This is a genomic window from Enterobacter bugandensis (assembly GCF_900324475.1).
Classification (GTDB): Bacteria; Pseudomonadota; Gammaproteobacteria; order Enterobacterales; family Enterobacteriaceae; genus Enterobacter; species Enterobacter bugandensis.
Map to the genome: position 1 here is coordinate 4,586,026 of NZ_LT992502.1, position 57,086 is coordinate 4,643,111.

Sequence of the window (57,086 nt, forward strand, 5' to 3'; positions counted from 1 at the left end):
TTTATTGACGCAGACCACACATTTTAATTTCGATATTTCTCGTTTTTGCTCGTTAACGATAAATTAACACTATGTCTACAGGGCATCGTGGCTGTCACGGGCGGCCACGCTAACAATAAACATCAATTTCTTCAGGATTCCGATTATGAGTCAGACATCAACCTTAAAAGGCCAGTGCATTGCCGAGTTCCTTGGTACCGGGTTGTTGATATTCTTCGGAGTGGGCTGTGTCGCTGCACTGAAAGTGGCGGGTGCCAGTTTTGGTCAGTGGGAAATCAGTATCATCTGGGGTCTGGGCGTGGCGATGGCCATCTACCTGACTGCAGGGGTCTCTGGCGCACATCTTAACCCGGCGGTGACTATCGCACTGTGGCTGTTCGCGTGCTTCGACGGACGCAAAGTTGTTCCCTTCATTATTTCTCAATTTGCCGGCGCGTTTTGCGCAGCGGCGTTAGTTTACGGGCTTTATTACAATCTTTTCATCGACTTCGAACAGACGCATCATATGGTGCGCGGTAGCGTCGAAAGTCTGGATCTGGCAGGCATCTTCTCAACCTACCCTAACCCGCATATCAATTTTGTGCAGGCGTTCGCAGTTGAAATGGTGATTACCGCTATTCTGATGGGCGTCATTATGGCTTTGGGCGATGATGGTAACGGCATTCCGCGTGGCCCGCTGGCGCCATTGCTGATTGGCCTGCTGATCGCCGTCATCGGTGCGTCCATGGGGCCGTTAACAGGGTTTGCGATGAACCCGGCGCGTGACCTGGGTCCAAAAACCTTCGCCTTCTTTGCAGGATGGGGCGACGTGGCTTTCACCGGCGGCAAAGATATTCCTTACTTCCTGGTACCGCTGTTCGGACCAGTCGTAGGGGCGGCACTGGGTGCATTTGGCTATCGCAAATTAATTGGTCGCCACTTACCGTGCGACACCTGTGTGGAAGAGGAGAAGGAAACGACTTCTACCGCACAACAAAAAGCTTCGCTGTAATCTGACTACGGGACACATACCATGACCGAAAAAAAATATATCGTTGCGCTCGACCAGGGCACTACCAGCTCCCGCGCTGTCGTAATGGATCATGACGCGAATATCGTCAGCGTGTCACAGCGCGAATTTGAACAAATCTATCCTCGTCCAGGCTGGGTAGAACACGACCCGATGGAGATCTGGGCGTCACAAAGCTCCACGCTGGTGGAAGTGCTGGCGAAAGCCGACATCAGTTCCGACGAAATCGCCGCGATTGGTATTACCAACCAGCGTGAAACCACCGTGGTGTGGGAACGCGAAACCGGTAAGCCGATTTACAACGCCATCGTCTGGCAGTGCCGCCGTACGTCAGAGATCTGCGAACAGCTTAAGCGTGACGGGATGGAAGAGTACGTGCGTAGCGCCACCGGTCTGGTGGTTGACCCGTACTTCTCCGGCACCAAAGTGAAGTGGATCCTCGACCACGTGGAAGGTTCACGCGAGCGTGCAAAACGCGGCGAGCTGCTGTTCGGTACCGTCGATACCTGGCTTATCTGGAAGATGACTCAGGGACGTGTCCACGTTACTGACTACACTAACGCCTCGCGCACCATGCTGTTCAACATCAACACCCTGGAGTGGGATGACAAGATGCTGGACGCGCTGGATATTCCGCGCGCGATGCTGCCTGAAGTGCGTAAGTCGTCTGAAGTCTACGGCCAGACCAACATCGGCGGTAAAGGCGGCACCCGTATTCCTATCGCCGGTATCGCCGGTGACCAGCAGGCGGCGCTGTTCGGCCAGCTGTGCGTCAAGGAAGGGATGGCGAAGAACACCTACGGCACCGGCTGCTTTATGCTGATGAACACCGGCGAGAAAGCGGTGAAATCAGAAAACGGCCTGCTGACTACCATCGCCTGCGGCCCGCGCGGCGAGGTGAACTATGCCCTGGAAGGTGCAGTGTTTATGGCGGGCGCATCTATTCAGTGGCTGCGCGACGAGATGAAGCTGATCAGCGATGCGTTTGACTCCGAGTACTTCGCGACCAAAGTGAAAGACACCAACGGCGTGTACGTGGTGCCAGCGTTCACCGGTCTGGGCGCACCGTACTGGGACCCGTATGCCCGCGGCGCAATTTTCGGCCTGACGCGCGGGGTGAACTCAAACCACATCATTCGTGCGACCCTGGAATCCATCGCCTACCAGACGCGTGACGTGCTGGAAGCGATGCAGGCAGACTCCGGCATTCGTTTGCACGCCCTGCGCGTGGACGGCGGCGCGGTGGCCAACAACTTCCTGATGCAGTTCCAGTCCGACATTCTGGGCACCCGCGTTGAGCGCCCTGAAGTACGTGAAGTGACGGCACTGGGCGCGGCGTATCTTGCGGGTCTCGCGGTAGGCTTCTGGCAGAACCTGGACGAGCTGCAGGAGAAAGCGGTCATCGAACGCGAATTCCGCCCTGGCATCGAAACCACCGAGCGCAACTACCGCTACAGCGGCTGGAAGAAAGCGGTGAAACGCGCCCTGGCGTGGGAAGAGCACGAAGAGTAAGCCTATATTCCCTCTCCCCTGGGGAGAGGGTTAGGGTGAGGGGCATCGACCGCACCGGACCCCTCACCCCTCCCCACTCTGTGATAAACTTCGTGCAATTCCTTTTGATTGTACGAGTCCCTCATGAAACGTGAACTTGCTATCGAGTTTTCCCGCGTCACCGAAGCAGCCGCCCTTGCAGGCTATAAATGGCTGGGTCGTGGCGACAAAAATACCGCAGACGGCGCGGCCGTCCACGCCATGCGCATTGTGCTTAACCAGGTCAACATCGACGGCACTATCGTCATCGGTGAAGGCGAGATCGACGAAGCGCCGATGCTCTACATCGGTGAAAAGGTCGGGACCGGCAAAGGCGATGCGGTGGATATCGCGGTGGACCCGATCGAAGGCACGCGCATGACGGCGATGGGCCAGGCCAACGCCCTGGCGGTGCTGGCTGTGGGCGATAAAGGCAGCTTCCTCAACGCGCCGGACATGTACATGGAAAAGCTGATTGTCGGCCCTGGAGCGAAAGGTGCAATCGATCTCAGCCTGCCGCTGGACGCCAACCTGCGCAATATCGCGGCGGCGCTGGCTAAACCGCTCAACGAACTCACCGTGACCATTCTGGCGAAACCGCGCCACGACGCCACCATCTCTTATCTGCAGGCACTCGGCGTGCGCGTGTTTGCCATTCCGGATGGCGACGTTGCCGCGTCTATTCTGACCTGCATGCCGGACAGCGAAGTCGACGTGCTTTACGGCATCGGCGGCGCGCCGGAAGGCGTGGTCTCTGCGGCGGTGATCCGCGCACTGGACGGCGATATGCAGGCGCGCCTTCTGCCGCGCCATGAGGTGAAAGGCGACAGCGACGAAAACCGTCGTATCGGTGAGGACGAGCTGGCGCGCTGCGCAGCGATGGGCATCGAAGCCAATAAAGTACTGGCGCTGAACGACATGGCGCGCAGTGATAACGTCGTCTTCTCTGCAACCGGCATCACCAAAGGCGATCTGCTGGACGGCATCACCCGCAAGGGCAACATGGCGACCACTGAAACGCTGCTGATCCGCGGTAAATCGCGCACCATCCGACGCATTCAGTCCATTCACTATCTCGACCGTAAAGACCCGGACGTGCAGACGCACATTCTGTAAAACCGTTTGATCGATAGAGCTTTCCGGCCCGAAGGGGCTGGAAATGTTTCCCACAAGTACGGAAGATAGAACAGAGAAACAGCACAGGAGAAGATCATGGCGGACTGGGTAACAGGTAAAGTCACAAAGATAGAATTCTGGACCGATGCGCTATTTAGTCTCACCCTGCATGCTCCCGTTCACCCGTTTAAGGCCGGGCAATTTGCCAAGCTGGGTCTGGATGTCGACGGCGAGCGCGTGCAGCGCGCCTACTCTTACGTTAACGCGCCGGATAACCCGGATCTCGAGTTCTATCTCGTCACCGTTCCTGACGGTAAGCTCAGCCCGCGCCTTGCCGCCCTTAAGCCCGGCGACGATGTGCAGATTGTGAGCGAAGCGGCAGGCTTCTTTGTGCTCGAAGAGATCCCTGACTGTGACACGCTCTGGATGCTGGCAACCGGCACGGCCATCGGTCCGTATCTCTCTATCTTGCAGTACGGTAAGGATCTGGAGCGCTTCAAAAACATCGTGCTGGTGCACGCCGCGCGCTATGCCGCAGATTTAAGCTATCTCCCGCAGATGCAGGCGCTGGAACAGCAGTACGGCGGAAAGTTAAAGATTCAGACGGTAGTCAGCCGCGAAACCGTAGCAGGAGCGCTTACCGGTCGCGTACCGGCGTTAATTGAGAGCGGCGCACTGGAAGACGCAGTGGGCTTACCGATGACGGCCGAAACCAGCCACGTCATGCTGTGCGGTAACCCGCAGATGGTCCGGGACACGCAGCAGATTCTGAAGGATACCCGGCAGATGACGAAACATCTTCGCCGCCGGCCGGGCCATATGACCGCCGAACACTACTGGTGATCAGCGGTATTTCACCTCGACGGTATCTTTACCGTATTTATTTTCGCTCTGGGTGCCGATAAACGCGCCCAGATCGACAATCATCATCACGAAGATGACCGACGGCAGCAGCCTGCCCACGACCCACGGCAGGATGGAAGGCAGCATCGCCCAGTTCCCTGCCACCAGCATCCACGCCAGTATGATCAAAAATGCCCACGCGCCGGAGCGGCCGCGATCGTGCAGGCGTTTCACCACGACGGCCGCCGTTGGCCATAGCAGGCAGACCAGTGCAAATGCCGCCGTTTGCGTGCTCAGCCAGGCGTTGTAGGCAACGAAAAAAAGAAGCAGCATGGCGACGACCCACGTCACCATCCAGACCCAGAAATCACGGCGTCCAATACGCCCTTTGAATGAAAACAGCCACTGCTGTATGGTCATGTAAGGTTCCTTATTATCGTTTAGCCCGCATTTTACCCTGGAGTTGTGACCTTTTGACAAGCCGACCAGATATCGTTTTAATCATGAGCACTTACGGCCAGGTGCAATGTTGATGAAAAATTCGGCACATTCTCTCTTCCTGTGTTTAGCGATGCTCGGCGCGGGTTTTCCGCTGCACGCCGCCAACACCGCGGCCCCCACCACTGCGCCGTATTTGCTGGCGGGCGCACCGTCTTTCGATCAGTCCATCAGCCAGTTTCGCGAAGCTTTCAATCAGGCCAACCCAGGGCTGCCGCTGGATGAGTTTCGCGCCATTGATAGCTCGCGCGATACCCCTACACTGACCCGTGCAGCGAGCAAGATTAACGAGAATTTGTATGCTTCCACGGCGCTGGAGCGCGGTACGTTAAAAATCAAAAGCATGCAAATCACCTGGCTACCGATTCAGGGGCCAGAGCAGAAAGCGGCTAAATCGAAGGCGCTTGATTACATGAGCGCGGTGCTGCAGGCGTTTACGCCTGCGCTGACGAAAAAGCAGAGCCAGCAAAAGCTGCAAAAGCTGCTGGCCGCCGGTAAAAACAAGCGGTACTACGCCACAACCGAAGGCGCGATTCGCTATGTAGTGGCGGATAACGGCGAAAAAGGACTGACCTTCGCCGTTGAACCGATTAAGCTGGCGCTATCTGACACCCTTGGCGGGGCCAATTAATGACAAAAAGCAAAGCCTTTCGAGGGAAAATCTCTATACTGATTCACAGACCATGCTGCCCGACAGGGCGGCCATATTCCTTAATTCGCTTATTTAGCGTGGAGAATTGAAATGCGACATCCTTTAGTGATGGGTAACTGGAAACTGAACGGCAGCCGCCACATGGTAAACGAACTGGTTGCAAACCTGCGTAAAGAGCTGGCTGGCGTGACCGGCTGCGCGGTTGCTATCGCTCCGCCGGATATGTACCTGGATCTGGCTAAACGTGCCGCTGACGGCAGCCACATCGTGCTGGGCGCGCAGAACGTTGACGTTAACCTGTCTGGCGCGTTCACCGGTGAAACTTCCGCTGAAATGCTGAAAGATATCGGCGCGAAATACATCATCATCGGCCACTCCGAGCGTCGCACCTACCACAAAGAATCTGACGAGTTCATCGCGAAGAAATTTGCCGTGCTGAAAGAGCAGGGTCTGATCCCGGTTCTGTGCATCGGTGAAACCGAAGCGGAAAACGAAGCGGGCAAAACCGAAGAAGTGTGTGCACGTCAGATCGACGCCGTGCTGAAAACGCAGGGCGCGTCAGCGTTCGAAGGCGCGGTTATCGCTTACGAGCCAGTCTGGGCGATCGGTACCGGCAAATCTGCTACCCCTGCGCAGGCTCAGGCAGTTCACAAATTCATCCGTGACCACATTGCGAAAGCCGACGCGAAAGTGGCTGAGCAAGTGATCATCCAGTACGGCGGCTCCGTAAACGCCTCCAACGCTGCTGAGCTGTTCACCCAGCCAGATATCGATGGCGCGCTGGTTGGCGGTGCATCCCTGAAAGCGGACGCTTTCGCGGTGATCGTTAAAGCGGCAGAAGCGGCTAAACAGGCGTAATGGCCTTTGTGGCGGGTGGCGCTTGCGCTTACCCGCCGCTACAAACGCCCTAACACGCTAAACCACAGATAATCCAGCGGCAGCAGCACCAGATACGTCGCAATCGCCAGCGCCAGGCAGAGCACCATCCCCGCCCTTGCAGGCACCTTTCCTAGCCCCATCGCCACCACAATCGGCGACGCCTGATACGGCAGCAGCGGCGTGGAATAGCCCAGTACCTGAATCATGATCACCGACAGCAGCGGGAAACCGGTCGCGTCCGAGAAGCTCTGCGCCAGCGTGGTGTACAGCGCCGGAACGCCGTTGGCAGTCATAATGAAGTTGAGTGCCGTAGTAATTCCGGTTAGCGCCAGGAAGCTGGTGAATGGTTTGTCCGCATCCAGCGGCATTATGCGCAGCAGCGCCTCGCCTACGGCCGCTCCGATACCCGTTTGCGTCACGACGATCGCCAGCCCGAGAATACCCGCAACGTAAATGCAGGTGCGCATATTTACCCCCGCCGAGAACTCCTCGCCGGTGATAAAACCAATGCGCGGCAGCATAACGATAATCGAGGCCGCCAGCCCCGTCCACGCTGGCCCCACGCCGTGCCAGCTCTCCGTCACCCACATCATCAGCACCACCACCAGCAGCCAGGCGAGTCGTTTTTCGTCACGCCCCATCGGTTCAGACAGCGTGAAATCCTTCGCCGGTTTCGGGCTGCCGGGGAACAGCCAGCAGATGAGGCCAATCAGAATCAGGCCTTTGAGAATACCGAGCACCGGCGTGTGCAGCAGCAGATACGGGACATAGTTCAGGTGAATGCCGTACGAGCCTTCCGCCGCGCCGCTCATGACCAGGTTAGGCACGTTGGCGGGCAGAATGGTGGCCGAGAGCTGGAAGGTACCGAAGCCGACTGCCAGCGCAAGGCCGAACCATGCGCGGGAGCCGTCGGCGATACCGGCGCGTTTCGCCATCGCCGCGACAATGGGCATCAGCAGCGCAATACGCCCCATGTTTGACGGCATCACAAACGCCAGCGCGTAGCTGAGCAATACCACGCTCGCCACCATCAGCATCCAGGAGTCAGTGAGCTTTGCCGAAAGCGCCCGGGCGGCCCTGTCCGCCAGGCCGGTTTTACGGATCGCCACGCCGAGCACAAAGCCGCTGAAGACCAGCCAGAAAGCCGACGAGGCAAAACCGCCAAAAATCACCTCCGGCGGGGCGATTCTGGCGGTCATCGCCGCCGTGAAAAACAACAGAGCGGTGATAAATTCCGGCAACAGCGACGTCGCCCACAGCACGATGGTGACGCCGACGATCAGCGAGGGCAGCAGCAGAGGATGCGTTAACCAGAGCGACATACCTGTCTCCTGTAGATTTTTTCAGCAAGTCTACGGTGACAGGCAGCCTGAGTAAACGCGATTTATAGTGGGGTTACTTCAGGATAGCGCATTGATGATCCTGCAATTCCTCTGCCGACGCGCGGTTAAGCGTGAGCAGGTTACGCTCGGTCGCCAGCAAAACAAACGAACCATCCGACTGCTGCGCCATCGCCAGCGCGAAGCGTCCCATATGGTCGCGCGCTTCCGGCAGCTCTTCCGCCAGCATCATAAACGGACTGCGCTGGACCAGTTCATTCTCCGTCACCCGGCGTGCGAGGTACTCATGTCCTTCCAGCCCACCCGGGAACGGTAGCCACTGGGTGCTGATGTCTCCCTGCGCCGCGTTGAGCTTCTCGCGCACGTCCGGGCGCAGGCAGGAGATATGGATATGGAAATGGTTCTGCGTGCGTCCGGTTGGTGAGTTAATCGTCAGCGAAATAGCGCTGTCCGGCACTTCAGAGCCACGCTTCAGGGTCATAAAGCTGCGCGACTGCCACGCCAGCCAGAAGAAGTTTGGCGTATGAGGCTCGGTCAGTAGCGGGCTTTCGGTGCCGTTGATGCGGTACGTTGGCATCAGCAGATACTGCAGCGGCCCGTTGCGGTCCTTAAATACCACATAGCCCGCATCAGGCTTCACCTGCGCGCAGGGTGCCGGGTTACGGTGCTGCAGCTGATTAGGCAGACACTGGTCGAGGACGATATGGCGCAACGCATTCGGATTACCCGCTTTTATCCAGTACACGCCGCCTGCGGCAAGGGCGATGACAATCAGGATCAGTAAGATAATTTTTTTCACAACGCGTTCCCTGTTTTCAATAGAGGCAAAAGAGTAACGCAAAATGATGACCAAATAAAAAACCCGGTGGATTTCTCACACCGGGTCGCCGTGTCGTTTGCTAACCGTTAGCGCTGGCTAATCTGGTCGAAGGTGCCGCCATTAGAGAAGTGCTCTTTCTGCGCTTTCGTCCAGCCGCCGAATACATCATCAATGGTGAAGAGCTTCAGTTTCGGGAATTCGCTGTCGTATTTCTTCGCGACAGCCGCATCGCGCGGACGATAGAAGTTCTTCGCCGCGATTTCCTGGCCTTCCGGCGCGTAGAGATACTTCAGGTAGGCTTCCGCCACCGCTTTGGTGCCTTTCTTATCAACGACCTTATCGACCACGGAAACGGTCGGCTCGGCGAGGATGGATTCGCTCGGAGTCACGATCTCAAACTTGTCTTTACCCAGTTCGTGGGTCGCCAGCAGGGCTTCGTTTTCCCAGGCAATAAGCACGTCGCCAATTCCGCGCTCGACGAAGGTGTTAGTGGCACCGCGCGCGCCGGAGTCCAGCACTTCAACGTTTTTGTACAGGGATTTGACGAACTCCTGTGCTTTAGCCTGGTCACCGTTGTTGTGGTGCAGCGCGTAGCCCCAGGCCGCCAGGTAGTTCCAGCGTGCCCCGCCGGAGCTTTTCGGGTTCGGGGTAATCACAGAAACGCCCGGTTTGATCAGGTCGTTCCAGTCCTTAATCTGTTTCGGGTTGCCTTTACGCACCAGGAAGACGATGGTCGAGGTGTATGGCGCGGAGTTGTCCGGCAGGCGTTTGATCCAGTTTTTGTCGATACGGCCACGCTCGGCGATAGCGTCGACATCATAGGCCAGCGCCAGGGTAACTACGTCGGCTTCAATACCGTTAATCACCGATGTCGCCTGCTTACCAGAGCCACCGTGCGACTGGCGAACCACCACGTTATCGCCGGTTTCCTGCTTCCAGTGCGCCGCGAAGGCTTTGTTGTATTGATCGTACAGCTCACGCGTCGGGTCGTACGACACGTTGAGAAGTTGAATGTCCTTTGCCAGCACGCTGGTCGATGCCAGCAATAATGTTAACCCCACGCCCCATTTATTCATCGCCCAGCTCTCTTGTGTAGTGTTTTGATGAATGCAGCGTGCCAGAAAGCGAATCGATGATTAAAGAATAAAAAAAGATTGGCTATAACGTGGAGGAATAAAAGCCCTCTTCAGAAAGAAGAGGGCTCGAAGGATCAGTACAGTTTTTTCGCGCAGTCCAGCCAGTCACCTTTGAACGGACGCTTCATGTTTTCAATCGCGTCGATGATGTCATGGTGCACCAGCTGTTCGTTCTGAATACCGACGCAGCGGCCGCCGTGGCCCTGCAGCAGCAGCTCGATAGCGTAGGCACCCATGCGGGACGCCAGAATACGGTCGTACGGGCCAGGGGAACCGCCGCGCTGGATGTGGCCCAGAACGGTCGCGCGGGTTTCGCGTTTGGTTTCGGTTTCGATGTACTTCGCCAGCTCGTCAACGTCACAGATGTGCTCGGTGATAGCCACAATCGCGTGTTTCTTACCTTTCGCGATACCGGCTTTGATTTCAGCAACCAGATCTTCGCGGCTGAATTCCACTTCAGGAACCACCACAAACTCACAACCACCGGCGATAGCCGCTGCCAGGGTCAGGTCACCGCAGTAACGGCCCATCACTTCAACGATAGAGATACGCTGGTGAGAAGAAGAGGTGTCACGCAGGCGGTCAATGGCTTCCACAACGGTGCCCAGCGCGGTGAAGTAACCGATGGTGTAGTCAGTGCCTTTGATGTCGTTGTCGATGGTGCCCGGCAGGCCGATGCACGGGAAGCCCATTTCGGTCAGACGTTTTGCACCCATGTACGAGCCGTCACCGCCGATAACGACCAGCGCGTCCAGACCACGCTTTTTCATGTTCTCGATAGCCACTTCACGGATGTGTTCGTCACGGAATTCCGGGAAGCGCGCAGACCCAAGGAAGGTACCGCCACGGTTGATCATGTCAGACACGCTGTAGCGGTCGAGCTGAACCATACGGTCTTCATACAGACCCAGGTAACCATCATAGATACCAAAAACTTCCAGACCTTCCGTCAGCGCTGCACGGACAACCCCACGAATTGCCGCGTTCATGCCCGGCGCATCACCGCCGCTTGTCAACACACCGATTTTCTTAATCATGACTACCTCTGAACTTAGGAATGCAAAATTGAAATCTGTTGCCGGAAGAAACTTATCGACCAACGAATACTGCAAATAGTATATCAATCCCTTCTGGCTGAATTGATTCAGGTCAGACCAAATGGCGGTAATTTATACACAAAATGCTGGCCTGGCTCACTTTTTTACAACGAATTACGAAAGCCCAACATGTCCGGGTACAACCGAGCAGGGATCCTGGTGAATGATGACGTCTGAACCAGGAAAACGCTGCAAAATCGCCTGCTCGACCTGCTCAGCAATAACGTGAGCCTGTACCAGTGGCAGGTTGTCTTCCATTTCAATATGAATCTGAATAAAGCGGGTCGGCCCTGACTGCCGCGTTCGAAGATCGTGTGCACCGCTGACGCCGGGCCAGGAGGTCACGATAGAAAAAATTTCGTTACGTTCTGAGTCCGGAAGAGCGCGATCGAGCAGTGATTGCACCGCGTCATACCCCATCCGCAGGGCGCTATATAAAATATAGATACCAATCCCTAACGCAAACAACGCATCGGCCCGATGCCAGCCATACCAGGCCAGACCGAGTGCAATAAGAATAGCCCCATTCATCATAACATCAGATTGATAATGAAGCATATCCGCCCGTACGGCCTGACTTTGCGTTTTGCGAACGACCCAGCGCTGGAACGTTACCAGAACAAGTGTGCTTATAAGTGCAATGACCGTGACGACCACGCCGACACCGGGATTGTTCATCGGTGAAGGCGAAACCAGATGCTGAATACCGGTCAAAAACAGGAACAGTGCAGAGCCAGAAATGAACATACTTTGCGCCAGCGCCGCGAGCGATTCCGCCTTGCCGTGCCCAAACGTGTGCTCTTCATCCGCCGGCTGCAGCGAGTAACGTACCACCAGGAGGTTGGTCAGCGAGGCGGCGATATCGACCAGTGAATCCACCAGCGCCGCCAGAATACTGACCGAGCCGGTATACCACCAGGCAAAGATTTTGATCAGCAGCAGGCCAGAGGCCATGACGGTCGCCGCAATGGCGGCCCGGCTTACCAGCCTTCCATAGGATTGATTCATAAACGCTCCTGTCATGTCATGCCGCTAGTATAACGGAAGCATGGGGAGGCAAAGGATGAATAAACGGTTAACAAATCAGAATGCGGGGCAAAAAAAACCACATCATGTGGGGGAAGACAGGGATGGTGTCTATGGCAAGGAAAACAGGGTTTACTGGTTACTACGGGTACTGCTATTGCTACTGAAAAACGTCGCTTCTGAGCTTCGCTGCATCCGTGCAACCTCACGCAGCTGGTCCATACGCTGCTGATGTTTGGCATTCAAAACCGCTTGCTGCTCGGGCGTTAGCAGGTGGAACATCTGGTTGCGGACCTTCGCCATTTCTACCTGGCGGGCAACCTGTTCCTGTGCCATTTTTTCGGCCTGAGCGCGAACAGCGCTTTCGTCAAAATTTTCTGCGGTGACAAGGCGATGCATTGTCTCCATTTCGCTAACATTAACAGGGGGCTGGTCGTGTCGTGCCCTCTGCATCAGATCTCGCATCTGTTGACGCTGATGTTCGGTTAAACTTATGCCGTCAAACATATGGCTTTGGCTGCTGTGCTGCGTTGCGCCCTCTTGCGAGGAACCGTTATCGCCGATGATAGCTACAGCAGCCTGGCTAAACGCACTGAACGCCAGCGTTGAGGCCATGACGGCAGCGGTAACTTTGCGCATCACTTGCTCCCAAAATCTTTCGTGTCGCGATTCAACGAGAGACAGTCTACGATTCAGGCTGCAAACATGCGTCAGGGGGTGTAAAACAACGTAAAGTCATGGATTAGATAGCCTTGATGTCGTAATTTCTGCCTCGGAGGTATTTAAACAATGAATAAAATCCTGTTAGTTGACGATGACCGAGAGCTCACATCCCTTTTAAAGGAGTTGCTCGACATGGAAGGTTTCAACGTCCTGGTTGCCCATGATGGCGAGCAGGCGCTGAGTCTCCTTGACGACAGCATCGATCTACTTTTGCTCGACGTAATGATGCCAAAGAAAAACGGTATTGATACGCTGAAAGAGCTTCGCCAGACACACCAGACCCCCGTTATCATGCTGACCGCCCGCGGCAGCGAGCTTGACCGCGTTCTCGGCCTTGAGCTGGGTGCGGATGACTATTTACCGAAGCCGTTCAACGACCGTGAACTGGTGGCCCGTATTCGCGCGATCCTGCGCCGTTCCCACTGGAGCGAGCAGCAGCAGAATACCGACAACAGCTCGCCAACGCTGGAAGTGGACTCCCTGAGCCTGAACCCGGGACGTCAGGAAGCAAGCTTCGACGGCCAGACGCTCGAGCTTACTGGCACCGAGTTCACCCTGCTGTATCTACTGGCGCAACATCTTGGCCAGGTGGTATCGCGTGAACATTTAAGCCAGGAAGTGCTGGGCAAACGCCTCACGCCGTTTGACCGCGCCATCGACATGCACATCTCTAACCTGCGCCGCAAGCTGCCGGAGCGTAAAGACGGTCACCCATGGTTTAAAACCCTGCGTGGTCGCGGTTATCTGATGGTTTCTGCTTCATGATAGGCAGCTTAACCGCCCGCATCTTCGCCATCTTCTGGCTGACGCTGGCACTGGTTTTAATGCTCGTTTTGATGTTGCCAAAACTCGACTCACGCCAGATGACGGAGCTTCTCGACAGCGAGCAACGTCAGGGCGTGATGATCGAGCAGCACGTGGAAGCGGAGCTGGCAAACGATCCGCCGAACGATTTAATGTGGTGGCGCAGGCTGTTTCGCGCTATCGACAAGTGGGCGCCGCCAGGACAACGTCTTTTGCTGGTTACCAGCGAAGGCCGCGTGATTGGCGCCGATCGCAATGAAATGCAGATTATCCGCAACTTTATTGGCCAGGCGGATAACGCCGATCACCCACAGAAAAAGAAATATGGTCGGGTAGAGATGGTCGGCCCTTTCTCGGTACGGGATGGGGAAGATAACTACCAGCTCTACCTGATTCGCCCTGCGAGCAGTTCCCAGTCCGACTTCATCAACCTGCTGTTTGACCGTCCGCTTCTGCTGCTGATCGTCACGATGCTGGTCAGTTCCCCGCTGCTGTTATGGCTGGCGTGGAGCCTGGCGAAACCGGCGCGTAAGCTGAAAAATGCGGCGGACGAAGTGGCACAAGGCAACCTCAGGCAGCATCCGGAGCTGGAATCCGGGCCGCAGGAGTTCCTGGCCGCCGGCACCAGTTTTAACCAGATGGTCAGCGCGCTTGATCGGATGATGACGGCCCAGCAACGCCTGCTGTCGGACATCTCACACGAACTGCGTACGCCGCTCACGCGCTTACAGCTGGGCACCGCCCTGCTGCGTCGCCGCAGCGGGGAGAGCAAAGAGCTGGAGCGTATTGAAACGGAAGCGCACCGTCTGGACAGCATGATTAACGATCTGCTGGTGATGTCGCGCAACCAGCAGAAAAACGCGCTGGTGAGCGAAACGGTGAAAGCCAATCACCTGTGGCACGAGGTGCTGGACAACGCGGCGTTCGAAGCGGAGCAGATGGGTAAATCGTTCACCGTCAACTTCCCGCCGGGCCCGTGGCCGCTGTACGGTAACCCCAACGCGCTGGAAAGCGCGCTGGAGAATATCGTGCGTAACGCCCTGCGCTACTCGCACACGAAGATTGAAGTGGCGTTCTCGGTGGATAAAGACGGGATCACCGTTATTGTCGATGACGACGGTCCTGGCGTCAGCCCGGAAGATCGCGAGCAGATTTTCCGTCCGTTCTACCGCACCGACGAAGCGCGAGACCGTGAGTCCGGCGGCACGGGGCTGGGGCTGGCGATTGTAGAAACCGCCATGCAGCAGCACCGCGGCTGGGTGAAAGCCGACGACAGCCCGCTGGGCGGGCTGCGGTTAACGCTGTGGCTACCGCTGTATAAGCGTTCGTAACGGTATGTGCCGGGTGGCGGCTTCGCCTTACCCGGCCTACTTTCTACGGAACCTATTTCCCCCACAATCTCCGCGAACTACTCTCGATCTTCCCGCTTATACGCCGCTTCTGCATCGTTCTCGTCCAACTGGTAGACAACCCCGCCGCCGACAGCAGGCGATGATACTGTTCATCGTCAAAAGGCATATGCCAGGCAATCGCGCAGGCGTCGTAAACGGACACGTCGCTCAAACGCGACGCGAGCTCAAGCGGGGCATCCGCAGATACTTGTCCTGCAAGCACCACGCGGTACAGCCAGCCGGTTTTACCCGCGTTTTGCAGCTGGGCCGACATATCCTGAATACCGAAATGGTAGTTGAGCTTGAAGCACGGCGAGCGTGGCTGGGTGACCTGAATCAGGGCATCGCCCCAGCGGTAAATATCGCCAATAAAGACGTTCTTTTCCGTCAGCCCTTCCGTTGAGAGATTTTCGCCAAACGCGGGCGCGACGAAGAGGTCCGCCTGCTCAGGAAATTCGGTTTTCCAGTGCTGATAGTGCTCGCGCGGATAGTGGCACAGCGCGCGATCGGGCCCGCCGTGGATTTTCTTTTCGGCCTGCTGGTCGCCCACAAGCCCGAGCTCGGTCAGCGACAGCTCACCGTCAACCTGCACTTTGGCGATGGCGCTCGGGCGGCTGCCGTCGTACTCCCTTACCTTGCCTGTAAACACGTTCACCGGGTAATGCATCGCTGCCTCCATTACGCAGATACAAAAAAAGCGAGTCATCAGACTCGCTTCTCACAGGCGTCAATGCAACCTTATTTTTTAGCGGCGAAACGCGCTGCTGCTTCGTCCCAGTTCACGACATCCCAGAACGCTTTGATGTAGTCAGGGCGACGGTTCTGGAACTTCAGGTAGTAAGCGTGTTCCCACACGTCCAGACCCAGGATTGGGAAACCGGATGCGCCAGAGATCGCTTCACCCATCAGCGGGGAGTCCTGGTTAGCAGTAGAAACCACTGCCAGCTTGTCGCCTTTCAGAACCAGCCACGCCCAGCCAGAGCCGAAGCGGGTTGCAGCGGCTTTTTCGAATTCCGCTTTGAAGTTGTCTACGGAACCGAAGTCGCGCTCGATAGCCGCTTTCAGGTCGCCCTGCAGGGTGGTGCCGGTTTTCAGGCCTTTCCAGAACAGGCTGTGGTTAGCGTGACCGCCCGCGTTGTTACGCAGTACGGTTTTCTTGTCTGCTGGCAGCTGGTCCAGCTTGGTGATCAGCTCTTCAACAGGCAGATTAGCGAACTCTGGCAGGCTTTCCAGCGCAGCATTCGCGTTGTTCACGTAGGTCTGGTGGTGTTTAGTGTGATGGATTTCCATCGTCTGCTTGTCGAAATGCGGTTCCAGTGCGTCGTAGGCATACGGCAGGGATGGCAGTGTATAACTCATAATCCTCTCCATTATTGTCGGGCGGCACAGCTGTTAATGCCGCGTAAGCAGTTGGTTCATTATAGTTAATTAAATGATATTGAAAATGATTATCAATGCCGTAGTTTTTATAAGGTTATTCGGTTTTTGAGAAATAAAAGAATTGTGAGTCTGCTCACGCGCTTAACGTGCTGATTGCCATTCAAAACAAAAGTGCGGCAACCTTCTGAAGGTTCCTGAACAGCCTAATTTTTACACTCATCAAGTCGGGGGGAAGCCTCCGGCTATAAAAACGATGAGGACGTAAAAATGAATCATGCGATTACGATGGGTATCTTCTGGCATTTAATAGGCGCAGCCAGTGCAGCCTGTTTCTATGCCCCGTTCAAAAAGGTGAAAAGCTGGTCGTGGGAAACCATGTGGTCCGTTGGCGGTACCGTGTCCTGGCTAATTTTGCCGTGGACAATCAGCGCCATGCTGCTGCCCGATTTCTGGGGCTACTTCTCCTCCTTCAACGCCTCCACCCTGCTGCCGGTATTCCTGTTCGGCGCGATGTGGGGCATCGGCAACATCAACTACGGCCTGACCATGCGCTACCTCGGGATGTCGATGGGTATCGGCATCGCGATTGGCATTACGCTGATCGTCGGCACGCTGATGACGCCCATTCTTAACGGCCATTTCGACGTGCTGATCAACACCCAGGGCGGCCGAATGACGCTGCTGGGCGTGCTGGTGGCGGTGATCGGCGTGGGGATCGTCACTCGCGCAGGCCAGCTAAAAGAACGCAAGATGGGCATCAGAGCCGAAGAGTTCAACCTGAAGAAAGGGCTGCTGCTGGCGGTGATGTGCGGGGTCTTCTCGGCGGGCATGTCGTTCGCCATGAACGCCGCCAAACCGATGCACGACGCCGCTGCGGCGCTGGGCGTTGACCCGCTGTATGTTGCCCTGCCAAGCTATGTGGTGATCATGGGCGGCGGCGCGCTGGTAAACCTCGGTTTCTGCTTCATTCGTCTGGCAAAAGTGAAGAACCTGTCGGTAAAAGACGATTTCTCGCTGGCAAAACCGCTTATCTTCACCAACGTTCTGCTCTCCGCGCTCGGCGGCCTGATGTGGTATCTGCAGTTCTTCTTTTACGCCTGGGGCCACGCCAGCATTCCGCCGCAGTACGACTACATAAGCTGGATGCTGCACATGAGCTTCTACGTGCTGTGCGGCGGGCTGGTTGGGCTGGTGCTGAAGGAGTGGAACAACGCCGGACGTCGTCCGGTTGGCGTACTGAGCCTGGGCTGCGTGGTGATTATCATTGCGGCCAATATCGTCGGCCTCGGCATGGCGAACTGATTACGCTGCTTTTCGACTGCGATGACGCCACTGAACCGGCGTCATCCCCACCTCACGGTTAAACACCACCGAAAAGTAGTTACTGTCCTCAAAGCCGCAGCGCATCGCCACTTCACTGACCATCAGCTCCGTATGCTGTAACAGATACTGGGCGTGGCAGATGCGCAGCTGGCGCAGGTAATGGTTTATCGTCATCCCCGTCTGGGTGCGGAACTGCTGGCGCAGCGCGCGCTCGCTGCACTGCTCCTGCTCGCAGAATTTTTCCAGTACGAAACTCTTGTTCAGACTGCCCGCAAGCCGGGCGATCAGCTTATCCAGCAGCGCTTCCTGCGTGGTGGCGGAGGGATTATCCGTGGCGTAACGATGACGCTTCAGGGTCATCACCAGCTGGGCGAAAAGCAGCTCCGACATCTGGTTTGCCACCGGGTCGCTCTTCTGGCTCTCCTGCTCCAGCTGGGAAATCGTCTGGCGCACCTGAGCCATGCCGCTGCTGCTTAAGCGCCAGTGCGGTTCGCCTCCGGCATTCAGAATGCCCGGAATGTTGCTCGCCCAGTCGACATTCAGTTTAAGCCTGTCAGGGCAGTAGATGACGTTCTGCAACACCAGATCGTTAACCGAGGCGTAGGCGTGTTTGTCTTCGGCGCGAATGTAAAACAGATCCCCGCGCGTGATGCGGTAGGGCCGGTCGTTGAGGACGTGCAGGCCGTTGCCGCGCCACACCAGCACCAGCTCGCAGAACTCATGGGTGTGCTCGGCAAAGACATTTTGCGGGTAACGGTCGGCCACCGCGACGGCCTGACTCGCGGAGGCAAAAAAATCATCTTTGCGAAGAATTAACTGAGCGGCCACACCACAACCTCTACGGCGAATAACCGGGCATTATTAGCTTTTTTGCGGCCTGAAAACGGTGACTGCCCTCGCGTTACTGAAGCAACGCGTCTTTCCCCTGACGAATATCGCGCGGCGACCAGCTAAATTCCCGGCGAAATAGCGTCGAAAAGTGATTACTGTCGCCGAAACCGCAGCGATAAGCAATTTCTGTAACGCTTTCGTCGGTATGCCGTAAAAGGTGACGCGCTTTGATCAGGCGCAGACGGTTAAGGTAACGCTGCGGCGTGAGCCCGGTATGCTGCTTGAGCTGACGATGCAGCGTGCGCAACGAGAGCGAAAAGTCGTCCGCCAGCGTTTCCCAGCAGACATCTTCAGCGAAATGATCTTCCAGCCAGGCCATGAGCTGGTTCAGCCGTGCGTCATTATTTTCCATCCCTTCCACCAGGCTGCTTCGGCGCAGCAGCACCAGCAACTGCATAAACAGCAGCTCGCGGGTGGCAATCGCGTGCGTCTCCTGCCCGTCCTCGCTCTGCTCCATCTGGCTCACCAGCTGACGCACCTGCTGTAACGTGGATTGATTCACCCGCCAGTGCGACGGGTAGTGGCCGTCCTTCTCCTGCGGCAACAGCTGATTCAGTCCGGAGAGAAACTGGAACGCATCCGGGGAACGATAGAGCACGTTGGTCAGACACAGGTTGTCGGTATGTTCATACAGGTGCCGGTCGTGGTCGCGCACGAAGCACACCGTACCGCCGCTGATGGTATACGGCTGACCGTTGAATACGTGGATGCCTGTTCCGTGCTCAACAATCACAATCTCATGAAAATCATGATGATGCTCCGGGAACGCAGCCTGAGGAAGCCGTGGCTCAATCGCGACGGGAGAAGCCCCCGAAGGAAAAAAATCGACGCTGTGCAGTACGGTCATAACGGCCCCCACCAATGAGAAAAGTTCTCAAAATAGTAATTAAGGCCCTCCACGCTCACCTTAAATTTTTGACAGTAAACCGCGCAAAAGCTGCCGATTTTTCAAGAAACAGGCGGAAAGATCGGGAAATGCGGTCAGCGTCACACTGCCTGCAAACCCCACCATTACTGGAAACTGTGAACTCCCTCACGTTCACCTTTGCTTTCTTGCCAGCGCGAGATTTGGGCTGTCAGTGGAGAGAAGGTGGCTATTTCTTCCCTTTCTTACACTCATCGTTAATGACTTAAGAAAGGACCCGACCATGACTTTTCGCCATTGTGTGGCTGTCGATTTAGGCGCATCCAGCGGCCGTGTAATGCTCGCCACCTGGGACTGTGACCAGCACACCCTTACGCTTCGCGAAATGCACCGTTTCGCCAATTGTCTGCAAAAACAGGACGGTTTTGTGACCTGGGATATCGATGCGCTGGAGGCGGAGATCCGCACCGGACTTCACAACGTCTGCGAAGACGGTATCCGCATCGACAGTATCGGCATTGATACCTGGGGCGTGGATTACGTGCTGCTGGACAGTCACGGCGAACGCGTCGGCCTGCCCGTCTCCTACCGCGACAGCCGCACCGATGGGCTGATGGCGCACGCCATCGCGCAGCTTGGCAAGGAGAACATCTATGGTCGCAGCGGCATTCAGTTTCTGCCGTTTAACACGCTGTACCAGCTGCGCGCGCTGGTGGAGCAACAGCCAGAGCTGGTTGAAAAGGTGGCGCATGCGCTGCTGATCCCGGACTACTTAAGCTATCGTCTGACCGGCAACATGAACTGGGAATACACCAACGCCACCACCACGCAGCTGGTCAATATCAACACCGATAACTGGGATGAACACCTGCTGGCATGGACGGGCGCCTCGCCGTCCTGGTTCGGCGCGCCAACCCATCCGGGCAATGTCATCGGCCAGTGGATTTGCCCGCAGGGGAATGAAATTCCCGTTGTCGCCGTCGCCAGTCACGACACCGCAAGCGCGGTCATTGCCTCGCCGCTCGCCAGCAAAGACGCGGCCTATCTCTCCTCCGGCACCTGGTCGCTGATGGGTTTTGAGAGCAAAACGCCTTACACCAGCGACGCCGCGCTGGCCGCCAATATCACCAACGAAGGCGGTGCCGAAGGACGCTACCGCGTGCTGAAGAACATCATGGGCCTGTGGCTGCTCCAGCGGGTGCTGAAAGAGCAGAACGTCACCGACCTGCCCGCGCTTATCGCGGAAACCGAAAAGCTGAAGGCCTGCACCTTCCTGATTAACCCGAACGACGACCGCTTTATTAACCCGGTGCACATGAGCGCCGAAATCCAGGCCGCCTGTTTTGACGCGGGGCAGCCGGTACCTTCCCGCCCCGCCGAGCTGGCGCGCTGTATTTTTGACAGCCTCGCCCTGCTCTATGCCGACATCCTGAGCGAGCTGGCGAGCCTTCGCGGTAAACCGTTCAGCCAGCTGCACATCGTGGGCGGCGGCTGCCAGAACCAGCTGCTGAACCAGCTCTGCGCCGATGCCTGCGGCATTACGGTGGTGGCAGGTCCCGTAGAGGCTTCCACGCTCGGCAACATTGGCATTCAGTTGATGACGCTGGACGAACTATCAAACGTCGACGATTTCCGTTCGGTGGTGACGGCGAATAACAGCCTGACCACCTTCACCCCCAATCCCTGCCATGACATTGCCCGCTACCGGGCGCAGTTTCAGCAAAAACGACTGACTAAGGAGCTTTGCGCATGACCACTCAACTTGAACAAGCCTGGGACCTGGCTAAACAGCGTTTCGCCGCCGTCGGCGTGGATGTCGAAGAGGCGCTGCGCCAGCTCGACCGTCTGCCCGTCTCCATGCACTGCTGGCAGGGTGATGACGTCGCCGGTTTCGAAAATCCGGGCGGTTCCCTGACGGGTGGCATTCAGGCAACGGGTAACTACCCGGGCAAAGCGCGCAACGCCACCGAACTGCGTGCGGATCTGGAGCTGGCGCTGAGCCTCATCCCAGGGCCAAAACGCCTGAACCTGCACGCGATTTATCTCGAATCCGACGCACCGGTCGCGCGTAACGAAATCAAACCGGAACACTTTAAGAACTGGGTGGAGTGGGCAAAGGCCAACCGGCTGGGACTGGATTTTAACCCGTCCTGCTTCTCGCACCCGCTGAGCGCAGACGGGTTTACCCTTGCACACGCCAACGACGAAATCCGGCAGTTCTGGATCGACCACGTGAAGGCCAGCCGCCGCGTCTCGGCGTATTTCGGCGAGCAGCTCGGCACGCCGTCGGTGATGAATATCTGGATCCCGGATGGCATGAAGGACATCACCGTTGACCGTCTGGCGCCACGCCAGCGCCTGCTCGCCGCGCTGGATGAAGCCATCAGCGAGAAGCTGGACCCGGCGCACCACATCGACGCCGTCGAGAGCAAGCTGTTCGGCATTGGTGCAGAGAGCTACACCGTGGGCTCAAACGAGTTCTACATGGGCTACGCCACCAGCCGCCAGACCGCGCTGTGCCTGGATGCTGGCCACTTCCACCCAACGGAAGTCATCTCCGACAAAATTTCCGCCGCCATGCTCTACGTGCCGCGCCTGCTGCTGCACGTCAGCCGTCCGGTGCGCTGGGACAGCGACCACGTAGTCCTGCTGGACGACGAAACCCAGGCGATTGCCAGCGAAATCATCCGCCACGATCTGTTTGACCGCGTGCACATCGGACTCGACTTCTTTGACGCCTCCATCAACCGCATCGCGGCGTGGGTTATCGGCACCCGCAACATGAAGAAAGCGCTGCTGCGCGCTCTGCTGGAGCCAACCGCCGCGCTGAAACAGTTGGAAAAGAGCGGCGATTACACCGCGCGCCTGGCGCTGCTGGAGGAGCAGAAATCCCTGCCGTGGCCGGCGGTGTGGGAGATGTACTGCCAGCGTCACGATGCGCCTGCGGGCAGCCAGTGGCTGGACAACGTGCGGGCGTATGAGAAGGACGTTCTCGCCGCTCGTCAGTAAAAAATATCGCCCGGCAGCGCATTGCATGCCGGGCCTACAGGTAAAAGCAGGCCGGGTAAGCGTAACGCCACCCGGCATTTTCAAAGGAAACACTGTATGCAGACCATCACCATCTCCTGGTTCGTCCAGGGCATGATCAAAGCCACCTCCGACGCCTGGCTGAAGGGCTGGGACGAGCGCAACGGCGGCAACCTCACGCTGCGCCTGGACGATGCGGACATCGAGCCGTACGCCGCCGATTTTCATCAGAAGCCACGCTATATTGCCCTGAGCCAGCCGATGCCGCTGCTCGCCAACACGCCGTTTATCGTTACCGGTTCCGGCAAGTTCTTCCGTAACGTTCAGCTGGACCCGGAAGCCAATCTCGGCGTCGTGAGGGTAGACAGCGACGGCGCGGGATACCACATTCTGTGGGGGCTAACGGACGACGCGGTGCCGACCTCTGAACTGCCGGCGCACTTCCTCTCCCACTGCGAGCGCATCAAGGCGACCAATGGCAAAGACCGCGTGATCATGCACTGCCACGCCACTAACCTGATCGCCCTGACCTACGTGCTGGAAAATAATTCTGATTTCTTTACCCGCAAGCTGTGGGAAGGCAGTACCGAATGCCTGGTGGTCTTCCCGGACGGCGTCGGCATTCTGCCGTGGATGGTGCCGGGTACCGATGAAATCGGTCAGGCGACCGCGACGGATATGCAAAAGCACGCCCTGGTGCTGTGGCCGTTTCACGGCGTCTTCGGCAGCGGTCCGACTCTGGATGAAACCTTTGGCCTGATCGACACCGCCGAGAAATCCGCGGAGGTGCTGGTGAAGGTCTATTCCATGGGCGGCATGAAGCAGACCATCACCCGGGAAGAGCTGATCGCCCTGGGCAAACGTTTTGACGTTACCCCGATGCAGTCGGCCCTGGATTTATACGCGTAACGCCACAGGCGATAGTTAAGGAGAATTATCATGAGCTTTATGTTGGCACTTCCCAAAATTAGCCTGCATGGCGCGGGTGCAATCGGCGATATGGTCAACCTGGTGGCGACCAGGCAGTGGGGCAAAGCGCTAATTGTCACCGACGGCCAACTGGTGAAACTGGGCCTGCTCGACAGCCTGTTTACCGCGCTGGACGCCCATCAAATGTCATATCACCTGTTCGATGAGGTGTTTCCGAACCCGACGGAAGCGCTGGTGCAAAAAGGATTTGCGGCTTACCGGGACGCGGAGTGTGATTACATCATCGCCTTTGGCGGCGGCAGCCCGATTGATACCGCCAAGGCGATTAAAATCCTCACCGCTAATCCAGGCCCGTCTACCGATTACTCCGGCGTCGGCAAGGTGAAAAACGCAGGCGTGCCGCTGGTGGCGATCAACACTACCGCAGGCACCGCGGCAGAGATGACCAGCAACGCAGTGATCATCGACTCCGCGCGTCAGGTGAAAGAGGTGATTATCGACCCGAACATCATCCCGGATATTGCCGTGGACGATGCCAGCGTGATGCTTGATATTCCGGCCTCCGTGACCGCCGCAACCGGTATGGATGCGTTAACGCACGCCATTGAAGCCTATGTGTCCGTTGGCGCACACCCGCTGACCGATGCCAACGCGCTGGAAGCGATTCGCCTGATTAACCTCTGGCTGCCGAAAGCGGTCGACGACGGTCATAACCTGGAAGCGCGCGAGCAGATGGCGTTTGGTCAGTACCTGGCAGGTATGGCGTTTAACAGCGCCGGGCTGGGGCTGGTACATGCTCTGGCGCACCAACCGGGCGCAACGCACAACCTGCCGCATGGCGTGTGCAACGCCATCCTGCTGCCGATCATCGAAAACTTTAACCGCCCGAACGCGGTCGCGCGTTTTGCCCGCGTGGCGCAGGCAATGGGCGTCGATACCCGCGGGATGAGCGATGAAGCCGCAAGCATGTCCGCCATTCAGGCGATTCGCGACCTGAGCGCCCGCGTCGGCATTCCGTCCGGCTTCAGCCAGCTCGGCGTCACCAAAGCCGATATCGAAGGCTGGCTGGATAAAGCCCTCGCCGATCCGTGTGCGCCGTGTAACCCACGCACCGCCAGCCGCGACGAGGTCCGCGAGCTGTACCTGGAGGCATTATGATCCGCAAAGCGTTTGTGATGCAGATAAACCCGGACGCGCACGAGGAGTACGCGCGTCGCCACAATCCGATCTGGCCCGAACTGGAAGCTGTGCTGAAAGCCCACGGCGCGCACCACTACGCCATTTACCTCGATAAAGCACGCAACCTGCTGTTTGCGACGGTGGAGATTGAGTCGGAGGAGCGCTGGAACGCGGTGGCGAATACCGACGTGTGCCAGCGCTGGTGGAAATATATGGCTGACGTCATGCCGTCGAACCCGGATAACAGCCCGGTGAGTTCGGAACTGAAAGAGGTGTTTTACTTAGCGTAACGGCAAAGCAGGTAATGCAACGCACGCGTCACCTGCTTTTAGCGCAAGGTTCTCAATCCATAAACTACCGTATTATGCTCCCAGATGATGGTTTCGTTCCTCTCTTTCGCATCGTGACAGTACTGTTCGATAACGGCAATCTGCTCGGGCGATAACGCACAAAACGGTTTCGTATAACGATAGATATTGAGCTCTTCTAGTGAGCAAACGCGTCTGGCATTCTCAAACAGTCCTACCTTTTTCATCACCTTAAGCAGATTAATATCAAGGGCTTCGATGATAAGTTCAATCTTGTTTATCTTGACTCTTATCGTATCAATCGCCGTTCTTGCGTCATTCACGTTTGGCGCTTTAACCCAGATAGGTTCGTGATGGGAAATACGGTTGCGATACTCTCTCAGTTCAAAGATGAGATCGATCAGCGTTTTTCTGACTTTTTGCGGGTTCGTGTTGATTCTGGCGTAATTTTTAAAGACTTTACTCAATGATTTTGGCCATAAATACCCGTGGTTATCTCGCGGCGCGGGAGCGTTAAACTCATTATTCAAAACATAATGCCAGGTACTAAAATCCGTTGAGGCAATAATACGATCGTGACTCCATTCCGGGACCGGTTGCACCTGAGCATAAGCTCCTCGCCTGCGTCTCATCTCTTTTTTGCGCCATTCCCGGGTAAGGCACTCTTTAGCCTTTTCGATGTTTTTATAGAAATGACACTCATCCCGGTCTTTTGTGCAGTGAATCGTTTCCCACCACATATCGCCAAATCTCACCCTGGCTTCTCTGTCGACGGCGTTTCTTAAAGAGATCTCAAGGTTTTGGAGGAGAGGATAAATGGACGCTGCTGCATGCTGAGACCAGATGTATATGCCGTATAATTCGCATTCATTATTCGGACGAAACGTTGTGCGATATCCGTCCAGACGTATTGATGAGATCAATGAAATAATCGGTTTATAATTAGTAGCTTGCGGCATTTATTCGTGCTCCCAGAACGATGTGCCGAAGCATACCATAGACCTGTAGATACAGTTGACGGTGGATCCTTCAACCGTTAGAATTCGGTCCTGAAAGCCTGTACTGTCTACTTCCCCTTTTTATAGGTTCTGGTTGCGTACACCATAGGCAAAGCGATTTATGAAACCCACCTCTGGTGGGTTTCGTCGTTTTACAGCGCCTATGCCTGATTCGCCTCCACCGTGTTACTTCGTGCAGCAATCTCCCGCCTGCTGCTCAGCGTAAACGCCGATACCACCGTAATCGCCAGCACGAAACAGCCCAGCATCAGATACGTCTCCTGAAAGCCGATCCGGTCATACATATTTCCGGCAAAGGCGGAGAGGAAAATCGCTGCCGACTGTTTGGCAAACTGAAAACCAATCAGATAGATGGTGGCCGACAGGCGCGTATCAAACACTCCGGTAATGTATTTGAATGCCCCCACCAGCAGGAACGGGACTTCCAGGGCGTGCAGCATCTTGAGGGCGATGACCTCCACGGCGGTGGTGGCAAACGACGAGCCGATAATGCGCGTCGCCATAATCACCCCGGCGATCAGCAACGTGTTCTTCGCGCCGATGCGGTTAATGATCCACGGCGAGCAGAACATGATGATGGCGTTACAAATCTCCCCCGCCGTGGTGGCAAAACCAAAGGCACGGGTCCCTTCCTGCGGCGTGGCGAAGAAGGTTTTAAAGAAGGTGGCAAACTGCTGGTCGAAAACGTCATACACGCAGGCCACGCCAATCACGTACAGGATGAACATCCACATTCTGCGCTGGCGGAACAGGTTGAACACGGTTTTAGCGGTGATCTGCGGCTGGTTCGCGCCCAGGGCGTTCATCACCTGCGCCGTCTGGTTGGGCTTCGGTTTCGCGACCACCAGCAACAGCATCAGCAAAAGTGCCGCCGCCGATCCCATCCAGAAAACATACGACGGGTCGATGCCGAACAGGATGCCGCCCGTTGAGGCGCAAAGCCCCCAGCCGAGGCAGCCAAACATGCGCGCCTTGCCGTACTCAAAGAAGCTGTTGCGGCTCACGCGTTCAATGTAGGCCTCAATCGCCCCGGATCCGGCTGAAAAAACAAAGCCGATATACAACCCGCCGCTCAGCGCGCCCAGCCAGATATTGGTTTTCAACAGGGGCGCGAAGACGTACAGGAAAAACGGTGCGAACAGAAACAGCAGCACCGAGATGATCCACAGCAGGTGTTTTTTCAGCCCCAGCTTGTCCGAAATGACGCCCAGCACCGGCTGGAACGCGATGGCCGACAGCGAGATGCAGGAGAAGACAATCCCGGTATGGGTTTTATTCAGGCCAATGATGTCCGACAGCCAGATCGGCAGGAACGGAAAGCAGGTGGCCATGATGAAGAAGTAGAGAAAGAAGAACAGCCCGAAGATCCAGAAATTGGGGTTGTCTTTGTGGGTACAGGTTGTTGTGTTCATTATTTTTATCCTCAACGGAGGGCCGGTTGCCCGGCCCGTCACCTTTACACGCGTTCCACGCCAATCAGAATGGCGGTTTCCGGATCCAGAATCGGCAGCGCAATACCCGCCCGCATCAGCCATTCGCCGCTTGCCGTTTGCGGGGCTTCCATCCACGCTGGCAGCTTGCGCATGGTGTGCCCGCCCTCGCCCGTGATCTGAATGTTCGGATGATCCAGCAGCGTGATGCGGTACTGCGCGCTGGCGTCTAACCCCGGCATGCGCAGCGGCATCATCAAGGTGTAATCCGGCATCGCGAGCTGGCTGACCAAAAACAGCCCCTGCGTTTTGTCTTCGCTCACTATACCCTGCGCCAGCGTGGTGGCATCCGGCATGTCCACGCGCCACTGGGTACCGTGATGAATCACCTCACGCCACCGTTTATACAGCGCGGCATAATGGCGATAGCCCTCACGCTCCTGCGCATCGACGGTGAGCGGATCCAACTCCAGCCCCATATGCCCAAACAGCGCCGTCAGCCCACGGAAAGCGATGCTGTGCTGGCGGAAGGTGGCGTGACATTTATGATGACCGATATGCGCCCCCATCACCTCCGGCGGGAAGAAATAGCTCATGCCGCGCTGGATCGTGTTGCGCTCCAGCGCGTCGTTGTTGTCGGACGCCCAGAAGCGATGGCTGCGGGTCAGCACTTCATAATCGATTCGCCCCCCGCCGGAGGAGCAGGATTCAAATTCAATGTGCGGAAAACGCTCACCCAGCACGTCCAGCAGGCGGTAAAACTGGCGGGTCTGCGCGTCGGCGGCGGCTATACCGTTGTGCCCGGGCTGCACCAGCTCGCGGTTCATGTCCCATTTCACGTAGTCAACCGCATGCTCGCCCAGCAGCCAGCTCATGCGCTCCACCAGGTAATCAAAGGCCTCTGGGATGTTGAGATTGAGCACCAGCTGGTGCCGCCCGGTCGCCTGGGGATAGCCCGGCAGCGCCAGCACCCAGTCAGGATGCGCGCGATACAGATCGGAATCCGGGTTAAACATCTCCGGCTCGATCCAGATGCCAAACTCCATGCCGAGCCGTTTAACGTGACTGATTACCGGCGTCAGGCCGTTCGGGTATTTTTTCTCATCCAGGTACCAGTCGCCCAGCGCGGCATGGTCGTCGTTGCGGCCTTTGAACCAGCCGTCGTCAATGATAAAGCGCTCCACGCCCAGCGCGGCGGCCTCATCGGCCATGCGCATGATGTACTCCGGGTCGTGGCTGAAGTAGATCCCCTCCCAGGTATTGAGGTGTACCGGGCGCGGTTTGTTTTCCGGGAAGCGGATGATGTTGTCGCGCAGGTAGCGGTGGAACTGCTGGCTCATGCCGTTCAGCCCGTGCGGGGAGTAGCTGGCATACAGGCGCGGCGTCCAGAGCGTTTCGCCCTCTTCAATCGCCATTTCACCCGGCAGGTAGAGCGCTTCGGCCTGTATATAACGGCGACCATCGGTTTTCGCTTCGGCGCGCAGGCGGTGGTTGCCGCTCCAGCCCAGATGCACGCCCCAGACGTCGCCCTGCATTTCGCTGAACGATGGCGTACCGGCGATCAGCGCCGGGAAATGTTCGTGGGACGTTTTACCCCGACGGTTTTCAATCACAAAGCTGTCGTGTTCAAGCGTGACGCGGTGCGGCTGAAATTCCCTGATCCAGCGTCCGTGAAAGGCCATAACCTCCTGCGCGCGCTCGGCCACCGGCAGCGTGACGGCGAATCGGTCCACCTGCCACGCCAGCGCTTTCAGGTTGGTTAACCCATGGCGCACCACCAGCACGCCGCTGGCCTCCAGCGTCAGCTCGCTGGTCAGACGCAGTCCCGCGCATTCATCTTCGGCGGTTATCGTCAGGGTGTTTACGTCCTGCTGCACCTGCGTGGTTTTAAACACCGGGGAACCGTCCAGCCCCTGGCGATGCCCCTCAATACCGGGCGAGCCAAACAGCCCGTGCCCCAGCTCGGCCATCAGCGTCACCGGGGAGTCCACATCCAGCCTGCCATTTGCCACCGGCCGCGCCAGCGTAGCGACATTCTGCGGCGAAAAGTGCTGAAGGTGCGGCCCCCAGTAGAGAATTTCGGCGAACGGTTGGGTTTTTATCACCACGTCAACCGTGGTGCTTTCGAGTCGTAAAATGGCATCTTGCATCAGACATCTCCTGTCGTCGGGATGTCTTGAGTGTTGATCCGAAACGTTTCGGATACAAACCAAAACGTTTCGGATCTGTGATCGGGTTTGGAAATTTACGCGGTTTAGGCCGTCTGGCCCGGGAAGAATTCGGGCTGCCAGAGCACCTGGAGCCGTTCGACGTCGTCGCCGTTAATCAGCTGGCGCACCATATCGGCAATCTGTTTCCCGACGCCCTGACGAGTGGACTGGATAACTGCCGCCACGTCAGCATCAACGATGCTGTCCTGTGGAAGTCCGTCATAAACCACCAGCGCAACGGCGTTCTCGCCTGTCAGGCGGCCCAGTTCCGCCAGCGCCATCGCCGCGCCGTCGCCGTGGGTGTTGCAGTCTGTAATTATGGCCGTGGGGGGCTGCGGCAGGGAGAGAAGTTCTTTCGTGGTGGCATACCCCACGCGGCGCGAAGGGGGCATAGCGCGCAGCCATTCGCTGGAGAGCCCGGCTTCCCGCAGCGCGTCCAGGTAGCCCTGTCGCCGCTGGGTGATGAATGCCTGATTATTGCTTTCGCCCAGCAGGGCGATGCGCTGATGGCCTTTCTCAATCAGCCAGCGGGTGGCCTGGTACGTGCCAGCATAGTTGTCGAAGTCGAACCATGCGTACGGCTGCGGCAGCTGACTGCGGCCAAGCGCCAGAAAAGGGAATCCGACGGCCTGCAGCTGTTCAAGTCGCGGATCGCGATCAAGCGTGTGGGCCACAATCAGCGCATCCACGCGGCGGCTTTGCACCATGCGCATATAGCTGTGCTTATCCGCCAGATCATCGTCGGCGATGAGCAGCAGGTCGATCTCATGTCGCGCCAGTTCGTGGCTAATTTCGCCGACCATGTCCATAAAAACGCTGTTATTGAGCGGAACAGGATGCACTGGAAAAACGAGGCCGACGGCATCGATTTTGCCCATCTTCAGGCGGCGTGCAAACGTATTAGGTCGGTAACCACGGCGCTGGGCCTCCGCCTCCACGCGGGCGCGCGTCTCAGCAGAAACATCGTCATACCCGTTGAGGGCGCGGCTGACGGTAGTGACGGACAGCCCCAGTTCTTTAGCAATGGCTTTGAGCGACATGATTTTCCGTATCTTCGTTAATTTTGTTCCGCCACCAGAAGGGCGTGGGTGTCTGGCTCCAGCGCCTTAAAGATATGCGGCTGATCGGCAGGGTAGCAAATGTAATCGCCCGGGCCGAGTTCTTCCGCCGCGTCGATCAGGCCGACCATCGCCCGCCCCTGGGTCACGATAATATGCTCAACCGACCCCGGCGGATGCGGCTGGGAAATACGGTCTGCGCCCGGCTGCGTCAGCAGCAGATAGATATCACGACGCGCGCCCGGCGGACACGCCGCCAGCAAAATCGCCTCGTAGTTTGCCTGTCCGGCAACCACCTTGGTGCCCTCGCCGCGGCGGATCACCTGCGTGACGGGCTGCTGCGGCTCCAGTAACCGGGCAAACGGGATATCCAGCGCCACGCAAAGCGACCAGAGCGTTTCCAGGCTAGGATTGCCGTTGCCAGACTCCAGTTGAGAAAGCGTAGATTTGGCGATCCCGGCACGGCGGGCAATTTCCGCCAGTGACAGCCCGGTTCGCAGGCGTTCCCGCACCAGGCTTTTGGCGATCACGCTGATTGGCTGCGTCATAAAAACGGCCTCTTTCACTCTATAACGAACGATTCGTTCATCTTGTAAAACGATTTTGATGCGTTCATTATAATGGAAATACGTTCGATATGGCTAAAATGATATGAAGAATCCCCTCTCTTGCCTGAAAGGCGACACGATAAAAGCGATAATTTTGGTCTGCCTCGCGGTAGGCGTGGTCGGCATGTCTTACGGCTCCCTGGCGATGGCCTACGGTTTTCCGCTGTGGGTGCCGTTTGTGCTTTCCCTCACGGTGCTGGCGGGCGCATCCGAGTTTATGTTTATCGGTATTGTGGCAAGCGGAGGTAACCCGCTGGCGGCAGCGGCCGCCGGTTTGCTGGTCAACGCGCGCCATGTGCCGTTTGGCGTGACGGTGCGTGAACTGGTGGGCAAACGGGGTTTGAGCTATCTCGGCTATCACATCATGAACGATGAAAGCGTGGTGTTTGGCCTGTCGCAAAAAACGCCCGAGCAGCGTAAAGCGGCCTACTGGCTGTGCGGTTTAGGCGTGGCGATTATCTGGCCGGTGGGGGCGCTGCTGGGTGCCATGGTCGGTAAACTGCTGCCGGACCCGGAGACCATCGGGCTGGACGCGGTGTTTCCGGCGATCCTGCTGGCGTTAGTGGTACCCGCGTTTAAAAACCGTACCACGCTTATCCGCGCCTGCAGCGGTGCCGCGCTATCACTGGCTGCCGTGCCGTTTGCCCCGGTGGGTTTACCGGTTCTGCTCTCGTTACTCGGTCTCGCTGCGAGGAAAAAATAATGGGAAACATGACGTTTTTTATTCTCGGCATCGCCATTCTTTCTGCCGGAACCTACCTGATGCGTCTGGGGGGGGCAAAGCTGGGCAACCGGCTGGCGCTTTCTGAACGTTCGCAGGCGCTGCTTTCCGATGCGGCTACCGTTTTGCTGTTCTCCGTCGCGCTGGCGACCACGTTTTATGAAGGGGAACATTTTGCGGGCATGGCGCGCGTGCTGGGCGTGGGGTTCGCGGTGTTTCTGGCATGGCGAAAAATGCCGTTAATTGTGGTGATCGTCGCGGCGGCGGTGGTGACGGCGCTGCTGCGTCTGGCGGGTATAAACTAAAAAAGCGCCCCAGGGGCGCTCTTTCGACGGTATAGCGAAATTATTTGTTCAGTTCAGCGGTCATGTGTACGCGGTTACCGGTGAACGCCTGGGTAATTTTGTAGGATGACGCGCCCGCTTCCTGAGCCTGAGCCGCGATTTTCGCTTCTGCGCTATCAATGGTGGAAGCAGAGGCGGTCACTGTCTGTGCAGCGAAAGAACCGAAAGAAGTAGCCAGAGCGATTACAGCGACAAAAGTTTTGATGCTTTTCATGATATAAACCCTTTCATTAAGTTGTTTAGGTAAGGCACCGTGCCTTGATGAGATAAATACTAGCCCTCATCCTGAACAACTAAAAGCGGAAGGATTTGCTTTTATCGTTCAAAATTACTGATCAACCATTAACCGCTGCGGATGGGTATAAATTGTCGCCCTGCCCGGCTTGCAGAACCCCACCAACGTCAGATTGCAGCGCTCCGCCACCTCCACCGCCAGCGTGGTTGCCGCCGACACCGCAAACAGAATTTCCACGCCGCACATCGCGGACTTCTGCACCATCTCATAGCTGGCGCGGCTGGAAACAAGCGCCGCGCCCTGCTGCCAGAGATCGCTCTCCCCCGCACGACGGCCTAATAGCTTGTCGAGCGCGACGTGGCGGCCCACGTCCTCATGCCCTCCAGCAATATCTCCTGACGGCAATACCCACGCCGCCGCGTGCGTGCAGCCGCTCAGTTGGCCGATGGGCTGAACATCGTTGAGATTTTCCAGCGCACGGTCGAGATGCGCCAGATTGAAGGTCTGGGTAAACGGCAGTGGCGCAACGGGCTTGCCAATATCATTAAGCTGCTCAACACCACAGACACCGCACCCGGTACGCCCGGCCAGCGCGCGGCGGCGCTCTTTCAGCCCCATAAAGCGGCGGCTGGAGAGTTCGATTTGCACTTCAAGACCGTTACACGCCTGAACCACGTCCATGCCGTAGATCTCCTGCGGGTGCGAAATGATGCCTTCCGAAAGGGAAAAACCGATGGCGAACAGTTCGAGATCTTTGGGTGAGGCCATCATCACAACGTGCGAAATACCGTTGTAAACGAGGGCAACGGGCACTTCTTCAGCCAGAAAATCGGGTGTGGCATGGGTAATGTGGGGCGGTCTGCGTACCGACATTTCCACAATGCCCGCAGGCAGTGGCGATGAGCGGGTAGCACGGTTTTGTTTAGACACAGCGGTATTCCTGAACAACCACGGAAGTAGGCCTGCTATTGCAGCATAAACCGCAGGCCTTACGCATAGTATGGATCAACTTTTCGACACTCATTGTCCTACTCATTAAGAAGAGGTGCAACCCGGCCCCCGCTACACCCCTTTAACATGCAGAGCTTATAGTGTGATCAGTATCACACTTTATAATCAACACAGTGATAATACGTTCACTTTGTATTAACGCCGTTGGAACAGGTATACCGACATTGTGGTATTCTGATGATATCCCTCGGAGAAATGAGGGATTAACGCAAATTTTTCTCCTTTGCGGTCAATTCTCAACCGCGAAGTTAAAACTACATATATAAGCAATGTCGAACAAGGAGTGACCCATGCAGGTCAGCAGAAGGCAGTTCTTTAAGATCTGCGCTGGCGGTATGGCAGGCACCACGGCGGCGGCACTGGGCTTTGCGCCCGGCGTAGCGCTGGCGGAAACGCGGCAGTACAAACTGCTGCGCACCCGCGAAACCCGTAACACCTGTACGTACTGCTCCGTCGGCTGTGGGCTGTTGATGTATAGCCTCGGCGACGGTGCGAAAAACGCCAAAGCGTCTATTTTCCATATCGAAGGCGACCCGGACCATCCGGTCAACCGCGGCGCGCTGTGCCCGAAAGGGGCCGGTCTGGTGGACTTTATCCACTCCGAAAGCCGTCTGAAATTCCCGGAATATCGCGCACCTGGCTCCGATAAATGGCAGCAAATCAGCTGGGAAGAGGCGTTTGACCGCATCGCAAAACATATTAAAGAAGACCGCGATGCCAACTTTATTGAGAAGAACGCCGACGGCGTCACGGTCAACCGCTGGCTCTCCACCGGGATGCTGTGTGCTTCTGCCTCCAGCAACGAAACCGGCTATTTAACCCAGAAATTCACGCGCGCACTCGGTATGCTCGCGGTCGACAACCAGGCGCGTGTCTGACACGGACCAACGGTAGCAAGTCTTGCTCCAACATTTGGTCGCGGTGCGATGACCAACCACTGGGTCGACATCAAGAACGCCAACCTCATTGTGGTGATGGGCGGTAACGCCGCTGAAGCGCACCCTGTCGGGTTCCGCTGGGCGATGGAAGCCAAAATCCACAACGGTGCGAAACTGATTGTGATCGATCCCCGCTTTACGCGTACTGCGTCAGTGGCGGATTTCTACACCCCTATTCGTTCAGGTACTGACATCACTTTCCTGTCAGGCGTACTGCTGTACCTGATGACCAACGAAAAATATAACCGCGAGTACACCGAAGCCTATACCAACGCCAGCCTGATCGTGCGTGAGGATTACCACTTCGAAGATGGCCTATTCAGCGGTTATGACGCGGAAAAACGCAAGTACGACAAAACCAGCTGGAACTACGAGCTGGACGAAAACGGCTTTGCGAAGCGCGACACCACCCTGCAACACCCGCGCTGCGTATGGAACCTGCTGAAAGAGCACGTTTCCCGCTACACGCCGGACGTTGTCGAGAACATCTGCGGCACGCCGAAGGCGGACTTCCTGAAGGTCTGCGAGCTGATCGCGGAGACCAGCGCGAAGGACAAAACCGCGTCGTTCCTGTATGCACTCGGCTGGACGCAGCACTCCATCGGCGCCCAGAACATCCGTACCATGGCAATGGTGCAGCTGCTGCTCGGCAACATGGGGATGGCAGGCGGCGGCGTGAACGCCCTGCGCGGTCACTCTAACATCCAGGGTCTGACCGACCTCGGCCTGCTGTCTCAGAGCCTGACGGGTTACATGAACCTGCCAAGCGAGAAACAGACTGATCTGCAGACCTACCTGACGGCCAGCACGCCAAAACCGCTGCTCGAAGGCCAGGTAAACTACTGGGGCAACTATCCGAAGTTCTTCGTCTCGCTGATGAAAGCTTTCTACGGCGACAAAGCGACGGCGGAAAACAGCTGGGGCTTTGACTGGCTGCCGAAGTGGGACAAAGGTTACGACGTTCTCCAGTACTTCGAAATGATGCACCAGGGCCAGGTCAACGGCTATATCTGCCAGGGCTTTAACCCGGTGGCGTCGTTCCCGAACAAGAACAAGGTTGTTGAATCCCTCTCGAAGCTGAAGTTCCTGGTGACGATTGACCCGCTCAACACCGAGACCTCGACCTTCTGGCAGAACCACGGTGAGTCGAACGACGTCGATCCGTCGAAGATTCAGACCGAAGTGTTCCGCCTGCCGTCCACCTGCTTCGCGGAAGAGAACGGTTCTATCGTCAACTCCGGCCGCTGGCTGCAGTGGCACTGGAAAGGCGCGGACGCCCCGGGCATCGCCATGAACGACGGCGAGATCCTGGCCGGCATCTTCTTACGCCTGCGTAAGATGTATGCGGCAGAAGGCGGCGCGAACCCTGAGCCGGTGCTGAACATGACCTGGAACTACTCGACGCCGGAAAATCCTGCGCCGGAAGAAGTGGCTATGGAGAGCAACGGTAAGGCGCTGGCGGACGTTATCGACCCGGCCACCGGCGCGGTTCTGGCGAAAAAAGGCGATCAGCTCAGCACCTTTGCCCACCTGCGCGATGACGGTACCACCTCCAGCGGCTGCTGGATCTTTGCCGGTAGCTGGACGCCGAAAGGCAACCAGATGGCCAACCGTGACAACGCCGACCCGTCGGGCCTCGGCAATACGCTGGGCTGGGCATGGGCATGGCCGCTGAACCGCCGCATCCTCTATAACCGTGCCTCCGCTGACCCGCAGGGTAACCCGTGGGATCCGAAGCGTCAGCTTCTGAAGTGGGACGGCGCGAAATGGGGCGGCGTGGATATTCCGGACTACAGCACTGCCGCACCAGGCAGCGACGTTGGGCCGTTTATCATGCAGCCTGAAGGGATGGGCCGTCTGTTTGCTATCGATAAGATGGCAGAAGGGCCGTTCCCGGAACACTACGAGCCGTTTGAGACGCCGCTGGGCACCAACCCGCTGCACCCGAACGTGGTCTCTAACCCGGCAGCGCGTATCTTCAAGGGCGACTTTGAAGCGCTGGGTAAAAAAGACAAGTTCCCGTACGTGGGCACCACTTACCGTCTGACCGAACACTTCCACTACTGGACCAAGCACGCGCTGCTTAACGCCATCGCGCAGCCGGAACAGTTTGTGGAGATCGGCGAGAAGCTGGCGAACAAGCTCGGCATTGCCCATGGCGATACCGTGAAGGTCTCCTCTAACCGCGGCTACATCAAGGCCAAGGCGGTGGTGACCAAGCGTATTCGCACGCTGAACGTTCACGGTCAGCAGGTGGATACCATCGGCATCCCAATTCACTGGGGCTATGAGGGCGTGGCGAAGAAAGGGTTCATTGCGAACACCCTGACGCCGTTCGTCGGCGATGCGAACACGCAGACGCCGGAGTTTAAGGCCTTCCTCGTGAACGTGGAAAAGGTGTAACGGAGACGACTTATGGCTTATCAATCTCAAGACATTATCCGTCGTTCCGCGACTAACGGTTTCACGCCCGCGCCTCAGGCGCGGGACCACCAGCAGGAAGTGGCGAAGCTGATCGACGTGACCACCTGTATCGGCTGTAAAGCCTGTCAGGTGGCCTGCTCTGAGTGGAACGACATCCGTGACGAAGTGGGTCACAACGTCGGGGTGTACGACAATCCGGCAGACCTGACCGCCAAGTCCTGGACGGTAATGCGTTTCTCGGAAGTGGAGCAGAACGACAAACTGGAATGGCTTATCCGCAAAGACGGCTGTATGCACTGCGCGGATCCGGGCTGCCTGAAGGCGTGTCCGTCAGAAGGAGCTATCATTCAGTATGCCAACGGCATCGTCGACTTCCAGTCCGAGCAGTGCATTGGCTGCGGCTACTGCATCGCGGGCTGTCCGTTCGACGTGCCGCGCATGAACCCGGAAGACAACCGCGTCTACAAATGTACCCTGTGCGTTGACCGCGTTAACGTGGGCCAGGAGCCTGCATGCGTGAAGACCTGCCCAACCGGCGCTATCCACTTTGGCTCCAAAGAGGATATGAAAACGCTGGCGGCAGAGCGCGTGGGCGAGTTGAAAACCCGTGGTTACGACAACGCGGGCCTGTACGATCCGGCCGGGGTTGGCGGTACGCACGTGATGTACGTGCTGCACCACGCCGACAAGCCGAACCTGTATCACGGCCTGCCGGAGAACCCGGAAATCAGCGCCACCGTGAAGTTCTGGAAAGGCATCTGGAAACCACTGGCCGCGGTGGGCTTTGCTGCCACCTTCGCAGCGAGCATCTTCCACTACGTCGGCGTCGGTCCGAACCGTGCGGAAGAGGAAGACGACAACCTGCATGAAGAGAAAGACGAGGTGCGCAAATGAGAAAACGTGACACCATCGTGCGCTACACCGCGCCGGAACGCATCAACCACTGGGTCACCGCCTTCTGCTTCATGCTGGCGGCGATAAGCGGGCTGGGGTTCTTCTTCCCCTCCTTCAACTGGCTGATGCAGATCCTGGGCACGCCGCAGCTGGCGCGCATCCTTCACCCGTTCGTGGGTGTGGTGATGTTTGCCTCGTTTATCATCATGTTTTTCCGCTACTGGCACCATAACCTAATCAATCGGGATGATATCTTTTGGGCGAAGAATATTCGTAAGATCGTCGTCAACGAGGAAGTAGGTGATACCGGGCGTTATAACTTCGGCCAGAAATGCGTATTCTGGGCGGCGATTATCTTCCTGGTCCTGTTGCTGGTGAGCGGCGTGATCATCTGGCGTCCGTACTTTGCGCCTGCTTTCTCAATCCCGGTGATCCGATTTGCGCTAATGCTGCATTCATTTGCCGCAGTGGCGTTAATTGTGGTTATCATGGTGCATATTTACGCCGCCCTCTGGGTGAAAGGCACCATTACCGCGATGGTGGAAGGATGGGTAACCAAAACGTGGGCGAAGAAACATCACCCGCGCTGGTACCGTGAAGTCCGCCAGAAACAGGAAAAGTCATCTGAATGAGTATTCGCATAATCCCGCAAGATGAGCTGGGGTCGAGCGAGAAACGTACGGCGGAGTATATTCCGCCGTTGTTATTCCCCAGACTCAAGAACCTCTACAACCGCCGCGCAGAGCGTCTGCGCGAGCTGGCAGAGAACAACCCGCTGGGCGATTTTCTGCGTTTTGCCGCGCTGGTCGCCCATGCGCAGGAGGTGGTGCTGTACGATCACCCGCTGCAAATGGACCTGACCGCGCGCATCAAAGAAGCTAACGAGCAGGGCAAGCCGCCGCTGGATATTCACGTCCTGCCACGCGACAAGCACTGGCATAAGCTGCTTCATTCGCTGATTGCCGAGCTGAAGCCGGAGATGAGCGGCACGGCGCTGGCGGTCATTGAGAACCTGGAAAAAGCCTCCGATCTGGAGCTGGAAGAGACGGCGAGCGCTCTGTTTGCCTCCGACTTCTCGCTGGTCAGCAGCGATAAAGCGCCGTTTATCTGGGCCGCGCTGTCGCTCTACTGGGCGCAAATGGCGAGCCTGATCCCGGGCAAAGCCCGCGCCGAATACGGCGAAGCGCGCCAGTTCTGCCCGGTGTGCGGCTCAATGCCGGTCTCCAGCATGGTGCAGATTGGGACCACGCAGGGGCTGCGCTACCTGCACTGCAACCTGTGTGAAACCGAGTGGCACGTGGTGCGCGTGAAGTGCAGCAACTGCGAGCAGACTCGCGATCTCAACTACTGGTCGCTGGAAAATGAAGACGCGGCGGTGAAAGCCGAAAGCTGCGGCGACTGCGGAACCTACCTGAAGATCCTGTATCAGGAAAAAGACCCGAAAGTCGAAGCGGTGGCCGACGATCTCGCCTCGCTGATTCTGGATGCGAAGATGGAGCAGGAGGGCTTTGCCCGTAGCTCGATTAACCCGTTCCTGTTCCCGGGTGAAGGGGAGTAATCTCCATAAAAGCCCGGTGAGCCTCAGTGCAACCGGGCTAATTACTGCGATAGCGCAGGGATGACATGTTGAGGATCGTTAGCAATAGCGCGCAAAAGCGCTTTAGCCGGGCCTGTAGGCGAGCGTCTGCCTTGTTCCCAGTTACGCAATGTATCAACGCTGACAGAGATTAAGGTCGCGAATTTACTCTGCGACAACCCGGATGCCTGACGAATTTCTTTTATTTTCATCGCATCGATTTGAAAGATACGCGACGGCTCGCGTTGGCCCTCGGCAATCTCGTTCATTTGCCCAACGCTTTGGGTTAATCGCTCAAACAGCGCCTTATCCATTTACCACCTCTCTATCATCTTTTTCAGAATAGCTTTCTCCCCCGCAGACAGGTCATCTTTAATCCCTTTGCGATAGATGAGCAGCAGTCTGATTTCAAACTCACACGTACGGTAAAAATAGATAACTCTGACTCCACCACGCTTTCCCTTTCCGCCAGCAAGCCAGCGAATCTTTCGCAAGCCTCCCGTATTCTGGATAACATCGCCGTACTCCGGTTGTGTCGCCAGGAATATCTGGAACCGATGATATTCGTCGTCATCCAGTAACGTTTTGACGTCTTCTGTGAAAATGTCCGTTTCAATGAATAGCATTAAACATACGCCATTGGCTTATAGTAACAAATGTCTAATGTACGTCAATGACGTACCCCTTGCTGATTACGTTAATGGGATACGCCGAATAAAGCGAAGGATACGTCCTGCTACGATGTGTATTTGCGAGCCGCTTTCCAGAAGACCGTTATTCTTCCTCGTTCCCCCCCTCTTCATACGCGCCATACGGCTTCGCAGGAAGAACGATATAGGTGCCTTCAAACACAGCGCCTGGCGTATCATCGCCAAACAGCTCAACCTGCATCTGCACACGTGCTTTACGTCCGCGAGCCAGGCGGTCGAGATCGCCGCCCAAAGCGCCCAGGTCGGCCACCGCGCTCGGCTTGCCGCTGATCGGCGCGCTGTAACGAATATGGGCATCGGCAAGAATAATAGTGCCGCCGAGATGACGCTCGCGCAGCATCAGCCAGATCAGCCCCCAGCCGGTGAGCGTCGCCAGGGAAAACAGGCTGCCGGCAAACAGGGTGTGGTGAGGGTTCTGATTGCCGGTTTCCGGCATGGTGGTAATGAATTTTTGCCCGGTGTACTGCTGAATGCGCACGCCCATCTTTTCACTCAGAGGGATGTGTTCATACCAGGCCTGCTGCAGCTGCCCGCACCAGTCCGCGCGATGAAGAATATCGTCCAGCGTGGCGATGGGTTTGATCATCAAAAAGTGGCGAATCGGCGTGGTTTGCGGAGCGGTGATTTCACCCTGGTTAACAAAACCGAGTTTGGCAAAAAACTCCACGGCATCTTCCCGGGCGCTACAGGTGACGCGCTTAACGCCTTCCTGACGGGCGACGGACTCCAGCGTCATCGCCATTAGCGTCCCCAGCCCTTTATCCTGCACGGAAGGGTGAACCGCCATAAAACGAATCGACGCTTCGTTATCAGCGTTGATATACAGTCGCCCGACGGCGACGAGGTTGCCCTCTTCGTCCATCACCATCTGATGATGGGCCATCGCATCCCAGGCGTCGCGTTCAGATCCTTTTGGCTGATGCAGTGGCTTGCGCAGCATTTCCCAGCGGAACTGGTAATACGCTTCTAACTCTTCTTCCGTTTGCGGTACTCGAAGGTGATACATAGCTGTACTCTCTCTTGTTACCCGCGGCCACGCCGCCAGTTGGCTCATACCTGGAGCCAGAATGTGACGGGGCCATCGTTCACCAGCGAGACCTGCATATCTGCAGCGAATCGTCCGGTTTGCGTATTCATTTCCTGTTGGCGACAACGCTCAACAAAGTATTCGTAAAGTGCTTCTGCACGATCCGGCGCGGCGCCTTTAGAGAAACTCGGGCGCATGCCGCGCTCGGTATCCGCTGCCAGCGTAAACTGGGAAACCACCAGCACGCTGCCGCCCGCCTGCTGGACGTTCAGATTCATCTTGCCTTCCGCATCGCTGAATATGCGGTAGCCCAGCACGCGCTCGCATAAGCGGTTCGCTTTTTGTTCGTCATCATCCTTTTCGACACCTAACAACACCAAAAGTCCTGGGCCAATTTCACCCGTCACCTCTCCCTCCACGGTGACGCTGGCACGGGTTACGCGCTGTATCAATGCAATCATGGTTGGTCTGCTTCTAATTGTTTTTCAGCTTCTGCTGCTTTTTTAAGTTCGCGGTATACGCCGAGAGTGACAGTTATTTCGGCACCAAGCAAGACGATACACCAGGTCCAGTAAACCCAGACAAACAAAATGGGGATCACCGCCAGCACGCCGTAAATCAGCTGATAAGACGGGAACATGGTGATGTAAAGGGCAAACCCTTTTTTACCTAGTTCAAAAAGCACTGCCGCCACCAGCGCCCCAACTACCGCATCACGGTTAGGCACGCGCGTGGTCGGTACAACGCTATAGAGCAGCCAGAACGAGAGCCAGGACAGGATCAGCGGAAAAATACGCAGCACGTTATCAATCACGCTGTTTAAATCACTCGCCCAGCGCAAGGAGAGAAGATACGAACTGATTGCCAGGCTCGCCCCAGCCAGCAACGGCCCCAGCGTTAAAATCATCCAGTAGACGGCAAAGGAATAGACCTTAGGACGGATTTTTTTGCTTCGCCAGATGGTGTTAAGCGCGCTGTCGATAGAGTACATCAGCAGCAGCGCGGTGACGATAAGGCCGCACGCCCCCACCGCCGTCATCTTGCTGGAGTTGGCAACAAACTGCTCGATGTAGTTCTGGATAACATCCCCGGTGGCCGGGATGAAGTTCGCGAAGACGAAATGGCGAAGCTGCAGGCTAACGTCCGCGAACATCGGGAAAGCGGAAAAGAGCGCAAAGATAACCGCCACCAGCGGCACTAATGAGAGCAACGACACGTAGGCGAGGTTACCCGCCAGCGTGGTCATGTTGTCCTCATCAATGCGGTGCCAGAGCAACTTCAGCCAGGCCCTCAGCGGGCGAGTATGATGCGTGGCTTTTTGATGAACGGTTTTTAGCATAACTGCTTCGCAAAGTAGTTTGGTATCGTCTCTTTTCCGGTCACCAGAATTGACGTGATACCCAACTGGTTAGCTCCCTCTATATTATCGGCGTTGTCATCGAAAAAGACCGCATCGGCCGCGGTGAATCCCTCTGCCTGCAAAACAGCCTGATAAATTCGCGCTTCCGGCTTACGCATACCCATCTCTTGCGAAAGATAGATCTTATCTGCCGCCGCCTTAACTTCGGGGTATTCCTCTGGCCAGAAGGTCGTGTGCAGACGGTTGGTGTTAGACAGCACGACCACCCGGTGCCCCTGCTCGCGCAATTTGTGCATAATGTCGATCACTTCCGGACGGATCGCGACAAATACCGCCTGCCAGCCGTGAGAAAATTGTTCATAGCTTAACGAAAGCCCCATCTCCTGGCAGAAGCGTTCAGCAAACTCTTCATCGCTAATCTCGCCGCGTTCATGCTGATGGAAGGTCTCACCCATCGCGAAATCCTGCTTTAACGTCGCCAGCGGCACACGGCTAAAGTCGCTCCAGGCACCCAGCACCCGGTTAAAATCGATATCGACGATTACGTTTCCTAAGTCAAAGATATAAAGCATGTTTATCTCCTTTCGCCGTGGAGAGATAACTGTAGCGGGAATCACGAGATTTGACTATGCGTGCCGTCTAAGGTGTGCGATTGATTTTTACGGCGCGTTTTTACGGCAGTACAGCGAAGGGACGTTTGACGCGGCAAAAAGCCACGCTCCACGGTACTCATCAATCATCAGGCTCAGATCTCTTCCCGGCGTGCGATAAAAACCCGGTAGCGTTGCATTGATATCAGCCTCATCCGCACTATCGGCGAAGGTTTTAACAATACGATCGTTATTTAATACGCGCGCGTTCTGGTGATCGCTGTAGTGGAAATAGATGGTGCGGTTGACTTCAGAAACCACGTGACCAAACAGTTTACCGTTAATGACAGCGGTCCCTTCCCGATGCTGCATTCGCCATGAAACCGTACCTACAAATCGGTTTTTACCAATCGTCCACTCCACATCACCTGTACAGCGTATCGGCGCACTCGAAAAATGCGAATACGCTAACCAGCCGCTGGTAATAGCAGCCCCCAGCAACGCCGCCAGCAAAATAATACGATTCCCGAGTGTCATCATTGCTCATGCGCCCAAAAATAATGCGTGGTACATAACGCTGCCGCGTCATGTCGCGCATCGTTATTACAGACAAACGCCGCGATTCGCTCCGTTTTACTATAGCCGATGAGAAAAACGTATCGGTTTCCGGCACACAGGCTGGGGTAATTTTTTAACAAGCGAAGGTAATGGTCCTGCATATGTTCATTAGGTGCATAAAAGAGTTGGCAGGCGTTGGTCGTGCTGCCCATTGAAAGTGGAATGTAGTGACTAAACGGCATGTTTTGGTGATGTTTATATAATATGACCCCGTTAATAAGCGCGATCAGAAAAAGCGTAGCGGTGGCTATTATTAACCACGCCGGCTTCTTCATCGCGGTGCCCTCGGCTATTGCCGCGTCTTCACTGGCAATTACCGGCTCAGCGGTTGGGGTAAATACTTCAACCTGGGTGGCTTCGGAAAGCGTCAGCCCGCGACGCGAAATCGTTTTTACCGTATCGCGCGGTAACCCCACTTCAGCCAGCGCATTGCGCAATGTCAAAATGGCCTGGTAAAAGGTATTCGGTGTGGTGACATCATTACGCTCACCCCATCCCACCACCATTAACTGATTTTGCGAAATTATTTCGCCAGGATGGGTAACGAGATAAAGAAAGCAGAGATTGGCAGGAAGCTGCAAATGTATCGTGCGCCCGGTAATATGATTCGCCAGGGTTTTGTTTTCCGGGTCATACTCGACCAGCTTGTTAATAAGATACAATTTTACTTTCCTCTGCAATAACAATATTTAACCCCACAAACCCAAAAAACATACGTATATTTAACAACAGTATAGGTCAGAAGGATTAGAGCGCGACACACCCGTACCTAAGATTAGAAACATCGCATTATTTTTCAATTGATTACAAGTCAGTTTTCTTAGGTGAGCCTCAGCTAAAAGGACATAATGAGATTTCATTACACTTCACCAGGTCAAATAATTATATTGAGCCACACGTTGAGAAAAGACTGACGTTCAGGCAGATCGAGGTGACGAATCTTTAGCTATTAGTGCTATTTCGTCAATTTCCTTCCGGGGTTGTTTTTGCCGAATAATCTTAATGGATTGATGAATATTCCTGGGTAAGGTCTGGCAATCAATGTTCTGTCGCTATGTCTGCGGCCTGCAATAATAGAGACAGCCAGGAATTTATTTTCTCTGGCATTATTTCTCATAAATACGACAGAAACGCTGGATATGTTTCAAGATTGACACATTTGAAAGGCAGTGAAATATTGATAATGAAAATAAGACAGGAGTGGACTGGATGATAACATCGTCGCGAAAGGTTGTCCGCTGTATAAGCTGCGAATTGTCCTGTCAGTTATTTCCGGATAACACGGTGCGCTCACAATACTGTGGCAGCGCCTCCTTCGCAGTTTGGCCGGTGGGAAATCATTTCCTGCAACTTGCAGTAGAAAATAAAATATTGTCTGGGAACAAGAATCATTTATTACGCGGATTTATTTTTGTAGATTTTGCGATGTATAACCTGCGCCTGCTTGTCGATCCGCAATGGATTGAACATCTGGCAATGACCAACATGCACATCGTGCTTATCGCGGACCGTAAACTGGAGGCGTTGGCTCACTACTTTTTCGCTCACCACAGTGAAATAAAAGGAATTATTTATTCAGATGACGATGACGCTATATTGCAGGAAAAAATTAACCATCTTTTTTCCGGCAGGCGAGTGAGCAGCAGGCGTGGTAATACCCTGAACACTGTTGAATTCACTTTACTTAACAGACTTATTTCAGGGGTGTGCCTCCGGGAGATAATAAAAACAACCAGCGTTGATGTGAAAAAAATTTACGTTCATAAAATACGATTAGAGAGGAAGTTAGGTACCAGCATTCATAAAATACTCGTTTCTATTTTGTAATTTCAACTTCTTAACATACCCACATTTAATGGTGTGGAGGATGTTTTACGCCTGAAAGAAAGGGGGCAGTTATGCCATATTTATTGAAACATTCACCTGTCGCCGTTGCGATTTCGCTGGCACTATCGTCAGCGCTATTTACCGCGAATGCTGCAGTTATCGATTTTGCTAATTTACCAGCCACCGGAGCAGTAACGGATTTGCCTGCGGAAATACAGGCGCTGATTCCTGCAACGGCAAACGCGAACTTTAGCAAAAATACCAGCAATCCTAACTATGTCTACCAGTACAGCCCGGGCAATATTCCAGTCTACGGGGATGGGATCACTCTCGAAGGGCCGGGGGCGGAAGCCTTTGAGCACTCCTTGACCGTTATTCAGAACTCCACGTCCGGCAGCCCGGGGGTGATATTTGGTGACGACCTGACTATTCGTACCCAGTCAAAAGTGGCTGCCAATAACGGTAAAGATGTCGACGGTATTCGTACCCACGGTATGAACACGCCGAATAACCCGGTGTTTATCATTACCGGCGACCGCACCCACATTTACGTTAATGGCCAAAGCGGCGATGGCATCAATGCCGGGTACAGCTCCTTCAGCCAGGGTTCTCTCGGCTCCGCCAATATTTATGTGGGTGACGATCTCTATATCGAAACCACTGGCAGTACCGGTCGCGGTATTAGCGCCTATGCACTGAATGATGCCTCGAAGGCCAAAAATAACATTGTCGTCGGCGATCGTGCGCATATTGTGACGCGGGGTACCTACGCCGAGGGGATTCGTACCAACCAGAGCGGCTCATCCGTCCGTCTGGGGGATGAGGCCACCATCGAAACGTTTGGCACTTCGGCCTACGGCCTGTATGCGGGTTCTGCCTCCAGAATCGAGCTGGGAAAAAAAGCGACCATTACCACCGACGCAGCCAGTGCCTCCGGCGTGTACTCTACCGGCTCGTCAACCATCACCCTTGATGAAGGCGCGACCATCACCACCAACGGTGCCAGCGCGCATGGCATCTACGCTTACACAGCAGCGGTAAATGTGGGAGATAACGTCACCATTGCGGTCAACAGCAGCGAGAAAACCAGCAGCTCCGCCCAGGCACCGCACGGGATGTATGCCTGGTCACGCGGCGTGATAACGCTCGACGGTGGGGCAACCATTACCACCGCAGGCCAGCGCGACCAGGGTAGCTATGCCCTGAACGCCAGCAATGGCGGAATTATTGATGCCTCTGCAGGCGGAAAATTCCTCCTTAACGGCGATATCCTCGCCGCAGGTGGCGTCGCGGCCAACAGTACCCTTCCGGCACAAAACAGTACCATTATGCTGACAATGGGTAACAGCTCGCTGTGGAACGGAGCATCGTACATAGAAAGCAACGCTGCCGGGACCGGTACTCTCGCGCTTACGATGAATGATGCCGTCTGGAATATGCGCGACAGCTCAACGCTGACCAGCCTGACCCTGAACGCGGGCGGCACGATAAATTTCCAGCATGCTGAGGACGCGGCCTGGCAAACCCTGACCATCAACGAGGATTACACAGGCAACGGCGGCAAGCTGGTTTTCAATACCGTGCTGTCTGACGATACCTCTGAAACTGACAGGCTGATTGTTGAAGGAAACACATCCGGTCGTACCGCGGTTGACGTAAACAACATTGGTGGTGCAGGCGCACAAACCGTTGAAGGGATTGAAATAGTCAGCGTTGGCGGCAACTCGGAGGGAACGTTTGAGAAGGCCAGCCGTATCGTAGCCGGGGGTTATGACTATAACGTTGTGCAGAAAGGTAAGAACTGGTTTCTGACCAGCCTGGCTGAACCCGTTGACCCACCGATCGACCCGGTAGATCCTCCTGTTGACCCGGTAGACCCACCGGTCGACCCCGTCGACCCGCCTGTTGACCCGGTGGATCCACCTGTTGACCCTGTCGACCCGCCTGTCGTCCCGGTAGATCCGCCCGTCGACCCGGTGATTCCGCCGCAAGAACCGGTACCGCCACCTGCGCCGCCGAAAAGCGAGCATCAGTATCGCCCAGAATTTGGCAGCTATCAGGCAAACAGCTATGCGGCAAATACGCTGTTTATGACCCGCCTGCACGATCGTCTGGGTGAAACGCAGTACACCGACATGCTCACCGGCGAGCAAAAAGTGACGAGCCTTTGGATGCGTAACGTCGGCGGGCATGCGCGTTTCAACGACGGCAGCGGCCAGCTAAAAACGACAGCCAACCGTTACGTGCTGCAGTTGGGTGGCGATATCGCCCAATGGAGCACAGATGGCCTGGACCGCTGGCATCTTGGCCTGATGGCGGGCTACGGTAACAGCCAGAGCCGGAGCGCTTCCAGCCTGACCGGATACCACTCACGTGGCGAAGTGAATGGCTATAGCGTAGGTCTGTACGGTACCTGGTACGCAAACGAAGCCGATAAAAGCGGCACCTACGTTGATAGCTGGGTGCTGTATAACTGGTTTGACAATAAGGTGATGGGGCAGGACCAGGCGACCGAGCGTTATCGCTCCAGCGGTATAACCGCCTCTGTCGAAGCGGGCTATAGCGTTAAGGTGGGTGAAAGCGGCCGCAACAGCTACTGGATCCAGCCGAAGGCGCAGGCCGTTTGGATGGACGTGCAGGCTGACGACCATCGCGAGCGTAACGGCACGCGGGTGAAAGACGAAACCCAGGGCAACCTGATGACGCGTCTCGGCGTGAAGGCCTATATCAGCGGACATAACGCGATGGATGACGCTAAATCACGCACCTTCCAGCCGTTTATTGAAGCGAACTGGATCCACAATACCCAGACCACGCGCATCCGCATGGATGACGTCAGCAATGAGATGCGCGGTACGCGCAATATTGGTGAGTTAAAGACGGGCGTAGAGGGGCAGATTACCCCGCAGCTTAGCGTCTGGGGCAATGTGGCACAGCAGATTGGCGATAAAGGCTACAGCGATACGCAGGGAATGCTGGGAATAAAATACAGCTTCAAATAACAAAAAAGCCGCTGAGAAATCAGCGGCTTTTTGCTTCAGGCGATATCATCGCTGGTACAGGACAGCACCGTTTCAACCTTACTGGATTTCAGATGATTTTGCAGCGCCGAGCCGGGCATCTCATCGGTGAAAAGAGCCGTTGTCTGCGCCACGTTGCCAATTTCCACCGCGGCGGATGCGTTAAATTTCGTATGATCGGCCGCCAGCAAAATGTGGCGAGAGTGGGCCATCATGGTTTTCACCACGCTGGCTTCATTCACGTCAAACTCCATCATCGCGCCGTCGTGCTCAATCGCCCCGACGCTGGTCACGAGATAGTCCGCCCGAAAACCAGACACAAACGCCGTCGCCGCAGGCCCGATAATGCCGCCGTTGTGCGGGCGCAGCGTGCCGCCCGGCACCATCACTTCAAAGCGCGGGTTCTTATACAGAATATGCGCCACCCGCAGGCTGTTGGTGATGATGCGCAGATGATTATGGTTAAGCAGCGCCCGGGCAACGTGCTCTACGGTCGTGCCGATGGTGATGAAAATAGTTGAGCCGTCGGGAATATAGTCCGCAATCGCCTCGGCAATCGCCCGCTTCTCTTCGGTAAGCGACACTTCGCGCTGTTCGAACGCCGTGTTCACCACGCTGGATGCCCTGCCCGCGCCGCCGTGATGACGCGTGATCAGCCCCTGCTCGCTGAGCTTACGGATATCCCGGCGCACCGTTTGCGTCGACACGTCCAGCAGCTGCGCCAGTTCATCAATGTTCATATAGCCGCGATCGGCAATCAGCGTCAGCAGCTGATCGTGACGCGGGTTGCCGGTCAGTTCGGTAAGGCTCATGGGCTGTCCTCTGAAAACCATCACGCTCCGCATTTTATACAAAAAGTGACAAAAAAGAGCGGGTTTGATCACAGTCGGGTATACCCGCGCGCCCGCCGGGCTTTGTGCATTTCAGGGCTGCGACGGCGCTGGCAAAACGCACGGCGTCTGCGGCGGTGGATTGCTGCCCCAGGCTGAACGCCAGCGCGCCGTGGAAAACGTCGCCCGCGCCGGTGGTATCCACCACGTTCACCTCAAAGCCGGATTGATGACACAAGGCGCCGTTTTCCAGCCAGTAGCAGCCGTCTCGCCCCTGAGTGACATATACATGTCCATTTGTGAGCGTTTGTGCTTTTTTAAGGGCATCTTCTGCTTTATCCAACTGAGTTAGTCGCCGCAGGCCCGGCGCGGAGAAGGCCGCGTGGTCGCTTAAGGCTATCAGTTCCGCGATGTCCTGCGGGGTAACGTCAGCATCAAGCAAAGTAGGAACGCCCTGCTGACGGGCCAGGGTAAACGCCTGTTTTGCCCCGTCATGCCAGCGCACGTCTGCTAACACGATATCCCATTGCGAGAAGTCGATTTCATGCAGCCAGTCTGCCTCGGCGGGCAGATCGGGGCTGGGGTAGTTGGCAATCACTCGTTCTCCGCCTGCGTCCACCAGCACCGCGGATTGTGACGAGCGGGCACCTTTAAACACGCGTGTATAGCGGGTGTTCACCCCCAGGGATTCCAGCTCCGCCAGCAGCCGTCTGCCGGTATCGTCGTCCCCCACCCGGCCAATAAAATCCACTTCCGCACCCAGTTTTGCCGCGGCCACCGCCGCCGTGGCCGCCGGGCCGCCCCCCACTTCCGTATAGTCCTTTGCGACATATTTCCCACCTTCCTTAGGTAAATCATCGAGATACCAGATGCGATCCAGCACGGTAATGCCGACACAAACGATGCGAGTCATGGTGATTCCTTCTGCGATTTCTGATGCCTTCATTTTAATTTCACCAAATGTTTAAAAAGTGACCCGTGTCAATTTTTTGACTATAAATTACAAATACGATCAAAAACAGACAACACAAACGCGCAGAAATTGACACGATGTGACAGGAGAGAGGAATGTCAGCAATCGCATTTATCGGTTTAGGGCAGATGGGCGCGCCAATGGCGAAGAATCTGTTAAAGCAAGGCCACCAGCTTAACGTGTTTGACGTGAACCCGCAGGCGGTTCAGGCGCTGGTGGAGAGCGGCGCACGGGCGGCGGCTACGCCCGCTCAGGCCGCAACGGATGCCGAATTCGTCATCACCATGCTGCCAAACGGCGACCTGGTGCGCAGCGTGCTGTTCGGCGAGCACGGCGTGTGCGAAGGGTTATCCCGCGACGCGCAGGTGATTGATATGTCCACCATCCACCCGCTGCAAACCGACGCGCTGATCCGCGACATGGCTGAGCGCGGCTTCAGCCTGATGGACGTGCCCGTGGGACGCACGTCTGACCATGCCATCGCCGGCACGCTGCTTCTGCTGGCGGGCGGCACCGCGCAGCAGGTGGAACGCGCCACCCCCGTCTTAATGGCGATGGGCAATGAGCTGATTAACGCCGGCGGGCCGGGCATGGGCATCCGCGTAAAGCTTATCAATAACTTCATGAGCATCGCCCTGAACGCCCTCTCGGCGGAGGCGGCCGTGCTGTGTGAAGCGCTTGGCCTCTCCTTTGACGTGGCGCTGAAGGTGATGAGCGGCACGCCGGCGGGTAAAGGCCACTTCACCACCTCATGGCCGAACAAGGTGCTGAAAGGCGATCTTTCACCCGCCTTCATGATCGACCTTGCGCATAAAGATCTGGGGATCGCCCTGGACGTGGCTAACCAGCTCCACGTTCCGATGCCGCTGGGCGCGGCGTCCCGCGAAGTTTACAACCAGGCTCGCGCCGCCGGGCGCGGGCGCGAAGACTGGACGGCCATTCTTGAACAGGTTCGCGCATCTGCCGGGCTGAAAAAATCACACTGATACGAAAGGACTGAGGAATGACGATGTACACCCTGAAAGATATCACCCGACCTTCCGGCGGTTTTGCAATGCTGGCCGTGGATCAGCGCGAAGCGATGCGCCTGATGTTTGCCGCCGCAGGCGCGCCGGTGCCGGTAACCGACCAGCACCTGACGGATTTTAAGGTCAACGCGGCGAAGATTCTGTCGCCGTACGCCTCTGCCATTCTCGTCGACCAGCAGTTCTGCTATCGCCAGATTGTGGAGCAGCAGGCCGTAGCCAACAGCTGCGCGATGATTGTGGCGGCCGACGAGTTTATTCCGGGGAACGGTATTCCGGTCGACAGCGTGGTGATCGACAAAAGCATCGACGCGCAGGTGGTCAAACGCGACGGCGGCAAGGCGCTCAAGCTGCTGGTGCTGTGGCGTAGCGATGAAGATCCGCAGCAGCGCCTGGAGATGGTTAAAGCATTCAATACGCTGTGCCACGACAACGGGCTGCTGAGCATTATCGAGCCGGTGGTGCGTCCGCCGCGTCGCGGAGCCGAATTTAACCGCGAACAGGCGATTATCGATGCGGCTAAAGAGCTGGGCGACAGCGGTGCCGACCTCTACAAGGTGGAGATGCCGCTGTTTGGTAAGGGCACCCAGCAGGAACTGCTGACGGCCTCGCAGAAGCTGAACGAGAACATCGCTATGCCGTGGGTGATCCTCTCCTCCGGCGTGGACGATAAGCTGTTCCCGCGCGCCGTGAGCGTGGCGATGCAGGCTGGGGCATCGGGCTTTTTAGCCGGTCGCGCCGTCTGGTCCTCGGTGATTGGCCTGCCGGATACCGAGCTGATGCTGCGTGATATTTCCGTACCAAAACTTCAGCGTCTGGGTGAGATTGTCGACGAAATGATGGCTCGCCGTTAAGAAAGGACCCGAACATGAAATGGTTTAACACCCTGAGCCACAACCGCTGGCTCGAACAAGAGACCGACCGCATTCTTGATTTCGGCAAAAACGCCGCCGTGCCGACCGGCTTTGGCTGGCTGGGCAATAACGGGCAGGTTCGCAGCGATATGGGCACCCATCTTTGGATCACCGCCCGCATGCTGCACGTATACGCGGTGGCGGCGAACATGGGCCGTCCCGGCGCGTATGCTCTGGTTGAACACGGCATTAATGTCCTCAACGGTCCGCTGCGCGACAAGCAGCACGGCGGCTGGTACGCCTGCGTAAACGATGAGGGCGTCATTGACGCCTCCAAGCAGGGCTATCAGCACTTCTTCGTCCTGCTGGGTGCAGCGAGCGCCGTCACCACCGGACACCCGCAGGCGCGGAGGCTGCTGGACGATGCCATCGAGGTGATTGAGCGCTACTTCTGGAGCGAACAGGAGCAAATGTGCCTCGAGTCCTGGGATGAAGCCTTCAGCAAAACGGAAGATTACCGCGGCGGTAACGCCAACATGCACGCCGTGGAAGCCTTCCTGATTGTCTATGACGTAACCCATGACCGTAAGTGGCTCGACCGCGCCCTGCGCATCGCCTCGGTGATTATTCACGACGTGGCGCGCAAAGGTGAGTATCGCGTTAACGAGCATTTCGACACCGACTGGAACCCGATCCGCGATTACAACATCGATAACCCTGCTCACCGCTTCCGCGCCTACGGCGGCACGCCGGGACACTGGATTGAGTGGGGCCGCCTGATGCTGCATCTGCGCGCCGCGCTGGAAGCGCGCTTTGAAACCCCGCCGGAGTGGCTGCTGGAAGATGCAAAAGGCCTGTTCCACGCCACCATCCGCGACGCCTGGGCACCCGACGGCGCCGACGGGTTTGTCTACTCCGTGGGCTGGGACGGCAAGCCTATCGTGCGGGAACGCGTGCGCTGGCCAATCGTCGAGGCGATGGGCACGGCCTATGCCCTCTATACCGTGACCGGCGAGGCGCAGTACGAAGCCTGGTATCAGAAGTGGTGGGATTACTGCATCAAGTACCTGATGGATTACGAAAACGGTTCCTGGTGGCAGGAGCTGGACACCAATAACGAAGTGACCACCAAAGTCTGGGACGGCAAGCAGGATATTTACCATCTGCTGCACTGCCTGGTGATCCCCCGCCTGCCGCTGGCGCCGGGCTTAGCGCCTGCCGTCGCCGCCGGATTGCTGGACAGCCAGGCCAAATAATAAAGACGGAGTTTTTATGCGTACCCTACACAATATTGACCTGAAAAATAACGAACGTGGCTTCACCCTGCGCTGGCAGGATCGCTTGATTTTGTCCCACTCTGAAGAAGCGCCTTGCCTGTGGATCGGCGCAGGCGAGGCCGATATCGAGATGTTTCGCGGCAACTTCAGCATTAAAGACAAGCTCAACGAAAAGATTGCCCTGACGAACGCGACCGTCACGCAGCAAAGCGTGGGCTGGGCCATCCGCTTTACCCGCGGCGATGCGGTAAGCGCGACGCTGCTGGTGGGCGTGGATGCGGAAGGCCGTCTGGAGCTGAAGCTGAAAAATGATGCTCCCGGCCACAACCGCATCTGGCTGCGGCTGGCGGCGCAGCCGGAAGATCATATCTACGGCTGCGGCGAGCAGTTCTCGTATTTCGATCTGCGCGGCAAGCCGTTCCCGCTGTGGACCAGCGAGCAGGGCGTGGGCCGCAACAAGCAGACCTACGTCACCTGGCAGGCCGACTGCAAAGAGAACGCGGGCGGCGATTACTACTGGACCTTCTTCCCGCAGCCTACCTTCGTGAGCACCCAGAAGTACTACTGCCACGTGGATAACAGCTGCTACATGAACTTTGACTTCAGCGCCCCGGATTTCCACGAGCTGGCGTTCTGGGAAGATAACGCCACGCTGCGCTTCGAATGTGCGGAAACGTACGTCGATCTGCTGGAAAAACTGACCGGCCTGCTGGGACGTCAGCCGGAGCTGCCGGACTGGGTTTACGACGGCGTGACGCTGGGCATCCAGGGCGGCACCGAGGTGTGCCAGCAGAAGCTCGACGCCATGCGCGAGGGCGGCGTGAAGGTGAACGGCATCTGGGCGCAGGACTGGTCCGGCATCCGCATGACCTCCTTCGGCAAACGCGTGATGTGGAACTGGAAGTGGAACAGCGCGCTCTATCCGAAGCTTGATGAGCGGATCGGGCAGTGGAAGCAGGAAGGCGTACAGTTCCTCTCCTATATCAACCCGTACGTGGCCAGCGATAAAGATCTCTGTGAAGAGGCGGCGAAACGCGGCTATCTGACCAAAAACGCCGACGGAGAGGACTACCACGTTGAGTTCGGCGAGTTCTACGCGGGCGTTATCGACCTGACCAACCCGGAAGCCTACGGCTGGTACAAAGAGGTCATTAAAAAGAACCTGATCGAACTGGGCTGCGGCGGCTGGATGGCCGATTTCGGGGAATATCTGCCGACCGATACCTTCCTGCACAACGGCGTGAGCGCGGAGATCATGCATAACGCCTGGCCTGCCCTGTGGGCGAAATGTAACTACGAGGCGCTCCAGGAGACCGGCAAGCTCGGGGAGATCCTGTTCTTCATGCGCGCGGGCTACACCGGCAGCCAGAAGCACTCGGTGATGATGTGGGCGGGGGATCAGAACGTTGACTGGAGCCTGGACGACGGTCTGGCGTCCGTCATCCCTGCGGCGCTGTCGCTGGCGATGACCGGGCACGGCCTGCACCACAGCGACATCGGCGGCTATACCACCCTGTTCGAGATGAAGCGCAGCAAGGAGCTGCTGCTGCGCTGGTGCGACTTCAGCGCCTTTACGCCGATGATGCGTACCCACGAGGGCAACCGCCCTGGCGACAACTGGCAGTTCGACGGCGATGCGGAAACCATCGCGCACTTCGCGCGCATGACCACCGTCTTCACCACCCTGAAGCCGTACATCAAAGCTGCGGTTGCGCAGAACGCGAAAAGCGGCCTGCCGGTGATGCGTCCGCTGTTCCTGCACTACGAGGACGACGCGCGCGCCTACACGCTGAAATACCAGTACCTGTTTGGCCGCGATCTGCTGGTGGCACCGGTTCATGAAGAGGGCCGCCGGGACTGGTCGCTCTATCTGCCACAGGACAGCTGGGTCAATGCGTGGACCGGGGAAACCTGCCAGGGCGGTGACGTGACCGTTGATGCCCCGATCGGCAAGCCGCCGGTCTTCTATCGCCAGCACAGCGAATGGGCAGATCTGTTTAGCACCTTACGTGATATCTGATAAGGCTCGCCCGCAGGGAAACCTGCGGGCAGACGGAGAACAATAATGAGTCAACATACTTCCGATCCGGCAACCCTACGCCTGCCGTTTAAAGAAAAACTCGCCTACGGGATGGGCGATCTCGGCTCTAACATCCTGCTGGATATCGGCACGCTCTATTTGCTGAAGTTTTACACCGACGTGCTGGGGCTGCCCGGCACCTACGGCGGGATTATCTTCCTGATTGCGAAGTTTTTTACCGCCTTCACCGATATGGGCACCGGGATCATGCTCGACTCCCGGCGCAAGATCGGCCCGAAAGGGAAATTCCGCCCGTTCGTGCTGTATGCCGCCTTCCCGGTGACCTTACTGGCGATTGCCAACTTCGTCGGTACGCCATTTGAGATGACCGGCAAAACGGTGATGGCGACGGTGCTGTTCATGCTGTACGGCCTGTTCTTCAGCATGATGAACTGCTCCTACGGCGCGATGGTGCCCGCCATCACCAAAAACCCGGACGAGCGCGCCTCGCTGGCGGCCTGGCGTCAGGGCGGCGCCACGCTCGGCCTGCTGCTCTGTACAGTGGGCTTTGTCCCGGTGATGAACCTGATTGAGGGTAACGACCAGCTTGGCTACATCTTTGCCGCCACCCTCTTCTCGCTGTTCGGGCTGTTCTTTATGTGGTGGTGCTATAAGGGCGTTACCGAGCGTTACGTCGAGACGCAGCCTGCTAACCCGGCGCAAAAGCCGGGGCTGCTGCAGTCGTTTCGCGCTATTGCCGGGAACCGTCCGCTGTTTATCCTGTGTATCGCGAACCTGTGCACGCTGGGCGCGTTTAACGTTAAGCTCGCCATTCAGGTCTACTACACGCAGTACGTGCTGAACGACCCGATCCTGCTGTCGTACATGGGCTTCTTCAGCATGGGCTGTATTTTTATCGGCGTCTTTATGATGCCCGGCGCGGTGCGGCGCTTCGGCAAGAAAAAGGTCTATATCAGCGGGCTGGCAATTTGGGTGGCGGGCGATCTGCTCAACTACTTCTTCGGCGGCGGCTCGGTGAGCTTTGTGGCGTTTTCCTGCCTGGCGTTCTTCGGCTCCGCGTTCGTGAACAGTCTGAACTGGGCGCTGGTGTCCGATACCGTGGAATACGGCGAGTGGCGCACCGGCGTGCGCTCCGAAGGGACGGTCTACACCGGCTTTACCTTCTTCAGGAAGGTATCCCAGGCGCTGGCCGGCTTCTTCCCGGGGATCATGCTCACCCAGATCGGCTACGTACCGAACGTGGTGCAGTCCGCCGGGACGGTTGAAGGGCTGCGGCAGCTGATATTTATCTACCCGAGCCTGCTGGCGGTCATCACCATCGTGGCGATGGGCTGCTTCTACAACCTCAACGAGAAGATGTATGTGCGCATCGTGGAAGAGATCGAACTGCGCAAACGTACGGCCTAAATGACGTGATAGAGCGCCCTGCGGGGCGCTCTGAGGATCGACCATGACATACAATACTGATCCGTTAACCCTGAAATTGAGCCTGCGAGAGAAGTGCGCCTACGGGATGGGCGATTTTGGCTCGAACCTGATGCTCTGTATTGGCACGCTGTACCTGCTGAAGTTTTACACCGATGAACTGGGGATGCCCGCGTTCTACGGAGGCATTATTTTCCTGGTGGCGAAGTTTTTTACCGCGTTCACCGACATGCTGACCGGCGTGCTGCTGGATTCCCGGCGTAACATTGGCCCG

At 56.7% G+C, this 57,086-nt stretch carries 56 protein-coding genes (1 of these 56 running past the window's edge); 28 read left to right on the top strand and 28 right to left on the bottom strand.

What is annotated here, in order from left to right:
* Positions 1–145: 145 nt before the first annotated feature.
* The 4 genes from DG357_RS22235 (at position 146) to fpr (ending at position 4,498) form a co-directional block, all read left to right on the top strand.
* A complete protein-coding gene (locus DG357_RS22235) occupies positions 146–991 on the top strand; it encodes an MIP/aquaporin family protein (protein WP_028014843.1) in 846 nt (281 codons plus the stop codon).
* Positions 992–1,012: 21 nt separating this feature from the next.
* Positions 1,013–2,521 (top strand): glycerol kinase GlpK, encoded by a 1,509-nt coding sequence (gene glpK / locus DG357_RS22240; protein ID WP_028014844.1) that lies wholly within the window; start codon positions 1,013–1,015, stop codon positions 2,519–2,521.
* A gap of 123 nt (positions 2,522–2,644) precedes the next feature.
* Entirely contained in the window at positions 2,645–3,655 is a 1,011-nt protein-coding gene (glpX, locus tag DG357_RS22245) for a class II fructose-bisphosphatase (RefSeq protein WP_088205134.1), read from the top strand.
* Between the two features lie 96 nt (positions 3,656–3,751).
* Positions 3,752–4,498, top strand: coding sequence for a ferredoxin--NADP(+) reductase (gene fpr / locus DG357_RS22250; protein ID WP_088205133.1), 747 nt, complete (start codon positions 3,752–3,754; stop codon positions 4,496–4,498).
* Here fpr and DG357_RS22255 read toward each other — a convergent pair whose 3' ends face one another.
* Positions 4,499–4,918 (bottom strand): DUF805 domain-containing protein, encoded by a 420-nt coding sequence (locus DG357_RS22255; RefSeq protein ID WP_028014847.1) that lies wholly within the window; start codon positions 4,916–4,918, stop codon positions 4,499–4,501. It abuts the gene before it with no gap.
* A gap of 112 nt (positions 4,919–5,030) precedes the next feature.
* Between DG357_RS22255 and DG357_RS22260 the strand changes: the two genes are divergently transcribed.
* The gene (locus tag DG357_RS22260; RefSeq protein WP_041911791.1) at positions 5,031–5,627 is read left to right on the top strand and encodes a DUF1454 family protein; all 597 of its coding nucleotides are present in this window, start codon (positions 5,031–5,033) and stop codon (positions 5,625–5,627) included.
* Between the two features lie 111 nt (positions 5,628–5,738).
* A complete protein-coding gene (gene tpiA / locus DG357_RS22270; protein ID WP_088205132.1) occupies positions 5,739–6,506 on the top strand; it encodes a triose-phosphate isomerase in 768 nt (255 codons plus the stop codon).
* Positions 6,507–6,544: 38 nt separating this feature from the next.
* Here the strand turns inward: tpiA and DG357_RS22275 are convergent, their stop codons facing one another.
* The 6 genes from DG357_RS22275 to cpxP form a co-directional block, all read right to left on the bottom strand.
* Entirely contained in the window at positions 6,545–7,849 is a 1,305-nt protein-coding gene (locus DG357_RS22275) for an SLC13 family permease (RefSeq protein ID WP_028014849.1), read from the bottom strand.
* A gap of 73 nt (positions 7,850–7,922) precedes the next feature.
* Positions 7,923–8,666 carry a CDP-diacylglycerol diphosphatase gene (locus DG357_RS22280; protein WP_045630631.1) on the bottom strand — a complete coding sequence of 248 codons (744 nt, stop codon included), beginning with the start codon at positions 8,664–8,666 and terminating at the stop codon, positions 7,923–7,925.
* A gap of 107 nt (positions 8,667–8,773) precedes the next feature.
* Entirely contained in the window at positions 8,774–9,763 is a 990-nt protein-coding gene (locus tag DG357_RS22285; protein ID WP_088204736.1) for a sulfate ABC transporter substrate-binding protein, read from the bottom strand.
* 134 nt (positions 9,764–9,897) lie between these two features.
* A complete protein-coding gene (gene pfkA, locus DG357_RS22290) occupies positions 9,898–10,860 on the bottom strand; it encodes a 6-phosphofructokinase (RefSeq protein WP_028014852.1) in 963 nt (320 codons plus the stop codon).
* 174 nt (positions 10,861–11,034) lie between these two features.
* The gene (gene fieF / locus DG357_RS22295) at positions 11,035–11,928 is read right to left on the bottom strand and encodes a CDF family cation-efflux transporter FieF (protein ID WP_028014853.1); all 894 of its coding nucleotides are present in this window, start codon (positions 11,926–11,928) and stop codon (positions 11,035–11,037) included.
* A 150-nt stretch (positions 11,929–12,078) separates the two neighbouring features.
* The gene (cpxP, locus tag DG357_RS22300) at positions 12,079–12,585 is read right to left on the bottom strand and encodes a cell-envelope stress modulator CpxP (protein WP_028014854.1); all 507 of its coding nucleotides are present in this window, start codon (positions 12,583–12,585) and stop codon (positions 12,079–12,081) included.
* Between the two features lie 150 nt (positions 12,586–12,735).
* Between cpxP and cpxR the strand changes: the two genes are divergently transcribed.
* Positions 12,736–13,434, top strand: a complete 699-nt coding sequence (cpxR, locus tag DG357_RS22305) for an envelope stress response regulator transcription factor CpxR (protein WP_006179159.1) — start codon at positions 12,736–12,738, stop codon at positions 13,432–13,434.
* Positions 13,431–14,804: an envelope stress sensor histidine kinase CpxA gene (cpxA, locus tag DG357_RS22310; RefSeq protein WP_003862003.1), complete on the top strand. Its 1,374-nt coding sequence runs from the start codon at positions 13,431–13,433 to the stop codon at positions 14,802–14,804. The genes cpxR and cpxA overlap by 4 nt, the downstream gene beginning before the upstream one ends.
* Before the next feature lie 52 nt (positions 14,805–14,856).
* On the opposite strand, the gene yiiM is transcribed toward cpxA, so the two are convergent.
* A complete protein-coding gene (gene yiiM / locus DG357_RS22315; RefSeq protein WP_048959404.1) occupies positions 14,857–15,531 on the bottom strand; it encodes a 6-hydroxyaminopurine reductase in 675 nt (224 codons plus the stop codon).
* A gap of 71 nt (positions 15,532–15,602) precedes the next feature.
* On the bottom strand, positions 15,603–16,223 hold the full coding sequence (gene sodA, locus DG357_RS22320) for a superoxide dismutase [Mn] (protein WP_003861999.1): 621 nt from the start codon (positions 16,221–16,223) through the stop codon (positions 15,603–15,605).
* 288 nt (positions 16,224–16,511) lie between these two features.
* Here sodA and rhaT point away from each other — a divergent pair, with 288 nt between their 5' ends.
* Entirely contained in the window at positions 16,512–17,546 is a 1,035-nt protein-coding gene (gene rhaT, locus DG357_RS22325; protein ID WP_088204735.1) for an L-rhamnose/proton symporter RhaT, read from the top strand.
* Here rhaT and rhaR read toward each other — a convergent pair whose 3' ends face one another.
* Both rhaR and rhaS read right to left on the bottom strand, forming a co-directional pair.
* Positions 17,547–18,395 (bottom strand): HTH-type transcriptional activator RhaR, encoded by an 849-nt coding sequence (rhaR, locus tag DG357_RS22330; RefSeq protein WP_028014857.1) that lies wholly within the window; start codon positions 18,393–18,395, stop codon positions 17,547–17,549.
* Positions 18,396–18,468: 73 nt separating this feature from the next.
* Entirely contained in the window at positions 18,469–19,305 is an 837-nt protein-coding gene (gene rhaS / locus DG357_RS22335; protein WP_041911785.1) for an HTH-type transcriptional activator RhaS, read from the bottom strand.
* 301 nt (positions 19,306–19,606) lie between these two features.
* On the opposite strand from rhaS, the gene rhaB reads away from it, so the two are divergent.
* The 5 genes from rhaB (at position 19,607) to rhaM (ending at position 24,749) form a co-directional block, all read left to right on the top strand.
* The gene (rhaB, locus tag DG357_RS22345) at positions 19,607–21,076 is read left to right on the top strand and encodes a rhamnulokinase (protein ID WP_063155513.1); all 1,470 of its coding nucleotides are present in this window, start codon (positions 19,607–19,609) and stop codon (positions 21,074–21,076) included.
* The gene (gene rhaA, locus DG357_RS22350; RefSeq protein ID WP_088204734.1) at positions 21,073–22,332 is read left to right on the top strand and encodes an L-rhamnose isomerase; all 1,260 of its coding nucleotides are present in this window, start codon (positions 21,073–21,075) and stop codon (positions 22,330–22,332) included. The genes rhaB and rhaA overlap by 4 nt, the downstream gene beginning before the upstream one ends.
* A 96-nt stretch (positions 22,333–22,428) precedes the next feature.
* A complete protein-coding gene (rhaD, locus tag DG357_RS22355; RefSeq protein WP_088204733.1) occupies positions 22,429–23,259 on the top strand; it encodes a rhamnulose-1-phosphate aldolase in 831 nt (276 codons plus the stop codon).
* A gap of 30 nt (positions 23,260–23,289) precedes the next feature.
* On the top strand, positions 23,290–24,438 hold the full coding sequence (fucO, locus tag DG357_RS22360) for a lactaldehyde reductase (protein ID WP_088204732.1): 1,149 nt from the start codon (positions 23,290–23,292) through the stop codon (positions 24,436–24,438).
* Entirely contained in the window at positions 24,435–24,749 is a 315-nt protein-coding gene (rhaM, locus tag DG357_RS22365) for an L-rhamnose mutarotase (RefSeq protein ID WP_088204731.1), read from the top strand. Before fucO ends, rhaM begins: the two co-directional genes overlap by 4 nt.
* A gap of 38 nt (positions 24,750–24,787) precedes the next feature.
* Here the strand turns inward: rhaM and DG357_RS22370 are convergent, their stop codons facing one another.
* The 5 genes from DG357_RS22370 to DG357_RS22390 all read right to left on the bottom strand — a co-directional run bounded on the left by DG357_RS22370 (position 24,788) and on the right by DG357_RS22390 (position 31,032).
* Positions 24,788–25,726 (bottom strand): Abi family protein, encoded by a 939-nt coding sequence (locus tag DG357_RS22370; RefSeq protein ID WP_088204730.1) that lies wholly within the window; start codon positions 25,724–25,726, stop codon positions 24,788–24,790.
* A gap of 200 nt (positions 25,727–25,926) precedes the next feature.
* Positions 25,927–27,198: an MFS transporter gene (locus tag DG357_RS22375; protein ID WP_049000046.1), complete on the bottom strand. Its 1,272-nt coding sequence runs from the start codon at positions 27,196–27,198 to the stop codon at positions 25,927–25,929.
* A gap of 44 nt (positions 27,199–27,242) precedes the next feature.
* A complete protein-coding gene (locus DG357_RS22380) occupies positions 27,243–29,366 on the bottom strand; it encodes an alpha-galactosidase (RefSeq protein WP_088204729.1) in 2,124 nt (707 codons plus the stop codon).
* Between the two features lie 104 nt (positions 29,367–29,470).
* Positions 29,471–30,466: a LacI family DNA-binding transcriptional regulator gene (locus DG357_RS22385; RefSeq protein WP_045260238.1), complete on the bottom strand. Its 996-nt coding sequence runs from the start codon at positions 30,464–30,466 to the stop codon at positions 29,471–29,473.
* 17 nt (positions 30,467–30,483) lie between these two features.
* A complete protein-coding gene (locus DG357_RS22390) occupies positions 30,484–31,032 on the bottom strand; it encodes a helix-turn-helix domain-containing protein (RefSeq protein WP_003861973.1) in 549 nt (182 codons plus the stop codon).
* 103 nt (positions 31,033–31,135) lie between these two features.
* Between DG357_RS22390 and DG357_RS22395 the strand changes: the two genes are divergently transcribed.
* Both DG357_RS22395 and DG357_RS22400 read left to right on the top strand, forming a co-directional pair.
* On the top strand, positions 31,136–31,795 hold the full coding sequence (locus DG357_RS22395) for an AzlC family ABC transporter permease (RefSeq protein ID WP_088204728.1): 660 nt from the start codon (positions 31,136–31,138) through the stop codon (positions 31,793–31,795).
* Complete coding sequence (locus tag DG357_RS22400; RefSeq protein WP_028014868.1) at positions 31,795–32,118, top strand: AzlD domain-containing protein; 324 nt, start codon at positions 31,795–31,797, stop codon at positions 32,116–32,118. The genes DG357_RS22395 and DG357_RS22400 overlap by 1 nt, the downstream gene beginning before the upstream one ends.
* A 40-nt stretch (positions 32,119–32,158) precedes the next feature.
* Here the strand turns inward: DG357_RS22400 and DG357_RS22405 are convergent, their stop codons facing one another.
* The gene (locus DG357_RS22405; RefSeq protein WP_028014869.1) at positions 32,159–32,371 is read right to left on the bottom strand and encodes a YdgH/BhsA/McbA family protein; all 213 of its coding nucleotides are present in this window, start codon (positions 32,369–32,371) and stop codon (positions 32,159–32,161) included.
* A 114-nt stretch (positions 32,372–32,485) separates the two neighbouring features.
* A complete protein-coding gene (fdhD, locus tag DG357_RS22410; protein WP_045260237.1) occupies positions 32,486–33,322 on the bottom strand; it encodes a formate dehydrogenase accessory sulfurtransferase FdhD in 837 nt (278 codons plus the stop codon).
* Positions 33,323–33,693: 371 nt separating this feature from the next.
* On the opposite strand from fdhD, the gene fdnG reads away from it, so the two are divergent.
* The 4 genes from fdnG to fdhE are packed head-to-tail and all read left to right on the top strand — an operon-like array spanning position 33,694 to position 39,217.
* Positions 33,694–36,744: a formate dehydrogenase-N subunit alpha gene (gene fdnG / locus DG357_RS22420; RefSeq protein ID WP_088204727.1), complete on the top strand. Its 3,051-nt coding sequence runs from the start codon at positions 33,694–33,696 to the stop codon at positions 36,742–36,744.
* Positions 36,745–36,756: 12 nt separating this feature from the next.
* Complete coding sequence (fdxH, locus tag DG357_RS22425; RefSeq protein ID WP_003861960.1) at positions 36,757–37,659, top strand: formate dehydrogenase subunit beta; 903 nt, start codon at positions 36,757–36,759, stop codon at positions 37,657–37,659.
* Positions 37,656–38,291, top strand: coding sequence for a formate dehydrogenase cytochrome b556 subunit (gene fdoI, locus DG357_RS22430; protein WP_015569914.1), 636 nt, complete (start codon positions 37,656–37,658; stop codon positions 38,289–38,291). The genes fdxH and fdoI overlap by 4 nt, the downstream gene beginning before the upstream one ends.
* Positions 38,288–39,217 (top strand): formate dehydrogenase accessory protein FdhE, encoded by a 930-nt coding sequence (gene fdhE, locus DG357_RS22435; RefSeq protein ID WP_063437456.1) that lies wholly within the window; start codon positions 38,288–38,290, stop codon positions 39,215–39,217. Before fdoI ends, fdhE begins: the two co-directional genes overlap by 4 nt.
* Before the next feature lie 41 nt (positions 39,218–39,258).
* On the opposite strand, the gene nadS is transcribed toward fdhE, so the two are convergent.
* The 8 genes from nadS to DG357_RS22475 all read right to left on the bottom strand — a co-directional run bounded on the left by nadS (position 39,259) and on the right by DG357_RS22475 (position 44,202).
* Entirely contained in the window at positions 39,259–39,549 is a 291-nt protein-coding gene (gene nadS / locus DG357_RS22440) for a NadS family protein (RefSeq protein ID WP_047366785.1), read from the bottom strand.
* Complete coding sequence (locus DG357_RS22445; protein WP_047366784.1) at positions 39,550–39,861, bottom strand: hypothetical protein; 312 nt, start codon at positions 39,859–39,861, stop codon at positions 39,550–39,552.
* Between the two features lie 148 nt (positions 39,862–40,009).
* Complete coding sequence (gene fabY / locus DG357_RS22450) at positions 40,010–40,951, bottom strand: fatty acid biosynthesis protein FabY (protein WP_047366783.1); 942 nt, start codon at positions 40,949–40,951, stop codon at positions 40,010–40,012.
* A 44-nt stretch (positions 40,952–40,995) separates the two neighbouring features.
* A complete protein-coding gene (gene dtd / locus DG357_RS22455) occupies positions 40,996–41,433 on the bottom strand; it encodes a D-aminoacyl-tRNA deacylase (protein WP_008501836.1) in 438 nt (145 codons plus the stop codon).
* Positions 41,430–42,311: a virulence factor BrkB family protein gene (locus DG357_RS22460; protein WP_045260235.1), complete on the bottom strand. Its 882-nt coding sequence runs from the start codon at positions 42,309–42,311 to the stop codon at positions 41,430–41,432. Before DG357_RS22460 ends, dtd begins: the two co-directional genes overlap by 4 nt.
* Positions 42,305–42,904 (bottom strand): glucose-1-phosphatase, encoded by a 600-nt coding sequence (yihX, locus tag DG357_RS22465; protein WP_045260234.1) that lies wholly within the window; start codon positions 42,902–42,904, stop codon positions 42,305–42,307. The genes DG357_RS22460 and yihX overlap by 7 nt, the downstream gene beginning before the upstream one ends.
* 87 nt (positions 42,905–42,991) lie before the next feature.
* Positions 42,992–43,462: a hypothetical protein gene (locus tag DG357_RS22470; protein ID WP_028014878.1), complete on the bottom strand. Its 471-nt coding sequence runs from the start codon at positions 43,460–43,462 to the stop codon at positions 42,992–42,994.
* Positions 43,459–44,202: a winged helix-turn-helix domain-containing protein gene (locus DG357_RS22475; RefSeq protein ID WP_048959977.1), complete on the bottom strand. Its 744-nt coding sequence runs from the start codon at positions 44,200–44,202 to the stop codon at positions 43,459–43,461. Before DG357_RS22475 ends, DG357_RS22470 begins: the two co-directional genes overlap by 4 nt.
* 547 nt (positions 44,203–44,749) lie before the next feature.
* On the opposite strand from DG357_RS22475, the gene DG357_RS22480 reads away from it, so the two are divergent.
* Entirely contained in the window at positions 44,750–45,367 is a 618-nt protein-coding gene (locus DG357_RS22480) for a transcriptional regulator (protein WP_088204725.1), read from the top strand.
* 71 nt (positions 45,368–45,438) lie between these two features.
* A complete protein-coding gene (locus DG357_RS22485; protein ID WP_088204724.1) occupies positions 45,439–48,369 on the top strand; it encodes an autotransporter outer membrane beta-barrel domain-containing protein in 2,931 nt (976 codons plus the stop codon).
* A gap of 35 nt (positions 48,370–48,404) precedes the next feature.
* Here DG357_RS22485 and DG357_RS22490 read toward each other — a convergent pair whose 3' ends face one another.
* Both DG357_RS22490 and DG357_RS22495 read right to left on the bottom strand, forming a co-directional pair.
* The gene (locus DG357_RS22490; RefSeq protein ID WP_088204723.1) at positions 48,405–49,199 is read right to left on the bottom strand and encodes a DeoR/GlpR family DNA-binding transcription regulator; all 795 of its coding nucleotides are present in this window, start codon (positions 49,197–49,199) and stop codon (positions 48,405–48,407) included.
* Positions 49,200–49,233: 34 nt separating this feature from the next.
* On the bottom strand, positions 49,234–50,130 hold the full coding sequence (locus DG357_RS22495) for a sugar kinase (RefSeq protein ID WP_088204722.1): 897 nt from the start codon (positions 50,128–50,130) through the stop codon (positions 49,234–49,236).
* A gap of 155 nt (positions 50,131–50,285) precedes the next feature.
* On the opposite strand from DG357_RS22495, the gene yihU reads away from it, so the two are divergent.
* The 6 genes in view from yihU to DG357_RS22525 are tightly spaced (at most 45 nt apart) and all read left to right on the top strand, a layout consistent with a single transcriptional unit that may run on beyond the window.
* Positions 50,286–51,176, top strand: a complete 891-nt coding sequence (yihU, locus tag DG357_RS22500; RefSeq protein WP_063437451.1) for a sulfolactaldehyde 3-reductase — start codon at positions 50,286–50,288, stop codon at positions 51,174–51,176.
* A 17-nt stretch (positions 51,177–51,193) separates the two neighbouring features.
* The gene (yihT, locus tag DG357_RS22505) at positions 51,194–52,069 is read left to right on the top strand and encodes a sulfofructosephosphate aldolase (protein WP_088204721.1); all 876 of its coding nucleotides are present in this window, start codon (positions 51,194–51,196) and stop codon (positions 52,067–52,069) included.
* Between the two features lie 14 nt (positions 52,070–52,083).
* Complete coding sequence (gene yihS / locus DG357_RS22510) at positions 52,084–53,325, top strand: sulfoquinovose isomerase (RefSeq protein ID WP_088204720.1); 1,242 nt, start codon at positions 52,084–52,086, stop codon at positions 53,323–53,325.
* A gap of 16 nt (positions 53,326–53,341) precedes the next feature.
* A complete protein-coding gene (locus DG357_RS22515; RefSeq protein ID WP_088204719.1) occupies positions 53,342–55,366 on the top strand; it encodes an alpha-glucosidase in 2,025 nt (674 codons plus the stop codon).
* A gap of 45 nt (positions 55,367–55,411) precedes the next feature.
* Positions 55,412–56,794 carry an MFS transporter gene (locus DG357_RS22520; protein ID WP_022649848.1) on the top strand — a complete coding sequence of 461 codons (1,383 nt, stop codon included), beginning with the start codon at positions 55,412–55,414 and terminating at the stop codon, positions 56,792–56,794.
* Between the two features lie 43 nt (positions 56,795–56,837).
* A protein-coding gene (locus DG357_RS22525) for an MFS transporter (RefSeq protein ID WP_088204718.1) crosses the window boundary here: on the top strand, positions 56,838–57,086 show its 5' portion. It continues 1,176 nt past the right edge of the window; the window shows 249 of its 1,425 coding nt (coding positions 1–249); the start codon lies at positions 56,838–56,840; the stop codon falls past the right edge of the window.

Excerpts from the sequence above, each read along its gene's own strand:
- DG357_RS22235 (WP_028014843.1), top strand. The coding sequence starts at position 146 with ATGAGTCAGACATCAACCTTAAAAGGCCAGTGCATTGCCGAGTTCCTT.
- glpK (WP_028014844.1), top strand. The coding sequence starts at position 1,013 with ATGACCGAAAAAAAATATATCGTTGCGCTCGACCAGGGCACTACCAGC.
- glpX (WP_088205134.1), top strand. The coding sequence starts at position 2,645 with ATGAAACGTGAACTTGCTATCGAGTTTTCCCGCGTCACCGAAGCAGCC.
- fpr (WP_088205133.1), top strand. The coding sequence starts at position 3,752 with ATGGCGGACTGGGTAACAGGTAAAGTCACAAAGATAGAATTCTGGACC.
- DG357_RS22255 (WP_028014847.1), bottom strand. The coding sequence starts at position 4,918 with ATGACCATACAGCAGTGGCTGTTTTCATTCAAAGGGCGTATTGGACGC.
- DG357_RS22260 (WP_041911791.1), top strand. The coding sequence starts at position 5,031 with ATGAAAAATTCGGCACATTCTCTCTTCCTGTGTTTAGCGATGCTCGGC.
- tpiA (WP_088205132.1), top strand. The coding sequence starts at position 5,739 with ATGCGACATCCTTTAGTGATGGGTAACTGGAAACTGAACGGCAGCCGC.
- DG357_RS22275 (WP_028014849.1), bottom strand. The coding sequence starts at position 7,849 with ATGTCGCTCTGGTTAACGCATCCTCTGCTGCTGCCCTCGCTGATCGTC.
- DG357_RS22285 (WP_088204736.1), bottom strand. The coding sequence starts at position 9,763 with ATGAATAAATGGGGCGTGGGGTTAACATTATTGCTGGCATCGACCAGC.
- pfkA (WP_028014852.1), bottom strand. The coding sequence starts at position 10,860 with ATGATTAAGAAAATCGGTGTGTTGACAAGCGGCGGTGATGCGCCGGGC.
- fieF (WP_028014853.1), bottom strand. The coding sequence starts at position 11,928 with ATGAATCAATCCTATGGAAGGCTGGTAAGCCGGGCCGCCATTGCGGCG.
- cpxP (WP_028014854.1), bottom strand. The coding sequence starts at position 12,585 with ATGCGCAAAGTTACCGCTGCCGTCATGGCCTCAACGCTGGCGTTCAGT.
- cpxR (WP_006179159.1), top strand. The coding sequence starts at position 12,736 with ATGAATAAAATCCTGTTAGTTGACGATGACCGAGAGCTCACATCCCTT.
- cpxA (WP_003862003.1), top strand. The coding sequence starts at position 13,431 with ATGATAGGCAGCTTAACCGCCCGCATCTTCGCCATCTTCTGGCTGACG.
- yiiM (WP_048959404.1), bottom strand. The coding sequence starts at position 15,531 with ATGCATTACCCGGTGAACGTGTTTACAGGCAAGGTAAGGGAGTACGAC.
- sodA (WP_003861999.1), bottom strand. The coding sequence starts at position 16,223 with ATGAGTTATACACTGCCATCCCTGCCGTATGCCTACGACGCACTGGAA.
- rhaT (WP_088204735.1), top strand. The coding sequence starts at position 16,512 with ATGAATCATGCGATTACGATGGGTATCTTCTGGCATTTAATAGGCGCA.
- rhaS (WP_041911785.1), bottom strand. The coding sequence starts at position 19,305 with ATGACCGTACTGCACAGCGTCGATTTTTTTCCTTCGGGGGCTTCTCCC.
- rhaB (WP_063155513.1), top strand. The coding sequence starts at position 19,607 with ATGACTTTTCGCCATTGTGTGGCTGTCGATTTAGGCGCATCCAGCGGC.
- rhaA (WP_088204734.1), top strand. The coding sequence starts at position 21,073 with ATGACCACTCAACTTGAACAAGCCTGGGACCTGGCTAAACAGCGTTTC.
- rhaD (WP_088204733.1), top strand. The coding sequence starts at position 22,429 with ATGCAGACCATCACCATCTCCTGGTTCGTCCAGGGCATGATCAAAGCC.
- fucO (WP_088204732.1), top strand. The coding sequence starts at position 23,290 with ATGAGCTTTATGTTGGCACTTCCCAAAATTAGCCTGCATGGCGCGGGT.
- rhaM (WP_088204731.1), top strand. The coding sequence starts at position 24,435 with ATGATCCGCAAAGCGTTTGTGATGCAGATAAACCCGGACGCGCACGAG.
- DG357_RS22370 (WP_088204730.1), bottom strand. The coding sequence starts at position 25,726 with ATGCCGCAAGCTACTAATTATAAACCGATTATTTCATTGATCTCATCA.
- DG357_RS22375 (WP_049000046.1), bottom strand. The coding sequence starts at position 27,198 with ATGAACACAACAACCTGTACCCACAAAGACAACCCCAATTTCTGGATC.
- DG357_RS22380 (WP_088204729.1), bottom strand. The coding sequence starts at position 29,366 with ATGCAAGATGCCATTTTACGACTCGAAAGCACCACGGTTGACGTGGTG.
- DG357_RS22385 (WP_045260238.1), bottom strand. The coding sequence starts at position 30,466 with ATGTCGCTCAAAGCCATTGCTAAAGAACTGGGGCTGTCCGTCACTACC.
- DG357_RS22390 (WP_003861973.1), bottom strand. The coding sequence starts at position 31,032 with ATGACGCAGCCAATCAGCGTGATCGCCAAAAGCCTGGTGCGGGAACGC.
- DG357_RS22395 (WP_088204728.1), top strand. The coding sequence starts at position 31,136 with ATGAAGAATCCCCTCTCTTGCCTGAAAGGCGACACGATAAAAGCGATA.
- DG357_RS22400 (WP_028014868.1), top strand. The coding sequence starts at position 31,795 with ATGGGAAACATGACGTTTTTTATTCTCGGCATCGCCATTCTTTCTGCC.
- DG357_RS22405 (WP_028014869.1), bottom strand. The coding sequence starts at position 32,371 with ATGAAAAGCATCAAAACTTTTGTCGCTGTAATCGCTCTGGCTACTTCT.
- fdxH (WP_003861960.1), top strand. The coding sequence starts at position 36,757 with ATGGCTTATCAATCTCAAGACATTATCCGTCGTTCCGCGACTAACGGT.
- fdoI (WP_015569914.1), top strand. The coding sequence starts at position 37,656 with ATGAGAAAACGTGACACCATCGTGCGCTACACCGCGCCGGAACGCATC.
- fdhE (WP_063437456.1), top strand. The coding sequence starts at position 38,288 with ATGAGTATTCGCATAATCCCGCAAGATGAGCTGGGGTCGAGCGAGAAA.
- nadS (WP_047366785.1), bottom strand. The coding sequence starts at position 39,549 with ATGGATAAGGCGCTGTTTGAGCGATTAACCCAAAGCGTTGGGCAAATG.
- DG357_RS22445 (WP_047366784.1), bottom strand. The coding sequence starts at position 39,861 with ATGCTATTCATTGAAACGGACATTTTCACAGAAGACGTCAAAACGTTA.
- fabY (WP_047366783.1), bottom strand. The coding sequence starts at position 40,951 with ATGTATCACCTTCGAGTACCGCAAACGGAAGAAGAGTTAGAAGCGTAT.
- dtd (WP_008501836.1), bottom strand. The coding sequence starts at position 41,433 with ATGATTGCATTGATACAGCGCGTAACCCGTGCCAGCGTCACCGTGGAG.
- DG357_RS22460 (WP_045260235.1), bottom strand. The coding sequence starts at position 42,311 with ATGCTAAAAACCGTTCATCAAAAAGCCACGCATCATACTCGCCCGCTG.
- yihX (WP_045260234.1), bottom strand. The coding sequence starts at position 42,904 with ATGCTTTATATCTTTGACTTAGGAAACGTAATCGTCGATATCGATTTT.
- DG357_RS22470 (WP_028014878.1), bottom strand. The coding sequence starts at position 43,462 with ATGATGACACTCGGGAATCGTATTATTTTGCTGGCGGCGTTGCTGGGG.
- DG357_RS22480 (WP_088204725.1), top strand. The coding sequence starts at position 44,750 with ATGATAACATCGTCGCGAAAGGTTGTCCGCTGTATAAGCTGCGAATTG.
- DG357_RS22485 (WP_088204724.1), top strand. The coding sequence starts at position 45,439 with ATGCCATATTTATTGAAACATTCACCTGTCGCCGTTGCGATTTCGCTG.
- DG357_RS22490 (WP_088204723.1), bottom strand. The coding sequence starts at position 49,199 with ATGAGCCTTACCGAACTGACCGGCAACCCGCGTCACGATCAGCTGCTG.
- DG357_RS22495 (WP_088204722.1), bottom strand. The coding sequence starts at position 50,130 with ATGACTCGCATCGTTTGTGTCGGCATTACCGTGCTGGATCGCATCTGG.
- yihU (WP_063437451.1), top strand. The coding sequence starts at position 50,286 with ATGTCAGCAATCGCATTTATCGGTTTAGGGCAGATGGGCGCGCCAATG.
- yihT (WP_088204721.1), top strand. The coding sequence starts at position 51,194 with ATGACGATGTACACCCTGAAAGATATCACCCGACCTTCCGGCGGTTTT.
- yihS (WP_088204720.1), top strand. The coding sequence starts at position 52,084 with ATGAAATGGTTTAACACCCTGAGCCACAACCGCTGGCTCGAACAAGAG.
- DG357_RS22515 (WP_088204719.1), top strand. The coding sequence starts at position 53,342 with ATGCGTACCCTACACAATATTGACCTGAAAAATAACGAACGTGGCTTC.
- DG357_RS22520 (WP_022649848.1), top strand. The coding sequence starts at position 55,412 with ATGAGTCAACATACTTCCGATCCGGCAACCCTACGCCTGCCGTTTAAA.